Genomic DNA, 57,671 nt, shown 5'->3' with positions numbered 1-57,671 from the left:
GAACAGCCCCATAGCGGCGGCGTTCTGCCTCGAGTCGCTGGCGTGGATCGTGGCCGACGCCGATCCCGAGCGTGCCACAGTGCTGCTCAGTGCGGTCGACAACATCTGGCCGGCCGTGAGCGGCACCGCGACGATCTATCCGACGATCGCCCCCTTCCACAAAGAATGCGAGCAGGTGGCGCGCCGCGCCCTGGGTGCACGGAAATTCGAGCTGGCATTTCGACGAGGCCAGTCGACCGGCATGTCCGGCGCTGTCGCCCTCGCACTCGGAGAAGAACGCACCGGCAGCGGCTCTCGCTCGCCCGCCACATTGACCAAGCGCGAACGGCAGGTCGCCGATCTGGTCGCACAAGGCCTGAGCAACAAGCAGATAGCCACCCGGCTGGTCATCGCCCAACGCACCGCCGAAGGCCATGTCGAACACATTCTCACCAAACTCGAGTTCACCTCACGCGCGCAAATCGCTGTGTGGATCGCCGAACAGGACCGAACCACACCAACCGACGTGCGTGCACCACGAGATTAGTTGCGGTGCAGAATATTTCATACCTACAAACCCAAACGAAAACCGTTCGCCCCGGCCTCGCGCGCCGGCAGCGTCAGATTGTTCCAAGTGCCTGTTCGAGTGAACCCAGGTTCTGCCGCGGGGGGCCGAGAATCCGTCGCGGTCAGGTCGTTACACCGATATCCGCCTCCGGGTCGACGACTGTTCGCGTTGCCATTTCCGCGATATGCGCAGCCGCGTCATCATACTGTCCCCATTGGCACCAGAACGCGATCCAATTCAATCGGGCCCGAGTCCATACGGCGCGGCGCCACCCCCGCCGAGATGTCGGTGTGCACCGCTAGCCTCGGCGAGCATGGGTGCAGCGGGCTGCGGCCCCGACGTGGAGGGAGCGGTTCTCGTGCGGTACGGAACGGTGGTGGATGTGCATCTGGTCCTCATACGCAACGGGCAACTGTTGTGGTCGCGCAGGGCCAACACCGGTTATGCGGATGGCCTTGTCGCATTGGTTTCCGGTCACCTGGAGCAGGATGAAGACGTCCTGGACGCGGCAATTCGTGAGGCGCACGAGGAGGTGGGGATCCGCATCCGGCGCCACGATCTGCAGTGTGTGCATGTGGTGCACCACCGCAACGGATCCGATCAACCACGGCTCGGCTTCTTCTTCAAAGTCGAACGCTGGCACGGAGAACCGACCAACCAGGAGCCGGACAAATGCTCAGAACTCCTGTGGCGCAACATCTCCGACATCCCCGGGGACGCGGTACCCTATCCCGCCTCTACGATCCGCCGAATCCTCCAGGGTGACAGTGTCCTGAGCATTCACGGCTGGGGCGACCCCGCGGTACCGGTCATCGAGTCTCGACAACGCCCGCGGTGACGATCGCGTCGATGCGATTCCGGATCGCGGAGGCCGCGGTTCACGACGGCGCACCCGCAGGCCCGGCATCCCCGTCCGGCGGTCCGGGGCTGGTCATCGTCTCGGCGAGTGCGTTCCGGGCGAGATCGCGCAGCCAGGCGTGGGCAGGGTCGGTGTCGTAGCGCTGATGCCAGGACAGATACACTGCGGCGGGCGGGAGATCCAGCGGCAGCGCGAGCAGGACGAGACCGAAATCCGACGCCGCGGTCCGGGCGCTCGATTCGGGCACGGTGATCACCAGGTCGCAGCCGCGCACGACCTCGAACGCCGCCCGCTCGGTGGGCACGCTGGCCACCACTCGGCGGGTGAGGTCCCCACGTGCGAGCTCGTCATCGACGAGATTGCGCATCGTCCCCCTCCGGGAAACAGTGAGATGTTCGGCGTCCGCATACCGTGCGGCAGTCAGCGTCTCGCCGTCGGCGAGCGGATGTCCCTGCCGCACGACGGCGACATGCCGGGTTTCGGCCACCCGTTCGGCGCGGATCTCCGGGGCGGCTGGACGGTCTGCGTTCGCGGCGAGATCGACCTCACCGCGCCGTAATTCGGGGGTGTCGATACTCGACTCCGCGATGAACCGCAGGCGCACACCCGGCGCCTGCTCCCGCACCGAACCCAACAGCACAGGGCCGGCCGACACGACGAGCGCGTCGTGCCAGCGCAGTGTGAACGTGCGGTCGAGGGTGTCGAGGTCGAGCGCACGACTGGGCGCCAGGACTCCCCGCACCTGCGCCAGCAGGTCGTGCACCTGCTCGCGGACGGCCAGCGCGTAGGGCGTCGGAGTCATCGTGCGTCCCGTGCGCACCAGAATCTGATCCCCGGTCGTGCGCCGGATCCGGCCCAGGCCGCGGCTCATCGCCGGAGCCGTGACGTGCAACCGGTCCGCCGCGCCCGCCACACTGCCTTCCTCCAGCAGCGCGTCGAGCGCTGCGAGCAGATTCAAATCCAATTGCATGACAGTCATCTTATTCGTGCTTTACATGCACTTGCTGTTAATGATCGGCGGTTCTACCGTCGAAAGCGGGCACGGGAGAGCGGACAGCTCCTACCGATCAGCCCCATCACCACCTGCAACCACGAAGGAGCCGCACCGTGCCCGAGCCGACCCTCACCCCCGCCGTCACCACCGACGCCGAGCTGCTCACCCAGACCGAAATCGCCGTCCGCGCAGCAGGTTCGGCACTTCGCGACCGATTCGGTGACATCACCACCTACCGGTCACGCGAGGAACTGATGCGTGCCCTCGCCGCCAACGACGACACCGTGACCGACCTGCTGCGCCCGCGCCTGGAGGCGCTGCGCCCCGACGCGCGCTGGGTGGAGGAGGAACTCGACAGCGGCGCCCTGCCCGAGGGTGAATGGTGGGTCGTGGACCCGGCCGAGGGCAACGTCAACCACCTGCATGCCCTGCCGGAATGGGCGGTCACGGCGACCCTCGTCCGCGACAACCAGCCGGTACTCACCGTGGTCCACCTGCCACTGACCGGCCAGACCTATACCGCCCGCGCCGGTGCCGGCGCCCACCTCGACGGTCACCCGCTGCGCGTCTCGGCCACCGCCGACCTCGGGCTCGCCATCGTGGCCACCAGCCAGGCCCGCCCCGACGAGGACCCCGATGTCGTACGCCGCGTGGGCATTTCGATCACCGAGATGTTCCTCGACGCTCTCGTCGTGCGTGTCGCGGTGCCCGCCACCCTGCATCTGGTGAACGTGGCCGCCGGCCGCATCGACGGGTTCTGGCAGTTCGCCGGTGCCCGCGCCGACCTGCTCCCCGGTGCACTTTTGGTCTCCGAGGCCGGTGGCCGGATCACCACCGCCGACGGCCGGCCCTGGACCCCTGCCAGCGACAGCTTTCTCGCCGGCGCGCCCGGCATCCACGCCGCCGCGACCACCACCCTTTCCCGCTGACCACCGACCCCGGAGAACACATCTCATGTACAAGATCACCATTCTCGGCAGCGGCCGCGTCGGCACCGCCCTGGCCACCGCCCTGCGCGAAGCCGGCCACCATGTCACCGTGCCCGACCGCTCCCCGGACGCGGCCGCCGAGGCCGCCCGCACCGCGCAGATCGTCATCAACGCCACCCCGGGAGCAGGCTCACTCGAACGACTCACCGCCCTGCACGACGCACTGCGCGAAAAGATCCTCATCGACGTCTCCAACGCCACCCTCGACGGAACCGACGGCCTGCCCGCAGCCCTGCTCTACCCCGGATCCAGCCTCGCCGAACAACTCCAGCAGGCCCTCCCACACACCCACGTGGTCAAAACACTCAACACCATGCTGTATTCGGTGATGACCGCACCGGCCGCCCTCACCCAGCCACCAACGGTATTCCTCTCCGGTGACGACGCGAAGGCCAAGCAGGTCGTCACCGAGCTACTGACCGACCTCGGCTGGGACCAGCACTGGATCACCGACCTCGGCGGGATCGAGACCGCCCGGGCCACCGAAGCCGCGATCCTGTTCGTACCGCACATCATCCGATCCAACGGCTTCACACCCTTCGCCGTCTCGATCGCCCGCTGAGAGCACCGGCACCCATTCGAGGCGCACACGTCGCGCTCACGGGGCTCGGCCATTCGCCATGGCTGCCGCCGGTAGACAAACCCGAGATCCCCTACCTCCCGTCGGGGTGGTCTGACCTTCGAACGCCATCGCGACGAGCTGCTCAGCGACGGTTACGGCCACAGGAGAAGTGGTGGTAGTGAGCATTTTCTCCGTTATGAGCGGCACGCGCGGAGTGACTCGCCGAAAGATTGCCGGATGGGCAGGCGACGTGGATAGAGTCGCATCCGCCGTCGCGACATCGAGTGGAGATCGGCGTAGCCGCGATGGCGGAGCCCCGCCCGTCCGCGCCGCCCGTGGCAGGTCCGCTGCGAAGCCGGGCGGGGCCATCCGATTGGTGCGGGTGACAACCGAAAGGCGATTCCGATGAAGGACAGGAAGCGATGCCGGTAGCTCTGAACGCGACTGCGGCACATCTGGTCAGGGACATCGTAGCCAAGTACGGCTCGCTGGACGCATTCTGCGCCCGCCTGCGAGGCAGTGTCGAGAACCCGACCGAGGAGCTACGCCGCCTCACAGGCAACTGGGCCCCAGCCGCGGCATCCCAACCACGAGCGAGGACAGAGCCCGGGAGCGACAACGGCAGGCACCGACTACAACCCTGAACCCTGACGGCGCAGCGCGGCGTACGACGCAATCGTGGCCGATCCCCGTCCCGGTCCTGCGCGCCACGCCCATTCTATGGTCGGAGTCCGGTCCGCTCGGACAAAGCCGAACCGGACTTCGCCAACTCAGACCCCGCTGATCCGCTCCGGCTCGATCACGAACATGACCCGCACCTGATCGCGGCCGCCGTACCACGGATACGGCCCACCGAGATACCGCTGGGCGAGTTCCTCGATGTGCTCGGTCGCGCCCTCTTTCCGCACCTCCTGAACGCGCCCGCGCACCTGGAAATACCGGCGAGACTGCGCGGGATCGGTGACCGTCAACGCCACCCGCGGATCACGCTGGATGTTCTTCGTCTTCACATGCGTGAGCACACTATTGATCAGCACGTGCTCACCATCGGTGTCCACCCAGGTCTGAGTAACCTGCGGCGAACCATCCGGCATGGTCGTGGCCAGGTAGCACAGCACGGGCTGCCGGAGCAGCTCGACGAGGTCTTCGGGCATCTTCACGCGCATCACTCTATGAGCTCACCCCGCAGTGGCGCGTGCCTGTCCGTCGCCCGCTGACCACCAGGCCACTCCCACGGGACGGCCGAACCATCGAATTGATTACCAGCGCACGCGACTCGACCATGCTTGCAGGAGCGATCGGGACCATCCGAGCATCAACGCCGACTACTAGGTGAGCGCGATAGGCCGATACACGTCCAGAATCACGAAAGCAGCACGAGCGCAGGCGATCTCGCATACTGCGGTGCCACACCACTCGCGGGTAGGTGCTCCCAATCGCGCTGGCGACCTCACCGTGGGGTGGGGTTCGTGACACGGCGCAATGCGTCGGAACGATCGGTAGGTAAGGCGCGCAGCTCGGCGACTGTGGTGGCGAATTCGCTTGTCCGGGTTCGATGTTGGTCCCTGGTACGGCGAGCGTGTCCGATCGGGCGATGAAATCGCCAGCTCCCCCGTGCGTCACGTTATTTCAGACCGCACGGCTTGATTATCGTCATCACGGCGTCGAGTCGTTCGCCGAGATCGACGCCGCTACCTGCCTGGGACGCTTCGGAAACCACGGCCTGCAGGCACGCAAACGCTGCGCCCACGACAGCGCGCAGCGCGACGTCGTCGACCGTGGTGTGCGGATTTCTCGCGACGATACGGCCGCGCAATGCGATCGCCAGCTGGCGTTGCATTCGATCCAACCTTTCCAGGTAGCCCGAAAGCAGTGCGGGGCTCAGCTCGACGATCTGCTGAATCGCAGCTCCCCGCTGACGTCGATCGGAGTCGCCGTACTGCTCGGCCACGACGTCGAACGCTCTGCGCAAGGCAATCCAATCCGGCTCACTGCTGGGGCGGGTGTTGAGCCGGTGGAGCAGGTCCTGACCGAGCCGGTCGTAGTTGTCGAGGACGACGTCTTCCTTGGAACCGAAGTACCGGAAGAAGCTTCGTTGCGACATGCCGACCCGCGATGCGATGACGTCCACGGTGGTCGTTTCGAATCCTTGCTCGACGAACAGTCGTTCCGCTTCCTCGGTGATTCGGGTTCGAATCGCATCTCGGGTCACCTGGCGAAGTTCACTGCGTGCCATGCGGTCAGGGTAGCAACTGCATAGGTTGACAGTAACTGACAGTTTAAGCAGACTATGACAGATCGAACGGCGCGGTGCATCACCGACCTGCCGTATCGAGGGAATTTATTCCGATTGGAAAGGTGTTCGGTGTCTTTCGACCAGCACGCCCTGTCAGATGCCGTGGAATCCGAAGCTGCCATGGGGTCCGAATCCGATGGCGGACATACGATGTCGCGACAAACCGCGATCGTCGTCGGGGTGTTGTTGGTCGCGTCGTTCGTCGTGATCTTGAACGAGACGATCATGAGTGTGGCGCTGCCGAGCCTGATGGCCGATCTGAATATCAGTGCCGCGGTTGCTCAATGGGTCACGACGGGGTTCCTGCTCACCATGGCGGTCGTCATCCCGACGACCGGACTGATCCTGCAACGATTCGGCACACGATCGATCTTCGTCGCCGCGATGTCGTTGTTCACGGCGGGAACCGCGCTTGCGGCCGCGGCTCCTGGATTCGGCTTGTTGCTGACCGGCCGCATATTGCAGGCGAGTGGCACAGCGATCATGCTCCCGCTCCTGACGACAACCGTCATGTCGAGCGTGCCGGAACGTCGGCGCGGGCGCACGGTCGGGCTCATCTCGATTGTCATCGCTGTTGCCCCGGCTGTAGGGCCGACGATCTCCGGGGTGATGCTCTCGTCTTTGGGGTGGCGATGGCTCTTTCTGTTCGTATTGCCGATCGCCGTCCTGAGTCTCGGCATCGGGGCGCGCTTCGTGCACAGCGTCAGCGCCACACGCGCGATCCGAGTCGACGTGTCGTCGGTGCTGCTTTCGGCGATCGGTTTCGGCGGTCTGATCTTCGGCCTCAGTAGTATCGGAGAGGCGGCCGAGGGTAAGGCGCCCGTCCCGGTGGCAGTGCCGATGGCAGTCGGTGTCGTAGCGCTCGCGCTATTCGTTGCCAGGCAGCTACGACTTCAACGTACCGACGCCGCACTGATGGACTTGCGCCCGTTCAAGTCTCGGACGTTTGCCATTGGAACCGTCACTCTGCTGGTTGCGATGGCCGTGCTGCTCGGCACTCTGGTACTGCTACCGATCTTCATGCAGAGTGTGCTGGGAATGTCGACCATGCGAACCGGCCTCCTGCTGTTGCCCGGCGGACTGACGATGGGCCTACTGGCTCCGCTTGTCGGTCGGATCTTCGATCGATACGGTGCACGACCCGCGATAATCCCCGGGACGTTGATTATCGTGGCCGCCCTCGCCGCAATGGCCATGCTCGACCGACACGTCCCAGCTCTTGCAGTCGCCGGTGCCCATGTACTGCTGTCGGTGGGTCTCGCCTTGGCGCTCACCCCTCTCATGACAGCGACGCTCGGTTCTTTGAATCCATCGCAGTATTCGCACGGCAGCGCGATCGTCAATACGCTGCAGCAACTTGCCGGGGCAGCGGGGACAGCGATGTTCGTCAGCATCATGACGGCACGATCGCAGCAGCGCGTCGGCGCCGGAATCGACCATGCCAGCTTGCTGGCGACGGGAACGCGCTCGGCGTTCGCCTGGGGCGCCGCACTGGCGTTGGTCGCGGTGATCGTTTCGCTGTTCCTACCGCGACCAACGAGTACGACGAGCTGACAGTGTGGATCGTTTGATCTAATCAATCGATCCAGTATCCTCTACGCCCATCAGTCGGTGCATCGGTGTTCCTTGGTCTAATTCACGGTTCGTCGGGTGGTTACTCCGGCCATGGACGGCATGCGGATTCCCGGGGTTCGCGGCTGGCAGATCTCGCTCCGTAGCAACGACACTCATGGACAGCCCATGCTGGCCATCACCACGCTGATCGTCCCCGTGCCCGCGTGCGCGGGCCCCGGCGCCCGGCCGGTCGTCTCCCTGCGGATGGCCTACGGCTCCGCCGACCCGCAATGCGCGCCGTCGGTTTCAAAGCCCACCGCGTGGGCCGCACAGCTTCAGCCGACCTATGCTCCCGAACTGCGTTTCGCGGGCGCGGCTGTCGGCGGGCTGCCCGCCGATCCCGCGGTCGTGGCTCGCAACCTCGACGGAAATCCATTCAGCGGACTGATTTTCGCCGCTCTGGCCGGTATCGCCGGTGAACATGCAGTATCTGATCGACCGGATCGACAACAAGCCGGTACCCAACGACTGCTGAGCCGCAAGGCAGGGTTCCCGACTGGCGCCGAATCCCCGGGCGGCCGAGGCTGGGTAGCACCAACTCCAGCCCTGCGGACAGCAACCTCCTCGGCCGCCTCGACATGGGCTACGACGGCGCTGGAGTTCGTTCGCACCACAACACACCCACCACGCAGAGACGGGCGATGCGCGTAACTCGTTGAGCACCAGCGTGATCGAACGATCCGCTTGGTCCGGCCCCATATTCTCTCACGTGCCGGGCTGCGCGATTGACCACCACGAACAAATCGGCGGCGGTGGCATCGGGCCGAGTGCGGCACCCAGGATGCTATGCGCTCGTGCCGAGCCGAAGCGGTAACTGTTCCGGCCCCACGAGAACTGGCGATGGGGTGAAGTGCACCTCGCCGGCGATGTCCATCTTCGGGAATCGTTCGGCGAATACCTGTAGCGCCTCGGTCATCTCGACCCGTGCGAGGACTTGCCCCAGGCAGGCATGCGCACCGCCGCCGAAAATCTGCTGCTTCGACGCGTTCGAACGACCGATGTCGAAGATCTCCGGCGAGTCGAAGACCTCGGGGTCCATATTCGTTGCGAGAGTGTTGATTCCGACGAGGGTACCGGCACGGAACATGACATCGCCGAATTCGACATCGCGGACCGCCCGGCGCAGGACGATGCGCTGCGAGGGCGTATGACGCATGGACTCCTCTATCGCATTCTGCGCGAGTCCAGGGTCGGCGATAATCCTCTCCCACTGCCGACGATGCGTCAGAAGCTGATAGATCAACCACGAGAACTGGAAACGAGTGGTGTCTTGGCCTGCGAACAGCAGGTTCACCAGCGCACCGAACATCTCGTCCTCGGTGAGCGTTTCTTCGACGGTTTGCGCCTCGATGATGGCGCTGACGAAGTCCTCGCCCGGTTCTTCCTGGCGCTGCCGGACCAACTCGCGGAAGTAGTCATAGAGCCCGGACAACGCCGCATCGATTCGCGATACCCATGGATCGATCGGAAAGCGGCCGAGTAGTGAGAGGTCGGTTGTCCACCGATTGAACAGATCGATATCCCCCGCGGGGATACCCATGAGCCGACACACCACGGTGATCGGGTAATTGTGGCTGAAATCGGACACCAGATCGCAGCGGCCGCCGCCCGGAAAGGAATCGACGAGTTCAATTGCCAAGTCTCGCATCATCTTCCGCTGGCCGAGGATCATCCTGGGGTTGAATCCGCGCCGCAGGACGTTCCGAATGCGGTCGTGCGGCGGCTCGGGAATGAGCGGCAACATACCCTCGCGAGCATACTTACTCATCAATGGCGTGAAGCCTTGGCCATGGTAGATCTCCGCCCCCGGTCCGTCGAGCATCCGATTCCGCATCATTTCGGCGGCGATTCGATGAGACAGAACCTGAAGTTCGAAGACCGATGTTCGCGCAAGCCACGACTGCTGCCGTGCTCGCTGCAAGACGCGAACTGGATCGCTGAGATATTCCGGATCGGCGAAATCGATGAACGGTAGATCCATTTCGTCTACGTATGTACTTGTCATGAGCTTCTCCTCGACCCGGCGCAGCCGGGGCGCATCGGCACAGTCTTGTACGCATCCCGCTCTGGTTGTGCCTGTGGCCAGAGCGATCAGGAGGGCACCGAAGTCATCAGTCGCGCAATGACTTTCGGCACCCTCCATCCCTATCCGAGCAACGCCGGAATATCGGAGTTACTCATCCGGGTTCGATTCAGGCCTCGCCCTTCGCGTGCAGAGTGTTGTACATCTGCACGGCGCTGGCGATCCCGACCGGAATTCCCAGCGCGGCGCCACCGACGAGCGCACCGGCACCGCCGACGGTCGCGATGCCCACCACACAACCGACAGCGGCGCCGAGCGGGGTCAACACCACGGTCGGTGCGGTCAGCGCGCCGCCGGTTACCACGCCGAGCGGACAACCGATCAGAGCGCCCGTGACACCACCGATCGTGCTGCCGACGCCGCTGGCCAGACCGAAGTTCGTGGCGGCCATGCCGAGTGCGCCCTCGAAGTCGCTCTGCTGATCCACCGGGCCGGCAGTGGGTTTGTCGACGGGAGTCGCGGGAACGACATTCGACACCGGCTGCACGGCCGCGGCCACGCTATCGGTGCGCGCTTGGCTCGGCGCCGCCTGCCACGCGGGCCGGGTAGCCACTCGATCGGTCGAGGTCGCCGGAGCCGGGGAGGCATTCGTGTTGCCCCACAAGCTCTTTCCCTGTGCGTCCTGCACAGCGAACTGGCTACCCGCGGACGTGACGGTCCCGATCGGGGTCACAATCCGGGTCGACTGCGTGGTGGGGTCACCCGTGTACTCGACACCCGGCAGAATCTGCACAGTGACCGCATTACTCGCCGGAGATTGATTGGTCGTGGCCGGAGCCGCATTGGCTGTCGCACCACTCGCCGCGACAGCACTCGCCGCCAAGGCGGTCGCACCTATCATGACTCTCGCGATTTTACTCATGATTCTTCCTCACCTGGAACTGATACTGATTTGCAGAGACGAACGGCCGGAGCGGCCACTCCCCTACATCGGAATATTCTTCGGGCTCCACCCACATCCCGAGACCTGATATCGACCTACTCAGAATGTTTCATACGGCGCTCCTCGCATACCTCGAACCCCCGCACACAGGGATAAATATCGTGCGGATATTTCGGTGCCGCGAAGCTCTTCCGTATCGCCCGAGAACACAGTCTCATTGCGCCTCACCGGGTACGCCATGTCGACGATTTCCGGCCCACTAGCAGCGAACCTGCCGGACATGGCGACTGAGACATTACTCTGCGATATCAGTGAATATCCGATAATCCTGAAAATATTTCCGACAACCGTCAGCCGAGGGCGAAGCGACAGGCCGTTCACGAGAGCAGCGAATCGTTTGCGGATAGAAACATGATCCACGGCAATCATCTGCCGCCCAGCGCAGTTCAGCGAAAGCGCCTGCCGATTGCGATGATCGGCCGAACACAGAGGTGGTACAGATTTCCACGCGAGGGAGTACGACCGAATACAGCGCGCTAACTGCAAGATCAGATTTTCACGCAAGGATGACCTTCGGCAGGCAGAATGCCGCTCGGAATTTCGGCAAATCCCGAGCGGCACCGAATCCCGATCGTCGATATAGTTATGTGGTGTCATAACACCAATCCTTCGATCTTCGGCACAGCCTTACGCGCAGAACACAGTCCTCAGTCGTAGACCGGGCCTGCCAGCGATCCACCATCGACGACGAATTCGGCACCGGTGCAGTACGAGGACTCGGCACCGGTCAGGAAAAGTACCGCCGCGGCGATTTCGTCCGGAGTTCCGATCCGGCCCAACGGCAGCCGCGCGAACGCCGATTTCGCATCGTCGCCCATCTTCTCGACACCATCGGGCGCGATCATCGCCGTGGCAATACTGCCCGGCGCGACCGTATTGACCCGGATTCCTTGTTTACCCAGTTCCAGAGCAGCGGTCCGGGTCATGCCACGCAGCGCCCATTTCGACGCCGAGTACGCCATCGTGTTGGCCACACCGACGAACCCGTTGATCGACGCGGTATTGACGATGGTGCCACCGCCGCTGGCCGCGAGATGCGGTGCGGCGCAACGCATACCGAGGAATACACCCAGCTGGTTGACTTCGAAGACCTGCCGGAACTGCTTTTCGGTGGTGTCGGCGAGGGGGCCGAAGTGGAGGATGCCCGCGTTGTTCACCAACGCGTCCAGCTTGCCGAACCGTTCGACCGCCAGAGTCGACGCGGCCTGCCAGTCCTGTTCGCTGGTGACGTCCAGCCTGGTGTAGAGCGCGGCGTCACCGAGCTCGGCGGCAACCTCGGTGCCCTGCGTGTCCAGCACATCGGCGAGAACGACCCGGGCGCCTTCCGCGACGAAAAGCCGGGCGATAGCCTCCCCTTGCCCTCGTGCCGCACCGGTGACAATCGCGACTCGACCGGCCAAACGCCCCTCGTTGCCGCTCATTTCTTCGGTCCGTAGACGATGAACGCGTTGCCCCAGGGGTCTTGGACCACTGCTCGAACCTCGTGCGGGCCCTCGGCCGCCGGTGCGACGACAACGCCGCCCGCGGCCTCGATCTCCCGCACCGCGGCAGCCACATCGGGAACCTTGAACGACACCGCCGCCGCACGCCCTGCGACCTGTTCCTCGGCACCGGCCAGAGCGAAGGTGGTCGAACCGCCGTCCAAGGCGGCGAACCGGGCCCCGTCCTGGAACTTCAGCGGCAGTCCCACTGCCACGTTGTAGAAGGCGATGGCCTTCTCCACGTCTTCGACCGGGTAGAGAACATTTCCGATCTTGGCCTCCATTGGCCTTCTCCTGTCGTCAGTACGGTTCCACGCGCGAGAAGATCTCCCGCGGATTGACTGTGAGCATCTGGTCGATCTGCTCCCGGGTGACGCCGCGGTCGAGCAGTGCCGGCACGACGTCCTGGGGAATGTGCAGCCAATGCCATCGGGGATGCTGCTGCTTGCGCTGGACCGGATCCGACATGTCCGAGTGACACGAGGTGTCGTGGGACAGAACCATCCTGTCCGCGTGCCCGCGGCGGCACATCTCGACGACGATCTCGACCCGCTTGTCGAATGGCACCGTCTCCAAGCCGAATCGGTCCATACCGAGATAGGAACCGGCCGTGACCAGCTGTTCGAGGTAGTCGAAGTCGTCGGTGTCACCGCTGTGCCCGATGATCACCCGGGACAGGTCGACGCCTTCCTCTGCGAAGATGCGCTGCTGGTCGAGACCGCGACGCAGGCCGGCATGGGTGTGGGTGGTGATCGGAGCACCCGTATGCCGGTGGGCTCGCGCGATCGACCGCAGTGTCCGCTCCACGTCCGTGGTCAGACCGTCGAAGTCGGTGACGCACTTCAGCATTCCGGCACGCACGCCCGTGTCGCCGATACCTTCCTCGATATCGCGGACGAAGTATTCGAACAGGAGGTCGGGACCACCCAACGGCGCTCCGGGGCCGCGGTAGTGGAAATACAGCGGAAGGTCGTGCAGCACATAGGCGCCGGTGGCGACGATGATGTTCACCTCGGACTGCTCGGCCACCCTTGCGACCCGCGGGATGTAGCGGCCGAGCCCGAGCACGGTGAGGTCGACGATCGTATCGATGCCCGCCGCTTTGGCCGCTCGCAGGCGTTGGACCGCGTCGGCGACCATGGCTTCGTCTTCGTCGTGTCCCGCCTCCGGCCAGCTCGAGCGGACCTCCGGGCTCGTGACGAACAGGTGCTCGTGCATGAGGGTGGTGCCGAGTCCGGTCACCGGGATCTCACCGTGTGCGGTCGGCACGCGAGCGCCGGTCATCGCACAGTCTCCGGATGCACGATGTGGTTCTGCGCGTGCCAGGGCTGATGCGCCTGGAATCCGCCGTCGGCGATGATCGTCTGACCGGTGATGTAGCGACTGTCCGACGAGACCAGAAAGGCGATGATGGCGGCCAAGTCTCGCGGCTCGGCGAAGTCCTCCACCAGCAGATTCGCATCGTAGGCCTCGAGCTTGTCCCGCGAGAGGTTCTTCCGCGCGGTCGGACTCAGCACCAGGCCGGTGGCGACCGCGTTGCAGCGGATGCCCTGCTTGCCGTGACTGGTGACCACCGACCGGGTCAGCGAGTACTTGGCCGCCATGGACGCGGCGTACGCGACATGCACTGTGTCACCGCTGAATCCGGAGGTCGATCCGACGTTGACCACCGAGCCGCCGCCACCGCGGCGCATGACCGGAATGGCATGCCGGATCGCGTACACGGCACCGTAGAAGTTCACGCCGAAGGTGCGTTCCCACGTCTTGTCCGGGGTGGTCTCGATATCGATGTCGCTGATGTGAATCTCGTGCTCGTAAGCGACCGCGTTGTTGACCAGCGCGTCGATCCGGCCGAAAGTCTCGGTCGCGTCGGTGATCATGCGCTGCACGCTCGGCTCGTCGGCGACATCGGCCAGGGCGAGCAGCGCGGTGCCGCCGTCGGCCCGGATCTCCGCCACGGTCCCTTCGGCGCCCTCGACGTTGATGTCGTTGACGACCACTCGGTATCCCCGGTGCGAGAGCAACAGCGCGGTCTCTCGGCCGATGCCCTGCGCCGCACCGGTGACGATGGCTACCGGCTCCGAATTCGTTTCTGTCACAGCGTCGCTCCCGTCGCTCGGTCCTGCCGTGCCCGAAGACTCGCGGCCCGGTCCACCTGCAGTTGGTCGTCCACGATCACTCCGTAGACGGTCTCGGCGCTCTCGCGGGTGATCCACCCGTTGCGCACATCCGTATGCACCTGTTCGAGGGGGCGGTCCTGCGGATTGCCCAGTCCTCCCCCTCCGGTGGTCTCCACGACGAAAGCCTCACCGGCACGGAACATTTCATTGTTGATCTTGGAGGCAAGGCGGGTCTTCTCACCGTCCACGGTGATTCGGTAGAAGCCGCCGGTCGCTCCCGGCAGCCCGCCCGACCGCCCCGTGGGTCCGTTCCGGAGCCGATCGCCACGGGTGGTGATGTAGGCGTCCTCCAGCAGACGGAAGGTGGTTCGGGTGCCCAGTCCTCCGCGCCAGCGCCCCGCTCCGCCGGAGTCGGTCAGGTACTCGATCGCTTCCACGCGCAGTGGGCACCGCGCTTCGACGGGTTCGATCTGCGGGACCGAGTTGCGGCCGAGCCCGAAGTGCACACCCGATGCGTCCGGGCCGTCGAGGCCGTACCGGGCGCCGACGCCGCCGTACTCGTAGGCCAGGTGCACCCAATACGGTGAGGTCGTCGAGGCGATCGAGAACGGCTGGAGGATGCCCGAGGCGGCGATCCCGCGTTCCGGGACCGCATCCGAAAGAGCTTGGAAGACCGCTTCCATCGCGGCGTACGCGGGCAGGAACCGGCCGCCGCACGGATACGGCGAGGTCGCGTTGAGCAGGCTCCCTTCGGGGAGCTTGATGTCGAGCGCACGCAAGCATCCGTCGTTCATCGGGATCGACGGGTCGATGAAGCAGCGGAACGCGAAGACCGCGGCCGCCAGCGACTGCGACAGGCTCGCGTTCACCGCCGCCGCGGTCTGGGCGTCGGTTCCGGCGAAGTCGATCTCGACGCCATCGCCTCGCACCTGCACGGCGGCGCGGATCGTGTACGACCGATCCGGATGGATGCCATCGTCGTCGATCACGTATTCGGCGGTGTACCGGCCATCGGGAAGCTCGGAAATCGCTGCGCGAGTGAGTGTTTCGGTGTGTTCGAAATATGTCTGCACACCGGCCGCGAACTCGGCCGCACCATGTTTGGCGATCAGGTCCTCGACCCGGCGCGCCGCGGTGGTAGCGCCCGCGATCAGGGCGCGAACGTCACCGAGCACCTTGTCGGGAGTCCGGCTGTTCAGGGCAAGAATCCGGGTGATGGACTCCTCGAGCCCCGCCGCGGTTGCGATTCGGACCGGAGGCAGCTGCAAGCCCTCCAGGAAGATCTCCGTTGCCAGCGAGGCCATGCCACCAGCCGAGCCGCCGCCGATGTCGGAGACGTGAATCAGTGTGGCGGTGAAGTATTCGACCGCGCCGTCGACGAAGATCGGGCGGAAGATCAGCAGGTCGTTGGTGTGGATGCCGCCCTTGTAGGCGTCGTTGGTGACGAAGACGTCGCCCGGCCGCATGGTGTCGGCAGGAATGTCGGCGAGCACATAGGGCAACGCGACCGACAACGCCATGCTGTTCATCAAGGTCGTGGCCATCGAGTGCGCGATGAGCCGTCCGGCCTTGTCCAGGATGGCGGCCGAGGCGTCGGAGCCCTCCACGATGAACGTGGAGTAGGCCGACTTGACGACGACGATGCTTGCTTCCTCGGCGGCCACCACCAACGCGTTGCGCAGTACTTCCGCGGTCAGATCCTCGTCCCGCATCACCGGTTCTCCTTCCGTGTCAGCACGATGTTCGCCGAGTTGTCGATCGTGGCGTTCCAGGTCGGCGGCACGACCACCGTGGATTCGCGGTCATCGACGATCAGCGGTCCGGCGAGTTCCCCTCCCGGTGACAATTGGTCGCGGTCGTACACCGGGACCGACCGGTATTCCGCGTATTCGGCGAACCACACCTGGCGGTCGGGGTGCTGGTTCGAAGCCGAGGTGGCCACGGCCCTGCGGCCGAGCGGAACCTTGGGTACCCGACGGCTCACCTGCGCGCGATACGTCACCATCTCGGCCGGGTCGCGAAGTTCGATCCCGTACTGCACCCGATACTGTTCGCAGAACTGCTCGACGAGTGCGGCGAGCACCTCGTCCGTCAGGGGCCAGCCCGGCACCTCCACCCGGATCTGATGGGCCTGTCCGACGAAGCGCAGGTCGACCGCGCGGGCGATGGCCACATCGGAATCGCCTGGCGTGCCGCCCAACTCGTGCAGTGCGCGCGTCACCAACTCGTCGAAGATCGCAGTCACCTCGGACAGCGAGCTGCCCGAGGCACCGAGGATGCGGGTGGCAACGCTGTTGACGCTCAGATCCGTCGCGAGCAGTCCCACCGCCGAACCGACTCCGCACGACGGCGGCACGATCACGGTATCGATGTCGAATCGCTCGGCGACTCGCGCGGCGTGCATCGGACCGGCGCCGCCGGAGGCGACCAACGCGAAGTCGCGGGGATCGATTCCTCGCTGCACGGTGACCACGTGCACGGCCGAACCCATTGTGGCATTGGCTATTTCGTGTACGGCATGCGCGGCCTCGGCCACTGTCACGCCGAGCGGGCGGGCGAGCCGGTCCGCGATCGCCTTCTCCGCGAGCTCGGGCGACAGCGCCATCTCGCCACCGGCGAACAATGCCGGATCCAGCAGTCCCAGAACAAGATTCGCGTCGGTGACGGTTGGTTCCGCGCCGCCGAGCCCGTAGCACGCGGGACCGGGCTCAGAACCAGCGGATCGCGGCCCGACGTGCAAGGCGCCGGCGTCGTCGACCCACGCGATACTGCCGCCACCAGCTCCGACCTCGGCCAGGTCGATCGCGGGCACCTTGATCGGCACCCCCGTACCGGCCCGGCGGCCACCGTAACTGCCTTTGCCGCCGACATGGAATTCGGTAGTGATGTCGGGCTTTCCGTCGCGAATCACGCATGCCTTCGCGGTGGTTCCACCCATATCGAACGAGATCACGTCGGGCCGACCGGCGGAAAGACCGGTGAAGCTCGCCGCCACGGCACCGGCGGCGGGACCCGACTCGACGGTGGCCACCGCACGCCGCCCAGCCAGTTCGGCGGACATCACCGCGCCGCCGGATTCCATCACCTGGACCTTCGCCCGGATCCCGAGCTCGGCCAGGCGGGACTCGAGCACTCTGAGGTAACGCACCATGAGCGGGCCCACGTAGGCCGACATCAGCGTGGTGGTCGAACGCTCGTATTCCCGAATCTCCGGCCAGATTTCGGCCGAGCCGACGACGGTCGCGTCGGCGCCGAGGCGCTCCCGGATGATCTCGACGACCCGCTGCTCGTGGCCGGGATTGGCGTAGGCGTGCACCAGGGCGACCGACACCGACGCGATACCGCGCTCGGCGATTCGATCCGCGATCTCGGCGACCGCCGATTCGTCCAGGGCGGTCACCACCTCACCGGCGGCATCGATCCGCTCGGGTACCTCGAAGCAGTCTTCGAGCGGCACGGGCGAGGCTGGCGGGGTGAACATCAGATCGAATCGGTCCTCTTCGACCCGCGCGTACCGGCCCAGCGGCAGCAGGCTCCGAAAGCCCTGCGTCACGACGTGCGCCACCCGAACGCCCTTGTTCTCGAGGATGGCGTTGGTCGCCAAGGTCGTGGCGTGCACGACGCGGTCGACCTGATCCGGGCGCACGCCGGCAGCGTCGAGGGCCGCGCGTATTCCGTTGAGGATCCCGTCGGTCGGATCACCGTGTGTACTAAGGGTTTTCGCCACCGACTCCTGGCCGTCGGGTCCGGCCAGTACGACGTCGGTGAAGGTTCCACCGACATCGACACCCAGCGCGTACCCGGAGCCACCTCGCTCTTCCTCGCTGCTCATGGCGATCAGAGTAGGCATTTGAGCAAGCGCTTGTCTAGACTTTCCTCACAAAGGCTTGAAACTTGCAGATAGTGGGATCTAAAGTTTTGAGCAAGCGCTTGGTAGAAGGAGGACAGATGGGGCCACTACGTGTGGGTATGGGTTACGAACTGGAGGTGCGCGGTCGATCCCGAGAGGTCGAGCAGCGCGCTTTCAACAATGTGCTGAACCAGATCGAGCTGGCCGACGAACTCGGCTACAGCACAGCATGGTTCGTCGAGCACCATTTCACGAAGGGCTTCTCGCACTCGTCGGCGCCGGATCTGGTGCTCGCCGCGGCCTCGCAGCGGACGAATCGAATCCGGCTCGGACTCGGCGTAGTGCTGCTGCCGTTCCAGCACCCGGTGCGGACAGCCGAACGCGTTGCGACACTAGACGTCCTGTCCGGCGGTCGCGTCGAATTCGGCACCGGCCGTGGCGCGTCTCCGCTCGAGTATCAGGCTTTCCAGCGGCCGTTCGAGCAATCGCGGCAGCTGTGGGAGGACAACCTCGACACCGTCCTGCGGATCTTCGAGGCCGACGGTGCACCGGTGACCTCCGAGCACGAGTACTGGAGCGTGCCCGACGTCGGGGTCTATCCCCGACCGCACCAGCATCCGCATCCGCCGGTGTGGGTCGCATCGACTAGTCTCGACGGCTATCTGCAGGCAGCCCGCCGCGGCTACAACCTGCTCGGCATGACGATGCTCAAGGGCCTCGACGATGTCGCCGAGGATATCGCCGCGTACAAGGCGTGCCTGGCCGAAAGCGGGTTCGATCCCGACACTCGGCGCGTCGCGCTGATGATCCCGTGGCACGTCGCGCCGACGCGCGACGCCGCCTACGAGAACGCGGCCGACGCCATCATGTGGTACATGCGCCGTCAGGTGAATCTCGTTGCGCCGCCGGACTATTACGACGCTCGCCATGCCACCCACCGGGTGCTCGGCCAGGATGCGGTGGGCCGGGACGCGGAAGAGGCGCTCGAGATCCTGCGCGATCATCACATGATCGTCTGTGACGATGTCGAGGGATCGCGCAAGGCGATGGACCGCCTCGCCGAGGCCGGCGCCACCGATCTGATCTGCCAGTTCCAGGTCGGCGGACTGGCCCAGGAGCATGTGCTCGACACCATCAGGCTGTTCGCCTCGGACGTGGCGGAGATGGGATGATGAACACTCCAGCGCAGGAACATATTTCGGCCGTCGAGAAGATCATCGGCCGAGCCGAGCTGGCGGCGGCGTCGAGCCCGGCCACCGCCACCGGGTGGATTCACTGCTCCCCCACCGCCGATATCACGGTGCCGATGTCGGCGTCGGACCGCGGCACTGCCGCGAAGCTGACCCGGGACACCTTGGTGGCGGCGGGCGTGCGGTCGGGCGACCGGGTCGTCGTCGCGCTCAACAACGACGGTGAACCTGCCGGTGCACTGATCGCCGGGGCCGCCGCCGATGTCGCCGCGGCTGTCGTCAACACTGGGGCGCGGGGGCGGATGCGGCTGGTGAAGGTGATCGAGACCGTGCGGGCGAACGTGCTGGTCATCACGCCGACCGGTGCGGCGGACCTGCTTGCTCGGCTGCATATGGAATTCCTCGCCGATCCGCTCGATCTCGAACTCCGGCTGCTGGTGCTGACCGGCGAGATCGCCGACGCCAAGACGGCGCGGCATCTGGCGACCGAATTCGGCGCCGATGTGGTGAATGTGTTCACCGATCCGGTAACCAGTGTTCCGGTGGCGCACCACTCGAACGGCAGTCTGGTGCCGACTGCCCCGACGCAGCTGACTCTGGTTCAGCTGGACAGTGAAAAACCCCTCGACCCCGCCGATACCGCGACGCTCGGCGAGGTGGTCGTGCGCCACGAGTGGCACGAGAAGCTGTCCGGTCTGGCTGTTCGTACCGGGTACCTCGCCCGGTACGGCGAAGACGGCGGGATCCAGGCGCCCGAACACACCGCGGGTGACCACATCCTGGTGCGGGGCAGGTGGCTGTCGATTCCGAATCTCACTGCGGCCCTTCGCCGGATCGACGGGATCACGCAGTGGCGGCTCGAAGTGTCCCGCCGCGGCACCCTCGACGCCGCCACCCTCACCGTGAGCTTCAACCGGGACAGTCTCGTCGGCAATCCGATGTGGCGCGGCCGGGTCGAACAGGCCCTTTCCGCGCTCACTCCGGTATCGATCGCCGTCGCCGTCGATCCGACGGTTCGGGAAGAGCCCGCGGCGCCGGTCATCGCCGACCACCGCGGGCATCATCTCGGCGAACGGGCCACGGTCACAACGAATTCGGCACAATCCCACGCTGGGTGATATCCGGTCGGACCAGGATCTTGACGTGCTCGATTGCGGCCGCGTTGCGCGGCCGCAATGCGTCGAACACCTCGGCGACCGAATCCAGACCGGCGTAACCGGTGACCATCGCGGCGGGGTCGAACCGGCCCTCGACCAGGTGAGCGAACATCTGATCCAGAGCGATATATCGATCTTCGTTCTTGCCGGGCCCGCCGACGAATTCGATCGAGACATTCTTCAGCACGCCGGTCACCGTCCGGATCGATTCCCTGGTCATCCCGGCCCCGACGACCAGGATTCGGGTGAACGGCGGCACCGCTGCCATCAGTCTGTCGAGTAGTCCGTTGGCCGCCGAGGCTTCGAACACGAACAGCTCCCGCGCCGTTGTGGTCTGGTCGCGATACACCGTGAGCGGATCCTGCTGCGCAGGGTCCACGACGATATCCGCTCCGTATGCCTTGGCGATCTCACGCCGCTGGGCCGAGGGGTCCGAGGCGATGATCGGATGAATTCCGCGATACGCCAGCTCGACCACGGCACCGAGGCCGACCGGGCCGCAGCCGGTGACGACTGCGGCCGCTCCGGCCTGGATCCCCGATCTCAGCACCGCATTCAGGCCGGTTGCCATGGGTTCGGTCACCGCTGCCAGATACGGCGAGACGGAATCCGGAATCAGAAGATGCCCGTACGCCTGCACCACTACTCGCTCGGCAAGACCGCCCGGGTAGTCGTTGGCATAGCCCAGGGTGTGCATTACGCCGTCGGTCCCGATCACCATCGGCAGAATGACGAGATTCTGTCCGGGATGAAAATCGGTGACGCCTGCGCCCACCTGGACGACCCGACCGGTCAATTCGTGTCCGAACACCACGTCGCGGCCGGAGTCGAACAGTGCGCCGTCGACACCGGCCTCACGATGCGCGGCCAGGAACTCGCCGGTGTGCTGGCGGGCCGACAGATCACTGCCGCAAATGCCCACCGCCAACGGCTCGACCAGGAGTTGTCCCGGGCCGAGTGGCGGTTCGGGAATATCGGTGACAACCAGGTCGCCGTGCCGGAGTACTACTGCTTTCATCGATCCGCCGATCCTTTCGGTTGCTCACAGATACGCGTCGAGTGACCATGTTTCGAGCTTGTGCTGCAGATCCTGCAGAGCGCGCAACGCCAATGCCCCGTCGAAAGCACGATGATCGAAGGTCAGCCCGATCCGCGCGATCGGCCGGATGGCCACGTATTCCTCGCCGCCGGGTGTGGTCACCGCCACCGGAGTGCGGACGACTGCCGGGACACCGACCGAGGCTACCTGCGGGCGAGTCAGGATCGGCGTCGAGACGACGCCGCCCACGCTGCCGGAATTGCTGATGGTGATCGTCCCCGCGCTCAGGTCCGCACCCGAGGCCTTGCGGTCGACGACGCGGGCGCTGATCTCGGAGATGACGTCGGCGAGGCCGAACAGCGTGAGATGCTGAGCATTTCGGATCACCGGCACCAGCAGCCCGTGCGGCGCGTCGACGGCGATCGCCAGGTTGACCGGCTTCCAGCGCAGCAGGTGGGTGTCGGTGAACGTCGCGTTCACGTCCGGGTACTCGGCGACGGTGGCGCACAACGCCCGGCCGATGAACGGGAGCACGCTGATCTTGCGTTCGCCCCGACCGATGCGCTGCGCATTGGCAGTTGCGCGCGCCTGCAGGACCGCCGTCATGTCGACGTCCACCTGAGCGGTGAGTTGCGGGGCCACGGTCACGGATTCGACCAGGTTGCGGGCGATCACGCGCCGCTGCGGTGTCAGCGAAACCGCTTCGTGGGGAACGGTTTCGTAGCCCGCGGGCACGGCAGAGCCGTCTGCCGAAGGTGCGCTCGCCACGCCCGAGGGCACAACATGTCGAGCCGGGGTCGGCTCATCGGCCGAAACGGGGTGCACGGCAGCGGCTTCGGCACTCGGTCGCGCCACCGCCGCCGCTTCGACATCTTGTCGGGTAACGCGGCCGCCCGGGCCGGTACCGGCAATCTCGGCGAGATCGAGACTGTACTCGTCAGCCAGTTTGCGCACGAACGGCGTCGCACGCTTGTCCTTGTCGGTCTTGTTGCGCCCGTGCTGTTCACCCGCGGCTGCCGTCGGTGTCGCCGCGACCGCGGCCGGACGGAAGGTCAGTGCGGCGCGCAACACCAACGACGCGTCGTCCGGCACGTCGACGGCCGCCGGGGCGAGAACCGCAACTGTCGTTTCCGGGGCAGCGATCGGTACGGTCTCGACCGACGGCGCGTGGCCGTTGGTCGCGGCGACGGGTGTGCTCGGCGGTTCCGCTTCGGCGACTTCCGCCTCCGGTCCCGCCGCGCCCGCGATTGCCGCTGCGATATCCGCCGCGCTCGCATCGAGCGGCGCGAAACGCGCGATCGGCGCTCCCACCGGGATTTCCGCATCGGTGGCGACGAGCCGCTCGATCAGAAAACCCGTTGCCGGAGAGGCGATTTCGGTGTCCACCTTGTCGGTGGACACCTCGCACAGCCCGTCGCTCTCCTCGACCCGATCGCCGGGTTCCTTGAGCCAGGTGGTGAGCAGGACGGTCTCGATCGCACCCATGTGCGGCATATGGACGTCGATTAGGTTTGTCATCGGGTTCTCCCAGTTGCCGATCACTCGTGGACGAGCCGGCGGGCCATGTGGACGATGTCGGAGACGCTCGGAAAGCAGTGCTCCTCGAGGAAACGGCTGGCGGGGATCGGGGCGTCCACCGCGCCCAGCCGCGCCACCGGCGCTTGGAGGCGGTAGAAGCACCGCTCCGCGATCACCGCGGCGATCTCGGCTCCCGGGCCCGCGGTGCGCGGCGCCTCGTGCACGATCAATGCGCGAGCGGTCCTGTCCACCGAGGCGAGGATGGTGTCGATGTCGAGCGGAACCAGTGTCCGCAGATCGATCACTTCGAGCGAAATCCCCTCGCCGGAAAGGGCATTAGCCGCTTCCAGTGCGCGGGGAACCATGCAGCCGTAGCTGATGACGGTCACGTCCGTCCCGGCACGGGTGGTGGCGGCGGCACCGAGTGGCAACACCACCTCCGGATCCGCCGGAACCTGGCCACGGACGTAGTTCAGCTGTTTGCTCGGGTAGTACAGGACCGGATTGGGATCGCGGATGGCGGCCTTCAGCAGAGCTTTCGCATCGGCCGGATTGGACGGGACAACCGCCTTCAACCCCGGGAAGTGCATCGGCAGCATCTCCATCGACCCCGAGTGCTCCGAGCCCGCGCCACCACTGGGACCGATCGGCATGATGATCGTCGCGGGCAATTCGAACAGCCCGCCGTGCATATGCCGCCATTTGCCGAGCTTCTGAAACAGTTCGTCACCAGCGATCAGACCGAAATCGGCGAATCCGAGTTGGACGATCGGCCGCATTCCGGTCATAGCCGCCCCCGCGGCGCATCCCACCATGAACGCCTCGGTGATACCGGTGTTGCGGACACGCGCGGCGCCGAACTCGTCCGTGAGTCCCCTTGTGCCGCCGAAGAATCCGCCGGACGCGATGTCCTGGCCCATCAAGAACACCGTGGGATCGCGGCGCATCTCCTCGGCGATCGCCGCTCCCTGCGCGGCCTCGTACGTCATGGTCACCACGTCGGTGGCGGTGCCTGTCATGCGAACACATCCTTCAAGATGAGCGAGGGATCGGGATAAGGTGCGGCCTCGACCTCGGCAAGTGCTGCCGCGACCTCGTCACGGGCATCGGCGAGGATGCGATCGGCGAGTGCGCGATCGATTCGGTCGGCCATCACCTCGACCGGATCGCGGTAGTCGGCCAGGTAGTCGGCGGACCGATACTGCTGTGCATCGCCCTCCCAATGTCCGCCGACGCGAGTAACTTTCGCTTCGATCAGTGACGGCCCCTCCCCGGCGCGCGCTCGCGATACCGCCTTGGCGACCGCCTCGTGCACGGCCAGGGCGTCGTGCCCGTCGACCACCTCGCCGGGAATCCCGTAGGCGCCGGCTCGCTCGGCGATCGACTTCGTCGGGCTGACCTCATCGAATCCCGTGGTCACCGAAATGCCGTTGTTCTCACAGAAATAGATCAGCGGCAGCCGCCACACCGCCGCTTGCAGCAGAGTTTCGTGGAAAGTGCCACGCGCGGCGGTCCCGTCCCCGAAATCGGCCAGGGCGACCTGGTCCGTGCCACGCATCTGCGCCGAAAGCGCCGCACCGGCGGCGATGTGATAGACGCTGCCCAGGGTCGCGCCCTCGCCCATGATTCCCAGCGCCGGATCGGCCCAGTGCGGCACACCGGCGCCCTTGCCTCCGGTGGAGCCGTTCGTTTTCCCCAGCAGATCACCGAGGATCGGGACCAAACCCATCCCCTTCGCCAAAGGCCAGTTGACGCCGCGCCCCTGATAGAACAGATAGTCGTCCCGGCGCAGCGCGGCGCAGGCCCCGACTGCCGCCGCTTCCTGCCCCTTGCCCGGGTGCCAGAATCCAGCGAACCCGTGGTCACGGATGTAGATCGCCAGCGCGTCTTCCACAGCCCGGGCCCGCGCGATGGCGGTATAGAGCTCGCTGAGCATGCTGTCGTCGGATCGAGCCGACGGCTTGCGCCGCCCGCGTCCGGTTCCTGTCACTTCGCCTCCATGGTTGTCACTCCGTTGTCACGCCACGGCCCAGACACACGCCTGTGGTCCACGTCTCACCGTAGACGGATCACTTGATCCAATCAAGTGATCCACATCTACGGCAACCAGCAGCGGACGACCTTGGGGCGGCGAACCGCCCCCTCGCCACTTGCCGAGACAGCAGCTCACATCGTATCTTTGAGCAAGCGCTTGGTAAAAGGAGCTGCAATGGATGACGCCCTGCGACTGGCAGAGTTGATCGAACAACACGGCATCCCCGCCGAAGGCCGGTACGTACTGCCGGAACACGTAGTCAAAGACCTGATCGCCGACCTGGGTGTAGCCATACCCCGCCGATATCAGCCGTCGGATCTCGGCGCGTCGGGGGCCGCGACGCCCGGTGGCGCACTGGTGCTGAAGGCATGGGGTCCCGGGCTCCTGCACAAGAGCGATCTGGGTGCGGTGCGGCTGGGCCTCGCCGTCGGGGAGGTCGACGCGGCGATCGCCGATATGGCGGGTGCGCTCCACGGCAAAGGGGTGACTCCCTCGGGCTTTCTGATCGAGGAACAACACCCGGGCGGTGTCGAACTCATCGTCGGCGTGGTGCGCGACGAAACCTTCGGGCATCAGATACTTCTCGGGCTCGGCGGCGTCACGACGGAGTTGCTCGACCTCACCGCGTTGCGGCCGTGCCCGCTGAGCAAGACCGACGCCGAGGAATTGGTCGACGTCTTCCCCGGTGCACCGCTGCTCAGTGGGGCCCGAGGCACGGCTGCGGTGGACCGCTCCGCGCTGGTCGAACTCCTGCTGTCGATCGCCGGTGAGGACGGATTGGTCAGCCGATTCGGTTCGAGCTTGGCCGAATTCGAATGCAACCCCGTCGTCGCGACACCGGCAGGAGTCACCGCTCTCGACGCGCGGATGATCCTCGACCCGCCGCCGTCCCAGCAGGAACGCAATGCCCTGGACAGCGACTTCACCGTCCTGTTCGCTCCGAGGCAGATCGCGGTCGCCGGTGCCTCGACCTCGAAATCGAGCTTCGGCAACCGTTTTCTCGCGGCCTACCGGGCCGCGGGCTGGCAGCAGGGCCTGTTCGCGATTCATCCCACCGCCACGGAAGTGGATGGTGTTCCCGCCGTCCCGGATGTGGCACAGATTCCCGGTGGTGTGGACTATCTCCTTGTCGCGCTCCCGGCGAAACATGCGATCGACGCGGTGGCAAGCGCTGCGGGCCGGGTCCCTTTCATCCAGGTCATCAGCGGTGGTTTCGGCGAGATGAGTTCGGCGGGCAGAGGGCTCGAGGAGGAGCTTCTCACTGCCGCGACCGGATCGCGACTGCTCGGGCCCAACTGCCTGGGAATCTTCAGTCCCGCTGGGCGCCAGACATTTTCGCTCGGTGCGCCGACGACACCCGGCACGGTGTCGGTGATCTCGCAGAGCGGCGGACTGTCGGGCGACATAGTCGCCGCGGGCCACCACCGCGGCCTGCGCTTCGCGAAACTGGCGAGCATCGGCAACGCGATCGACGTGACCCACGGTGAACTGCTCGACTGGCTCCTGGACGATCCCGAGACCGAGATCATCGGCGTCTATCTGGAGGGCACGCGCGATGGCGTCGGACTACTGCGCGCCCTGCGGCGTGCCGACGGCCGCAAACCCGTCGTGGTGCTGCGTGGCGGATCCGGCGACCAGGGTGCCCGTGCCGTCGGCTCGCACACCGGATCGCTGGCCACGCCGGTGAAGGTATGGGAAGCGGTCGCCGCTTCGGCTGGAGTCACTCTCGTCGACACCCTCGAGCAATTCCTCGGGTGCCTGCGCTTTCTGCAGGAGTACCGGACCGGGAACCGCGGGGCGGTGCCCGGGGTGCTGGTGGTCGGGGCGGGAGGCGGCGCCTCGGTGCTGTCCGCCGACGCCTGTGATCGAGCGGGTCTCACCTTGGCGTCGATCGATGCGAAACAGCGTGAGCAGCTCCTGGCGATGGGCAACGGCGCCGGAACCAGCTTGGCGAACCCACTGGAGATCCCGATCGGCCCGGTGTCGGCCCCGACCCTGCTCGGCGACACCCTGGCCCCGTTCTTCGCCACCGGCACAGCGCCTTTCGACGACATGCTGGTGCATCTCAACGCGGCCGCGTACTACAACTACGGCAGCGCCGGGCTGGCTCCGCTGATCGACGCGCTGCGCGATCTGCTGACTCGCGAGTTCCCCGCGCGGATCGCGGTGGTAGTGCGCAATGCCGATGTCGCGACACCCGAGGACGCTCGCTCGCTGGCATCGTTCGCCGTTGACACCGGCCTGCCGATCTTCCATTCGTTCGACGAGGCCACCGTCGCGATATCGGCCGCCCAACTCTTCGACGCTCGCAGGGAACGACTGTGACTGCGGCACAGGGCTTCTCCGGGAAGGCCGCGATCGCGGGCATCGGAATGACCGACCTGTCGCGCGAGTCCGGCCGCAGCGAACTCGCCCTGGCCGTCGCCGCCGCGCGAGCCGCGCTGGCCGATGCCGGACTCACCGCGGCCGATATCGGTGCGGTCCTGTGCTATCACCTCAACGACTCCGCCGGTGTCAATCAAGTCGCTGCTGTTCTCGGCGTCCCGGATGGCAGCTGGACGAACGAAATCTATGGCGGCGGAACACAATCGGCGTCCATTCTCGCCGACGCGGCCATGCTCGTGGACGCCGGGATCGCGCGGGCGGTCCTGGTCTTCCGCGCCCTCAACGGGCGATCCGGACGGCGAATGTCACGGGTCGCGCTGAGCCTGCGATCCGCCGACCAATTCACCGTCCCCTACGGGATGCTCGGCCCCGTACACCTGTTCGCGCTCGCCGCCCAACGGTGGATGTACGACACCGGGGCCACCGAGGAGGACCTAGCTGCGGTAGTGCTGCAATCACGGCAGCTCGCGGCCGGTAATCCCCGAGCGGTACTGCGCGAGGCACTCGATCTGGATGCCTACCTTTCCAGCCCGCTCATCGCGCATCCGCTGCGGCGCGCCGACTGCTGCCTCGAAACCGACGGTGCCGCAGCCATAGTCGTCACGAGTGCCGACACGGCCGACGAGCGTTCACCCCGTATCCACGCGGTGGTGCGCGGTGGCGGGCCCGGCGCCAGCACGATGGATACCGCGCCGGACCTGAGCACGCTGTACTCGGCCTATCTCGCGCCCTCGCTCTACCGCACCGCGGGAATGTCGCCGGACGACATCGACATGGCTCTCATCTACGACGCGTACTCCTCGGTGGTCCTGCAGCAGCTGGAGGATTTCGGATTCGCCCGGCCCGGCGAATCCGGAGATTACGTCCGCTCGGGCGCCACCTTGCCGACCGGGCAGCTCCCGATGAATCCACACGGCGGTCTGCTCAGCGAAGGCTACGTGCACGGGCTCAACAACATCGTCGAAGCGGTACGTCAACTGCGCGGCGACGGCGTCAACCAGATCCGGCGCCCCGAGACGGTGCTGTGTACCGGCTTCGGCGGAAGTTACGGCAGCGCCGCGGTTCTGGTGGCGCCTCGATAGAAATGCCAAGGAGGCAGGATGAGACCGATTCCCGACTGGGGCACTGTGCCGCGCATGCTCCGTACGACGGCGGCGGCACGGCCGGAGGCGATCGTCTGCGTCGACGGGGACAAACGTCTGAGTCACGCCGACCTGCGCGACGGCGCCTCGCGAATCGCCCGAGCGCTGCTCGCCCACGGCGTGAGCAAGGGTGACCGGGTCGCCATCTGGGCGCCGAATTCCTGGCAATGGGTGGTGACCGCGTTCGGCGTCTGGGATGTGGGTGCGGTCCTGGTGCCGCTGTCCACCCGCGGCAAGGGGATCGAGACGCGAGACCTGTTGGAGCGCACCGGTTGTAGTGTTCTTTTCGTCGCCGACCAGTTCCTCGGAACCTCCTATCTGGACATGCTCGCAGATGTCGCCGGGCCGACCACCGAAGCCCTGGCGTTTGCGCAATTGCCGAGTCTGCGCAAGGTCGTCCTGATCGGGGACGACCCCGCGGTGCCGGGTGGGACACCGTGGACGGATTTTCTCGACGACGCGCGGTGGACCCCGGAAAAAGTTGCCGACATGCACGCCGAAACGGTCGACCCCGACGACGCGTTCGAAATTCTGTGTACCTCCGGCACCACCGGCGTACCCAAGGGCGTGGTACTGACCGGTGGGCAGATTCTGCGGGCGTATTGGGACTGGGCGGAGGTGATCGGCCTCGGCCGGGGCGACAACTACCCGATCGTGAGTCCGTTCGCGCACGGATTCGGCATCAACGCGGGCCTGCTCGTCTGTGTGATGCGCAGCGCGACCATGGTCCCGATCCCGGTCTTCGATCCCGACGCGGCCTTCGACCTGATCGAGAATCGGAAGGTGAGCATTCTCGCGGGCCCGCCGAGCCTGTTCGCCCAGATGCTGCAGCGTGCCGATATCGGCGGCCGTGACCTGTCCTCGCTACGGGTCGCGGTAGCCGGCGCCGCGGCCGTGCCCACCGAACTCATCCGCGATATGCACTCGCGCATGGGTTTTCGTCAGGTCGTGAACGCCTATGGCCTGATCGAGGGCTCCGTGGTCACCATGACCCGCGCCGACGACCCGATCGAGGTGATCGCGACATCGGCGGGCCGCCCGATGCCGGGTGTGGAAGTACGGATCGTTGATGCGGACGAGACTCCGCTCCCCTCCGGCAAGCCCGGCGAGATCGAGGTGCGCGGCTACGGCGTCATGCAGCAGTACTGGAACGCTCCCGACCTGACCGCGGATGCGGTGTCTCCAGAGGGCTGGTTACGCACCGGCGACATCGGCACCCTCGACGACGCGGGCAACCTCGCCATCGTGGACCGCAAGAAGGAAATGTTCATCAGCAACGGGTTCAACGCCTACCCGGCCGAGATCGAAAACCTTCTGCTGCACAACAAATCGCTGGCCCACGTCGCGGTCGTCGCCGTACCCGATGTCGATCGCGGCGAGGTCGCCTGGGCCTTCGCGATCGCCGCCGAGAACGCCGAACCGAACGAACAGGCGATCGTGGCCTGGGCGAGATCCTCGATGTCCAACTACAAGGTGCCCCGGCGGGTGGTCTTCGTTCCCGAAATGCCGACCACGCCCAACGGAAAAATCGACAAGGCGCGCCTGCGGCAGGTCGCGCACGCAAGTCTGGAGCAGAGATGACAACGGATAACGACGCGACGATCCGCACCGACACCGCGGTGCCCATCGACGCGGCCCGGTACCGGGAAGTCCTGGGGCACTTCGCCACCGGCGTCGTAGCCATCACCGCTGTGGATCCCGAGACGAGGCAGCCCGCCGGGCTGGCCGCCAACTCGTTCACTTCGGTGTCGATCGATCCGCCGCTGGTGGCTTTCTGTGTCGCACACACCAGTTCCTCGTGGCCCAAGGTGAAATCCGCTGGGCGGTACTGCATCAACGTTCTCGCCGAGCACCAGGAAGGTGTGTCACGCCAGTTCGCGGTGTCCGGCGCCGACAAGTTCGCCGGACTGTCCTGGAGTCCGTCCGGCCACGGATCACCCATCCTCGACGAAGCGGTGGCCTGGATGGACGCTCGCCCCGTCAACGAGCACATTGCCGGTGATCACATCATCGTGGTCTCGCACGTCGATCACCTCGAGCTGGCCGCGGCCGACGGTAGTCCATTGTTGTTCTACCGCGGCCGCTACGGCCGGTTCACGAATTGATCGCCCGCCCGGCGGGACGGCTCATCGCCGTTTCGCCGGGCCGATCACGTTCGTGCCGAAATCCTCGATGGCCGAGAGTAATTCGTCCCGGTTCCCGGCTCGCATCGGAACCGACAGCCAGGTGACGCCCGCTTTGCTGTACGCGTCGATCTGCTCGCCCACAGCCTCGTACTCCCCCGGATCGGGGGAATCGGTCATCGCCAGACCGAAGGGCACGAAGCACACATCGATCGGGTCGGCCCGACCGGCAGCACCCGCGGTCTCCCGCAACAGCTCGACCCGCCCCGCGAGATCATCGATCGATTCGATCGCCGGTGTCCGGGTCAGCTTGACCGCCTTCGCGGATTGGGGAATCGGCATCCAGCCGTTCCCGTATCGAACAGTCCGCTCGATGGCGCGTTTGCTGTTGCCGCCGAACCAGATCGGCGGATGCGGGCGCTGCACCGGCTGCGGACGCATCGTGTGCTCCTGCACCACGTACGGCGGAACCGTAACCGTGACCGAATCACCGGTCCACGCCTTCTTCATCAGTTCGAGCGCCCGGTCGGTGCGCTCGCCCCGATCCTCGTAACCCACTCCCAGCGCGGCGAATTCGGATCGCAGATAACCCACCGCGGCACCGAGGATCACCCGGCCGCCGGACAAGACGTCCAGGCTCGCCACCGCCCGCGCGGTCAGGAACGGATTGCGGTACGGGAGCACGAAGACGTTGGTGAGCAATCGAATTCGCTCACTGCGTGCTGCCGCGAACGACAGGGCGACCATCGGATCCAGCGCCTGATGACCACCGCGAGCCAGCCATTTGTCCTGCGGGAAGGGATGATCGGTGACCGCGACGGCGTCGAAACCCGCCTTCTCGGCCGCCCACGTCACTTCCGCGACTGCGGCGGCGGTCAGGAATTCATCGGGACGATCCACCCTGTCGGTGGGGAGTCCGAGCGAAAAGCGCACGTCCACTTCCTCTCTCAGCTGCCCGCGAGCATCTCGACGACCGGCGCGAACGCATCGAGGTCCTTGTCGTTGTGCAGGACGAAGAAGTTCAGCCCGTGGGTATCGCGCCAATAACGCAGCTTGTCGGCCATATCCTGCACGGTGCCCAGCAACACCTGCGGCGTCTGGCGCTGGCGGTCGTCGGTGCTCATCGCGCTCCACTGCTCGCGATCGGCGGGGATTCCCACCTGCTGGACGCTGGTCCCGAGCTCGATCGAATCGAAGCGGTCGCCCGCGGCCGCGCGAACCGTCTCGATCTTGTCGAGGAACGCCTCGTAGCCACCGTCCGTGGGGTCCACCGCAGTGCCGTCCGCCTGCACCCGCAGCGTCAGGTTGATGTAGTCGCCGTACCGGGCCGCCAGCCGCAGCATGCGCGGCCCGCCTCCGGGGAACAGCAGCTTCGGGTACGGCCGCTGAATCGGCTTGGGCTCCTGGTCGAGACCGTCGATGTCGTAGTACGTGCCGTGGTAGGTGAACGGGCCCTCGCTCCACACGCCCCGCAATACCTCGAGCGCCTCGGCGAAGCGTTCGAAGCGGACTTTCGGGCTGTCGAACGCCAGGCCTGCCTGGTCGTAGTCCTGTCGCATCCATCCGGTGCCGAGTCCGACATCCAGTCGCCCCTCGGACAGCACGTCCAGGGTCGCGAGTTCCTTAGCGAGCACGACCGGGTGGCGGTAGTCGTTGGAGAAGACCAGCGTGCCGATCCGAAGCGTGCTGGTGGCCATCGCGGCCGCGGTCAGTCCGGCGATCGGCGCGAACCGCGGGCCCACGAAGTGGTCCGGCATCAGCAACGTGGAGAACCCGATGTCCTCGATTCTGCGGGCACGCTCGGCCCAGTCCTTGCCGGTGTCGGCGCGTCGTACGACGACACCGAAACGGAATGGTTTGCGCTCTGCGGGGTTCATCGGCCCTGCCCTCACTATCGTTCGGCAACACTTCCGACTTCAGCCTAAACCAAACGCTTGCTCAAATATAGTGTGGCGATCTACGCTGGCCAGAGAGCTGACAGAACGCGGCCACAGTCGCGCAGTACATGGCGGAGGCGTTGTGAGAAACAGTGAGCATGCCCGGTCGGCGACCGGAGCACCCGCGCGTGACGACGTCGAAGCCGCGGCCGCGACCCTATCCGCGGGCCGCGACGTCATCATCGTCGACGAACAGGCTTCTTCCGAATGTATCGGCACGCTGGTCCTGGCCGCCGAATTCGCCACTGCCGCAAGACTTTCGTCCGTCATCAGACGGACGTGCGGATTCATCCAGGTCGCTCTCACGCGGGACCGCGCCAACGAACTCGGGCTCCCACCGCTGGCCGATGCCGACAACGGGCGCCCGTCATTCGCAGTGGCCGTCGATGCGAAAACCGGTATCACCACAGGCATTTCGGCACACGACAGGGCGCACACCGCGCGACTACTGGCGGAGCCGACCACGATCGCCACAGACCTCACCCGCCCCGGCCACATCGTGCCGACGCTGGCGCACGACAACGGCCTGCTCGAATCACGCGGACGCGCCGAAGCGGCGGTCGATCTTTGCAGGATCGCCGAACTGCGCCCCGTCGCGGTCATGTGCGAAATCCTTGCGAACGACGGCACTTTGCCCGACCGGGCGCAGTTACTCGACATCGCCGCCGGTCTGCGACTGCCCGTCGTCACCATCGATCAACTCGCCGAATACCGGCGGCGGACCGCCGCGATGGTCTCGGCGCCCTCCTGCCGGCTGCCCACGCGATACGGGACCTTTCAGGCGCACGGCTACCGAATCGGTGATGTCGAGCACCTGGCGCTCGTCGTCGGGGACGTCCGTGAAACGGTGCCGACCACACGGATACACATCGAGTGCCTGGCGGGCGATGCGCTGCTCGCACAACGGTGCGACTGCGGTGACCGTTTGCATCGAGCGCTTCGCGAGGTCGCCGAGTCGGGAGCGGGTGTGGTCGTCTATCTCCGCGGCGAGCGCGGCCTGCACTCCTTGATCGCCGCATCATGCCCTCGCGCAGGCGAATCCGACTCGACCTCCGACGAGGTGATCCCCCATCCGGCCAACCGGCGCCAGTACCTCGATGCGGCACTGATCCTCGGCGATCTCGGTATCGAATGCGTGCACCTCCCCGGTGGCGACCGAGCAGTCCGGAATGCCTTGACCGACAGCGGGATACGAATTCTTCCGATGCCCGCGCAAGCTCCGTTCGCTCACGCGGCGGCGTCCAGGTAACGGCTCGAAGACCGGGAATCAACCGTGCCGCAGCGATATCCGTGCGGGCCGACTCCACCGCCGTGGCGGTCACACCATCTCCGTCGCCGACGATTCCAAGTCCGTCATGTCTCGCTGCGCTTTCAAGAACACCGCAGCAAGGCAACTCACCACGGCGATGACCGCGCCGATTCCGAACCCGAGCGAGAGCCCGAAACCCGAGTACACGATGGACTTTCCGGAGGTGCTCAACGCTGTCGCTGCCAGCACGGCGAAGACGGCCTGCGTCGCGATCGCGGGCCCCAGGCCCTTAGCGGACTCCATCAGGCTCGATGTGACAGCCTGCTGTTCCGGGGGAACCGAACGAATGATCAAGTTCGGCGCGGAACCGTACGCCGTACCTTGACCCGCGCCATACACAACCACGAAAACGACGACCTGCCATGGCTGGTCGTGCCACATCGCCACACCGATCAAACCCACGGCGACGAGAAACGCACCGGCAGCCATCGGCAGGCGTGGTCCCACCGCGCGGATTACGCGCCCGGCGACGAAACCGAACACGAGCAGGCAGATCCCGATCGGCGCGGTGTATCGGGCTACCCCGGTCGCACTGCTACCGAATCCATATGTGCCGCCGACCGAGCGAGGTGCCATGACCAGGAACGGGATGAGGGTCAGCATGAGGGCGCAGGCAGCGGAGATGAGTCCCGCCGACACAATCGAGAGAGCCACAGACCGGGATCCGAGCAGCCGAATATCGACGAGTGGTTGGGAAATTCGGCGACTACGCACCACCCAACTCACGAGCAGCACCGCCGCTGCCGCCAGCAATCCTGCCGTGCGGCCCGACACCCATCCCCAGGTCGAGCCGCGGCCGATGACGAGCAGCAGAAGGCCCAAACCGAACCCGAGCAGTGCCGCGCCCGTCCAGTCGATGTGGCCGCGGCTGCGCACCGCGGACTCCGGTACCACCGCGGCGATGGCAAGGGTGAACAGTGCGGAATAAGCCAGCAGGAACCAGAACACCGCATGCCAGCCGAATTGATCGATCAGCCAGCCCGTGAGAATTGGTTGCAGGATGGTCATCACGCCCATGCCGGTGACCGAAACGCTCGCCGCAACCGGCACCAGTCTGCGCGGAAAGATATCCCGCAGTAGCGAATACGACAGAAAGACGACGGCAACGATAAGGCCCTGTAGTGACCGTCCCAGCAACAGCACCGGAAACGGCGCGGGCAGCGCGCACAGCAGTCCGCCCAGTGCGATGAGCGAACCCGCGACCACCAGCATCCGCTTCTTGCCGTACCGATCCGCCAGCTTGCCCAGCAACGGCGCCAGCACGCCGCCCACGAGGGATTGAGCGCTGATCACCCACTCCACAGGCCGGTCCGGGAAATCCCGTCTCAATATCGGTAGTGCGGTGGAAACCGCCGAGAACACGAAAATGGCCAACTCGCCGATCCCGGCAAGCAGGATCAGGGTAGCCACACGCCGGATAGTCCAGCCTGTTGCATTGGGAGAATCGACAGTCATGCGCACCATCCCGGCGGTCAGGTCACCGCACTCGATCGTGCGAAGCGACTGATCGTATTTTATTGACCAAACGCTTGGTTTTTGGTCTTTTGTCGAGCATCCGCTCGAATTACATTGCGCTCGAACGCAATCGTCGGTAAGCACCTATCAGGCCCAAGAGACGACCAGTTGCCGTCCAATCCCGCGCATGCAGATCCATAAGTTCCGACGGCGCAACCGTCACTCCCAGCTGCGCCGCCGACGTCGGAAGCCTCCGCAACGACACGTGCGAGCACCGGTCCCCCGGCACCGGCAGAAGACTCCGACCAGTACCACCTCCGGGACAGCACTACGCCCGCCGGAATGACCGAGGACTCGACCGATGGCGCGATGAACGTCCGTCCGTACCACCGTTGCGGCGCACAGCATTAGCGGCCTACCCGGTACGCGCCCACCGGTCCGGCTGTCGCTGCCGCGATGTCGAGGATGCCGCGAGAACGAATACTTCCCGAGCTCGGTATAGCGTGTGCATCTCCCGGCGGCGAGCGAGAAGTCCGGAATACCCTGTCCCGCAACGGCATAGAGTTCTGCCGATACTCGGGCAAAGAGCCCGGGAAGGCTTTCCGGTAACTGCTGAGTCACGCTGCCCGGCAGCGAGCCAGATCGTCCCACCGGCATTCTATCAGCTCCACTCGACAGGAAGAGATTCCATCGCTCGCTGGACGACGCTCGAACGGTACGTGCGCTGTGAATCATCCACCAGCCGCATCGATGGCAGATTCGAGGCGAGCGCCTCGAGCACGATCCTGAGCTCCAGTCGTGCCAGTGGCGCGCCGAGGCAGTGGTGGATTCCGACGCCGAATCCGATGTTGTCCCCGGCATTCGGTCGATCGACGACATATGCGTCAGGATCCTCGAATACCGTTTCATCGTGATTCGCCGAATCCTGCGAAAGGAAAATTCGCGATCCCGCGGGGATGGGTCGGCCCGCGACTTCGATATCTTCGTTCGCGACACGAAAGCCGCCGAGCCCTGCGGAATCCAACCTGATCGATTCCTCGACAGCGTTCGCATGCAGGCTCGGATCGGCTACAACGCGGTCCCATGCGCCAGGCACGGCGAGCAGTCGATACATCAGACCTGCGATCTGGTTTCCGGTCGTATCGTTGCCGCCCAAGCTGATCGCGGTCATTACGTCCACGATTTCCTGGTCGGACAGTTCCGCTCCCCCGTCCGCCACCGCGGCGATGGTCTCGCTCATGAAGTCTTCGCGCGGCTCGGCACGGCGCGCGGCCAGGAGACCGTGCATGTAGTGCGAATACTTCACGTATCCCGCGGCCCGAAGATGTTGCTGTTCCACCGGCATCGGAGTGAAGAACAGCGCGAACCAGTCATCCACCCATTGCTGCACCTGGACCGTGTCCTCTATGGGAATGCCGAGGAAGCTCGAGGTCACTCGAGCGGGCAGCACCGCGGCGAAATCCGCGACCAGGTCGGCGCGCCCGGCAGGCTTCAACTCTTCGATCAGTTCGATGGCCAATGCCCGGATCTCCGGCCCGATGCGGGACATGGACCGGGGCGAGAACGATCTGGACACGCTGCGCCGAAGTCGCTTGTGCAGCGGTTGGTCGACGTTCGCGAGGAATGTCGCGAGGGTGGCATTGTTGTCGACGAGGAACTGCTCGACATCCGGGTCGATATGCGTTGCCGCCGTGAGGCTTCCGATCGACGAGAACTTGTCGTGGGAGAGGAAGACCGATCGCACATCGGAGTAGCGGGACAGGACGTGCGATTCCAGCTCCTCGCTACGAAAGACCGGCTCCTGCGTGCGCAGTCGACGATAGAAGTCGAACGGATCGGCGACATGACGAGCGGATGTGACATCGAAGTCTTCGGCGGCGAAGTCGTACGGACGCACGCTCGGAAGTTCCGATTCGTTCGTTGAGGACAGGTCTGCCACCATGGCGGAACCTCCTGTATTGCGTTGAGAGAATTGTGAGGTCGGTGAAGCGCGGCTCTACAGCGCCTCACCGACGGTCACTGCTTGCGCATTCGAAATTTCCGAAGTCGCACCAACACTGCTCGAAACTGCGAATGTTCGGAATCAGGCAGACGCGTCGCGGCTGCGCTCGTAGCGTTGCTGCGCACGGGTATTGGCGGCTTTGAGCGCCTTCTGGAAATCTCCCTCGGAGGAGGAGAAGGTGTTCCAGTTCTCCACCCGGCGGGCCGCCGAACCCTGGAAGTGCGGCGCGACCTCGCGGGCGAACAATTCGTACGAGTCCTGGGTGTCGCGCGGGTTCGCCCAGTCCAGGACGCGGATGAGATGGGTTCCGTAGCCGCCGGACAACTCCTGCATGTACTCGATGTGCTCGATCACGTCCTCGGGGCTACCGACCACGCCGAGCTGAGAGGCGCGGAAGACGTCCAGCCACGGTGCACCCGGAGCCAATCCGGACGTGTCGTAGACCGCCTTCAAGAAGCTGGCGTCGCGCAGGGCATACTTCGCGGCCTTGTCGATACCGTAGGCGACCTGACGCTCCGCTTCGGCGCGTGTCGGCGCGACATGCACGCAGCTCACCAGCCGCCAGTCGGCGCGAGAAGGCTCGGGAAAACCGCACTTGGCAAGCTGCTCGCGATACATATCCCAGTGCGAGGCAAGGACTTTGCTGCCCGCGGGCGACGCGGCGGCGAGTGCGAGCATGGGCAGGCCGTACTTCCCGGCCAGATTGGCGCCCGCGGGCGAAACCACTGCGGTTACAGCGATTTCCGGGTGCGGACGGGTGTACGGCAGCATCTGCAGCTGGGCCTGGCGCAGTTCGAACCAGTCGGTCTTGCGGTCCACGACGCCGTCCTGGGTGAACAACGCGAGAATCGCTTCGAGGGACTCCTCCATCCGCTCGCGCAAGGACGTGTAGTCCAGCCCCATCATCGCCGCGTCCGAGGGCAGCGCGCCAGGACCGACGCCGACCACGAGGCGGCCTCGGGTCAGGTGATCGAGCAGCGTGATGCGTTCGGCCACCATCAACGGGTGGTGATACGGCAGCGAGATCACCCCGGTGGCGAGCTTGATGTTCTTCGTCCGCTGTGCCGCCGCGGCGATGAAAAGCTCAGGGCTGGAGATGATCTCCCAACCACTGGAGTGGTGTTCGCCGATGAACGCCTCGTCGAAACCGATTCGATCGAGATGCTCGATCAGCTGCAGATCCCGTTCCAGGTCCCAGGTCGGGTTGTTACCCGGATCGTGCTCCGGACCGAGGAAGACACCGAACTTCATCGCCGGACGAGCCATCTCATTCATACAACCATCCTTTAACCAAGCGCTCGCTCAAGTGTGACAGTCGGCACAGTACCAGTCAATAACCGGGGTCCCGCAACCTCCCCGAGCTCGCAGAATCCGCACTCGGTTCGTTCGCTGCTACAGTTACCAAGCAAGAGCTTGGTCAAATATAGGAGCAGCTTGTGATCGAGGATTTCCACACACGAACCGGAGCCGCGCTCGTGGCCGGCGGGACCGGAGGCATCGGGGCGGCGGTGGTGCGCATGCTCGCCCAGCGCGGCAGCGACATCGCGTTCACTTATCGAAGCAATCGCACCGCCGCCGACGATCTGTCGAAATTCGCTGCGCAGCAAGGCCGCTCATGCCTCGCGGCCCAACTGGACCTCACCGACCCCGAAGCCCTCCCCCGGGTTGTCACCCAGGTGGCCGAACAGTTCGGCGGGCTGCACACGGTCGTCTACGCGGCCGGTCCCCACGTCCCGATGGTGCATCTGAGCAAGGTCTCGCCGAGGGAGTACCGGGAGCAGCTGGAAGCCGACGCCGCCGCGTTCTTCGACCTCATGCACGCCACCCTGCCGCTCCTGCGTGAATCGAAGGGCTCGGTCGTCGCGGTGACCACCGCCGCGACTCGCCGATTCCCGGTGCGCGACGGCCTGTCCAGTGGCACGAAGGGCGCAGTGGAAGCGGTCGTCCGGGCATTCGCGGCCGAGGAGGGACGCTTCGGCGTGCGCCTCAACTGCGTCGGACCCGGCATGCTCACCGACGGCATGGCCGCACGGCTGATCGCCTCCGGCGACCTCGACGACACCGCGTTGGAGATCACCCGCCGCAATATCCCGTTGCGCCGCTTCGGCGATGCCGACGATATCGCCGAAGCCGTCGCATTCCTCGCCTCGGACCGAGCCGATTTCATCACCGGCCAGATGCTCGACATCGACGGCGGCTACTCCGTCTGAGTCTCGATCCACCGTAATTTCGACGAGGAATCGAAAGGGTTCGGTACGCCGAGCGCGGGATCAACGGGCAAAGAATTTCGCCCAGGGGTCCTCGGCTCGTGCGGTCCAGTAGTTGCTGAACAGAAACTGTGCTGCCGCAATGTCTCCTGGCGATGGCTCCGCAGTTCTCGGGGGAAGCTCACGCTTCGGTGCCGGCCTCGCGAGCCCCTTGATCACTTGCTCGAATCCGCCCGGGGTATAGCCGTTGAGGACATGGCAGACATCGCTCGTGACGTTGAAACTGTGCACGGTACCCCGAGGAATCCACAGCGAGGCGCCATCCTGCCCCGACGACGTTTCGCCCTCGAGTTCGAAATCGACAGTGCCGTCGAGGACGTAAAACCACTCGTCGACGTTGTGCACGTGCTTGGTATGTGCGCCAGAGTCTTTCGGCATCAACTGCTCGGTGACCGAAAAAAGACCCCCGGTTTGATGGGCCTCCAGCAGCGGAATCCACAGCAGGTCGAGCATCCAAAATGCCGGTGCGTCTCTTCGGCTGCTCAAGAGGGCGGGAAGTTGCGCCTCGAAGAACGAGGGCGTGGTGGGGGTCACGGCAGCCTGCCTTCCAGGAGATGTAGTCGAACCGAATACCGGCGTCTGACGGCCGCGACCTTGCCCCGACCGACGCCGTCCAAAGCGGAGGCATGTCGAAATAGGTAAAGTGCCTTCTGACCTGGGATGATCGATGTTGTTCAGGTAAGGATCACCAGCAGCTCCGGAAGACACATTCAGTGCGATTGTTCCACAGGTTCGGCAAGGGATCGGCGAGGACTACCTCGTGTCGGCGGCCGATGAAGGACCCCGCCACCGAGAGCCGACGACCGTCGCCACCTACGCAAAACACTCGAAGCGAAGGAGTACGGAAATCATGATCCTGGAAGAGACGTACGCGCTGTCGAACGGGGTGCACATCCCGAAGCTGGGCTTGGGCACTTGGTTCATCGACGACGACAAGGCTGCGGACGCAGTGACCCAGGCAATCTCGATCGGCTACCGCAACATCGACACCGCACAGGCTTACGGCAACGAGCGCGGCGTCGGCGAAGGGGTCCGCACCAGTGGCGTCTCGCGCGACCAACTGTTCTTGTCCACCAAACTCGCAGCCGAGATCAAGAACTACGACCGCGCCGCCGCCGCGATCGACACGTCGCTGGCCACGCTGGGGCTCGACCACATCGACCTGATGCTGATCCATAGCCCCCAGCCCTGGAACGACTTCCGCGGAGGCGACTACGCCGAGGGCAACCGCGAGGCATGGCGTGCGTTGGAAGACGCTTATCAGGCAGGCAAACTCCGTTCGATCGGTGTCTCCAACTTCCAGGAGCACGACCTCGAGAACATTCTCCAGGCCTGCACCATCACACCGCAGGTGAACCAACTACTCATCCACGCGGGCAACACCCCGACCGAACTCGTCGCCTACTGCGAGAACAAGAACATCCTCCTGGAGGCATATTCACCCATCGCACACGGGGCGATCCTGCAGAACCCGGATATCCGAGCGATGGCCGACCGGTACGAGGTGACCGTTCCGCAGCTCTGCATCCGCTACACCCTCCAACTCGGGGCAGTGTCCCTGCCGAAGACCGCCAATCCCGAGCACATGCGCAGCAACGCCGAGGTCGACTTCGAGATCGCCGACAACGACATGGACATGCTGCGAAATATGCAGGCCCAGGACTACGGCGAACACAGCGTGTTCCCCGTTTACAGCGGCAAATAACGAGTGGAAGACTCGCCCGCGCAGCGTGTGCGGGATCTTGTATGACCTGATCTCGTGGTCCGACAGGGTGGCAAGGCGAAACACCTTGCCCCCTGGAGGAAGCCAATGATGGCGCGGGACTCCAACGTTCTCTGCGGCGCCCGCGTCAGGCCAAGAGGCAGCTCGAGTAGGTCACAGAGGGCTAGCGAGTGCCTCCGTCGGACACAATCGATGGGGTGGCGGTGGTCTTCATCGACTTGGCGTTCATCCCGCCGAGCGAATCGGCGCCGACCTCGGCGTTGTGCGCGTGCGCGAAGTGATGCAGTCCGAAGACCGAATCCATCCCCGCGCGCAGGCCCATCTGGTCCTCACATTGATTGACGGCCTTTTTCGTCAGCGCCAACCCGAATTGCGGCATGGTGCAGATCTTTTCGGCGAGGGCGAAGGTCTCGGTTGCGAGCGCCTCTCGCGGCACGACCCGGTTGACCATGCCCCACTCGTGTGCCTGCGCCGCGCTGAAGCGCTCACCGGTGTACAACACTTCCTTGGCCCGCCGCGGTCCGAGCACCCAGGGGTGGGCGAAGTACTCCACACCCGGAATACCCATGCGCACAACGGGATCAGAGAAGAACGCATCCTCGGAGGCGACGATCAGATCGCAGACCCAGGCCAGCATCAGCCCACCGGCGATACACGCGCCGTGCACCATCGCGATCGTCGGCTTGGGGATCTCCCGCCAGCGGCGGCACATGCCGAGATACACCTCGAGTTCGCGGGCGTACCGCTGGTCGCCGCCGGGGCGGTCGAGGTGGTCCCACCACAACGCGGCCTTGTTCTCGTACCGCACGTGATGGTCGCGGCCCGGGGTGCCGATATCGTGCCCTGCGCTGAAGTGTTCTCCGTTGCCCGCCAACACGATCACCTGCACCTCGCCGTCCTCGACCGCACGCGTGAAGGCCGCATCCAACGCGTAGGTCATCACCGAGTTCTGCGCGTTGCGGTAGTCCGGCCGGTTCATCGTGACCACGGCGATGGGGCCGCGCCGCTCGTAGGTGACGACTTCACCCTCGTCGGGCACGACACCGGAAGTATGTGCGCTGGTCACGACTTCTCCTCACGTAATTGCCGCTCGAGAACTTTCCTGGCGGCTCGCTGAACGCCAGAATCAGACTCCCACAGTGAACACTATTTGAGCAATCGCTTGCTTTGTCGTGGTGTTCGAAGGTTGCCTGGGAGATAGGCTGTTCGAGCCACCGCCCAAATCAGCGTGCGTGGTTGGCGACGCGAACCGTCCGGCCGAGCATGGCGCCCATCGCCTCTTCCAGATTGTGCCGGGCGCGCCGACTGGCAGTGGCTCCCGGCAGCAGGCCGTTGAACCCGTGCGGTACCGACGGCACCAGGTGCAGTTCGGTCGGCACGCCCGAGTCCTGCAGGCGGAGTGCGTAGTCGATCGCCTCGTCGCGCAGGCAGTCCTCGCCTGCGGCCAAGATGTACGCCGGTGGCAGATCGGTCAGGTCGGCCGCCACCGCCGGTGAGGCGTATTCCGGCGGGTCGGCGGCGAGCGGGCCGAGGTAGTGATTCCAGCACAGGCGGGCATCGCGGGAATCGAACACCGGCGCCTCGGCGAGGGTGCGAATCGACGGCTGGGACAACGTCGCGTCGATGAACGGCATCAGCAGAACCTGGCCATCGATGCCGGGGCCCTGCGAATCCCGCGACCGCAATACGACACCGGCTGCCAAGGCGGCGCCCGCGCTCGCGCCTGCCACGATCAGCGGCCCCGAGGGATAGCGGACTCCAGACAGTGCGGCGAGATGTGTTACGGCGCAATAGCAATCGTCCAACCCTGCCGGATACGGATGTTCGGGTGCGAAGCGATAGGTCACCGCAACGACCACGGTCGAAAGCTTACGAGCCAGCAGAGCACAGAAGGACTCCTCGAGCTCCGGATCGCCGAGCACGAAGCCGCCGCCGTGTATCCACACGACGATTCCGCCATCCGGGCCGACATCCTCGTCGCGATAGACGGCGATCGGCACCTGATGCCCGTCGACGCCTGTAATCTCCTCGTCCGTTCGCGTGACCCCAGCTGGCAGTTGCGACTCGGGCCGAGGAGCCTGGGCGTCGGCCAGACGTTGTGCGGCTGGATCGGCGAAATTCAACGGTGGAAACGTCGCGAGAAAATCGACGAATTCCGGGTCCATGTCTACCTCCTGAAATGTGTGTCAGCCGGTCGCGGTGGCGCCGCCGTCGACGACCAGGTCCGCACCGGTCATGTAGGACGAATCCGGGCTTGCCAGAAAGACCGCTGCTGCGGCCACCTCGGTGGGCCGACCGGCCCTCGCCAGTGGCGTGCCGGACCAAGCTTCGGGTTGGGCGAATTCCTCGTCCCGCACCGCACTCGTCAGCATGGGCCCTTCGATCGCCCCCGGAATCAAGCAATTGACGCGAATGCCCTTGTCCGCCAACTCCGCTGCGGCGATCCTGGTCAGTCCGCGAAGCGCCCATTTGGTGAGCCCGTAGGAGGTGTGCGACGGGTAACCGAGCAGACCGGCCGTCGACGAGACATTGACGATCGCCCCACCCCCGCCCGCGGCCATCTGCGGAGCCACCGCGCGGATACCCAGGAACGGACCGCGCAGATTCACCGCCAACAATCGATCGAGCTGCGCCACCGTCTCCTCGAGCAACGGGCAGACCCGGTACAGCGCCGCGTTGTTGACCAGAATATCCAGGCGCCCATACTGTTTCGCGATTCTCGATACGACGGTGTCCCAAGCGTCTTCATTCGTGACGTCCAATTCGGCGAACTCGGCCTGCGGCCCCAGATCCGCCGCGGTGGACCGCCCCTGATCAACCGAGACATCGGCGATCACCACCCGCGCGCCCTCGTCGATGAATGCCGCCGCCTCGGCGGCACCTTGCCCCTGAGCGCCACCGGTGATCAGTGCGACACGACCTTCGAGCCGCATCAGGACTCCTCGTTCCGCGCGGCCCGCTCGGCACGGAAGTGCGGGATGACCGTGTGCCCCCACTGGCGGATCGTCTCCATGGCATCCAGCTGTGACACGGTGCCCATCTGAATCAGGCAGAGCACTTCGTCGACGCCGATCCGCTCGAGCTCGGTCACGTAGTCGATCGCGGTCTGGGCGGTGCCGTAGGCGTGATCAATATTGAAATTCGCATACGCCAGCGACCGTTCGGCGTACTGCGGCAGTTCACCGCGGTCGAACGCGTTGGCGCGTTCGTCGGCCTGCCGGCGCATGAACGCGACGTTGTCCTCGTCCCGGGTGGCCCCGCTCGGCGGGCGTTCGCCACCCAGGTGCCAGTAGCCGATGGACTCACCGAAGAAACGCTGCCCACGAGCGCCGACCTCCTTCGCCCTCTGGCCGTCGTCGAGCACGATCGTCGGACACAGCGCGACGAACTGGTCGTTCACGACGTCGGACACCAGATCATCGCCGGTGCGGGTGGCGATCCGATCCCGGTACAGCTTGTGCTGATGCTCGACGCTGTCCAGTCCGGCGAATCCGAAGATCAGAGCCCCGACTCCCAGTTCGGCAGAACGCACCACAGTGTCCGGCTTCGTGCTCGCCAGGTACAGGGGCGGGTGCGGACGCTGGATCGGGCGGGGCAAAATCCGCAGGGGCGCATTACCTTTCGGCGCCTGCAGGTCGAGCAGCTTGCCGTGCCATTCGAAATCGTCTGCGCGCCAAGCAGATCCGATGATCCGCAGCGCCTCCTCCACCTCGGCGGCCGTGCGATCGGTATCGACGTTGCATAGCGCCGCTTCCTGCTTGGTACCACCCCGGGCCGCACCGAGATTCACTCGCCCGCCGCTGAGCACATCCAGAAACGCGGCCCGTTCCGCCACCCGCGTCGGGAAGTTGTAGTTGAACGGCATGCACACCGCGCCGTGCCCGAGCCGGATTCGGTGCGTCTTGGCCGCCACTGTCGCCAGGAACAGCTCGGGGGCAGTCATGTGTGAATAGTGTTCCAGCCCATGGTGTTCCACGGCCCAGATTCCGTCGAAGCCCATCTCTTCGGCGTAGATGGCCTGTTCCACCGACTGCAGGTAGATCTCACGCTCCCGCTCCGGCGTGGGATCAGCAACCTGCGCCTCGAAGATCATCGAGAATTTCAACCGTAGCCCCTTTGCTCTAACGCTTGTTCAATTTTCGGCCGACGACGCCCCGTTCGCCCGACTTCGTTGTCGCCCGACGTCGTTGTCGGGATGGGCGATTCACGTAGTGCGCGGGGCGTCGGCCGGATCGGCGCGAGCCGGGATCCCCGACACGCGCCGAACGATCAGTTGCGGAAGTGAAGCGTGTGGCGGGCCCCCGCCAGCACGCGGAGCTTGTTCACCAGTCGGCTCAGATCGGCAGCGACGGTGACGTCGGACCAGTCACATCCGTTGGCTTCCAGGCTGATATCGGCGGGATCCACCCACAGGCCCGGGCCGACAGGGCGACATCCGAGGTCACGCGCGGCGGCGCACATCCACGCCAGTTGGCTCGACACGGCCGAGACGTCGGCGCCCACGCCGATCAGGCCTACCGGGAGCCCAGCGGGCCCTGCGGCGATCGAGCCGATCCGGCGCTCGAACTCCTCGGCCGGCGATTGTCCGGCCGAGGATCGGAAACAAACCAACAGCCCGCAGACCTCCTCGCTCATCGGGGCGGCCAGGCCCAGAGCCGTGCGGAGAACAGCGGGCACGATGTCGTCATCGCCGATCGCGGCGGCCACGATCCGCGGCCGCTTTCCCGGCGACACCGGTGGCATCCCGGCAAAGTTCGAATCCTCGGCAACAACGTTGTCGATCGAGAGCATCGCAGTCATGAGCTTTCTCACATCCATAGAACCGACACTCCCGATGTAACCGTAGTCACTGAGATTAGTCAATGGACTCTGAGTCTTCTAATTGCACTACCAGGCTCGCTAGGACCTGCTGGAACGCACTTTCAACGCCGCACACCACATGTCGGTGAGCACTTCGAGCAGTTCGGGGCGGTCGACGTCCCAGCCGTGCGTCGACCATCGCAGGAACAACTGCTGCAGTTGGCTGAACAGCACGGTCGCCCGTGCCCGCGCCTGCAGATGCGTCCACTTGGCGTTCTTCTCCAAGGCGGCGGTCAGCAGCTCGATGTCCTGATCGAAGCTGGCCTGCTGCTGCTCACGCACCGCAGCCTCGACGGCCCCGGCCTCCCCCAGCGCGGCAAACGCCGCATGCGTGCTCTCCCAGATATCGATGGTGTGGCCGAGCCAGGTCTGGATCTTGTCGCGACGCGGGGCGGGTGCGAGCTCGAACAACTCGGCGTAGATGGGGTCGAACTGCTCGCCCAGCCGCCGCAGCACCTCCAGCGCGACCTCGGCCTTCGACTTGAAATGTAGATAGAAGGTCGCCCGAGTGGTACCGGCTGTGGCGGTGATGTCATCGATCGTCGTCGCGACATATCCCTTGGCCGCGAAGCATTCCACCGCGCCTTCCGCGAGCCGTTCCCGCGTCAGTTCACGGTGTAGCTCACGAACGGATCCCCGTCGCTTGGCCGGGCCGGACATGGGCACTCCTGTCGAGTTCTGTTGTCGCATCAGCGGCACCGGGCCGGTGCGCTATCCAACGCTAACCCGTGCCCGCCTCCCACCGGAGCGCCCCTCATACCCCGTGTTCGATCCACACACTCTTGTGTTCGAGCCATTCGTGCAGAGCGTGCGGGCCGTTGGATACTCCGTTGCCGCTCTGCTTGTGGCCGCCGAACGGCAGCGCCCAGTGCAGCCGCCGGTATGTGTTGACCCATACCGTACCGGCGCGCAAGGCCCCGGCCATGCGGTGCACCCGCCCGAGATCCCGGCTCCAAACCCCTGCTGCCAGACCATAAGCGGTTCCGTTTGCCAGCTCCACGGCCTGCTCGTCCGAGGAGAACGGAACGGCGACGGCTACGGGACCGAAGATCTCCTCCTGGCAGATCCGCAATCCGTTGTCCTCGGTCGCGAACAGAGTCGGCTCCACGAAATACCCGTTGCGCAACGGATTATCGGCTTGGAACAACTCGGGCGCGGTGCGTCCGCCGAACACCCGCCGGGCACCTTCTGCCACCCCGAGATCGAGGTAGTCACACACCTTCGCGTACTGCTGGTCGAAGGCCAATGGCCCCATACCGGTCGAGGAATCCAGCGGATCGCCCAGCACGATCTGCCCCGCGATATCGCGGACCCGTTCGAGGAGATCATCGAAGATACTGTCCTGCACCAGGATTCGAGATCCCGCGATACAGGCCTGCCCGGCACTGCCGGTGAAGATACCGGCGGCCACACCAGCGGCGGCGGCATCGAGATCGGCGTCCGCGAAGACGATATTGGGCGACTTGCCGCCGAGTTCCAGGCTCAGCGCCTTCATATTGCCGGTCGAACGGGCGGTGATCCGGCGGCCCGTCGCGGTCGACCCGGTGAAACCGACTTTCGCCACATCCGGATGGTCGACCAGAGCCTCGCCCGCCGCCGCTCCCTCGCCGCAGACGATATTGACCAGCCCGGGCGGGATACCTGCGTCCTCGAGCAGCCGGGCCACGATGAGGATCGAAACCGACGCTCGCTCCGGCGGTTTGACCACCACGCCGTTGCCGGCCGCCAGCGCCGCGGAGACCTTCGCCAGGAACATCGCCAGCGGGGCATTCCACGGAATGATCACGCCCACAACGCCGTACGGCTCCAGAGCCGAATACGTCAGCGCCGAGGGCGCCAGCGACACCGTCTGCCCGGTGATGGTCTCGGCGAGTCCGGCGTGGAATTCGATCTGCATCGCCGCGCCCAGGACGGCGGGCCGCGTCTCGGCGACCGCCCGCCCGTTGTCGGTCGACTCGACGCGCCACAACTCCTCGGCGTGATCTCGTACGACCACCGCCAGCCGGCGCAGTACCCCGGCTCGGTCCGCGGCAGTGCGGTTGCGCCAGGCCCGCGCGGCTCGGTGTGCGGCGGATACGGCCGCGTCGATGTCGGCGGCAGCGCCCGCCGGGATGCGCGCCCAGGTGCGGCCGGTCGCGGGGTTGACGCTGTCGATCCACCCCCCGGCGTGGGCTTCGCGGAACTCACCATCGATGTAGTGCGGAAAATCGACGACGGTGTCGAGTGCGGTCATATCCGGCTCCTCTGCTCGGGGGCTTGTTCCACCAGGTGACCCCACCGTTGACGCACCTCACGGCGCAGCAGCTTTCCCCGTCCCCCGGATCCGTCGTCGGCGTGCGGCATGCTGTCGGCGATGACGACGAGGTCGGGCAGATCGTCTGCGGGAAGCCGATCCGCCAGCGCGCCGGATACCTTGTCCGGATCCAAGCTCGTTCCGAGCTTCGGACTGACAACCAGGAGCATCGTCTGCTCGGACGCCTCCGCCGGGAGACCGATGACGACCGCTTCGGAGACGTCCTCGATCCCGGTGGCCGCATCCTCGATCGGCAGCGGCGCGATGAACCGTCCGCCGCGCAGGACTGCGTCGGTTTTCCGGCCGAGTACCGACAGTCGACCCTGTTCGTCGAGGATGCCGAGGTCACCGCCGATGAACCAGCCGTCGCGTAGCGCGCCGCCGGTGGCCTCGGGCTGCCCGTCGTAGCCGGTCATCACGTGCGGGCCCGAAATCTGGATCTCCCCGGACTGCCCGACGACCCGGCGACCGTCCTGGTCCACCACGCGCACAGCGGTGCCCGAACGTGCCCATCCCACAACGTTTTCCGGCACGAGGTCGCGTCGCGCGATCGCACTGTAGGGCGCCTCGGTCTGCCCGAAGTAGCCGTACAGCGCAAGCTGCGGGAAGCGCTGGCGGATTCGCTGCTGCATCGCAGGCAGCAGCGGTTCGCCGCCCAGCAGCGCGACGCGCAGCGAGCTCAGGTCCGCCGACGCATGGGCATCGGTCGACAGCAGCTCGGAGAAGAAGCTCGGGGTGACGCTGATGTGCGTAATCCGCTCTCGTGGGACGGATTCCAGAAAAGCATCCGGCCCGAAGCTCTCCTCCAACGCGAGCCGGGCGCCCCCGGCGAGCGCGGGGGCCGCGACCGCGACGAATCCGATCCCCCAGATGATCGGCCCGGTGCCGACGACGGCGCCGCGTCCCAAGGGGACATCGAGCCACAGCCGCTCGGCGGTGGCCAGTGCGCTGGAATGTGTATGCGCCACCGCCTTCGGCAGGCCCGTCGATCCCGACGTGAAGTACAACGCCAGCAATTCGTCCCCGCCGCAAGCGATCTGCGGCGGCGCCTCGGTCGCCAACGCGGTCAGATCGTCCAGGTCGACGGCGTCCGTACCAGGCCCGCCGACGCGGATCCAGCGCCGGATCTCGGGAAGTCTCGGCCGCAGCTGGGCGACGAGTTCGTCGAACCGAGCGCCGTACACGAAGGCACTCGCCCCACCGCGCGTGACCACCGCGGCGAGGACATCCGGGTCCCAATACGGGTTCAGCGCCATCAGCACCATGCCCGACTTCGCCTGGGCCAGATAGACTTCCACCACCGCCAGGGGCGAGTCGAGGAGGGTGGCGACCCGCTCCCCCGGAGCGAGCCCCGCGGCGATCAGAGCGTGTGCCCGCCGGTTGACCCGCGCGTCGAGTTCGGCGTAGCTGAACCGATCACGCCCCGCGAAGGTGAGAGCGGTGCCGTCGGGGTCGCGGTCGCGTTGCGCCGTCAGCACCGCATGCCCGAAGTTGGCAAAGCGATTCATGTTGTCACCCTTGCTGATTCGTCTGACCGCCCGGATATCCGCCACCGCCGTACCGGGTATCGAGCAGGTCGTAGTCGGGTGTGAAGCCTCGCCGCGGTATCTCCTCGACGACGATCACGTCCTTGGGTTTCTTGTAGGAGGCGATGCGGTCACGCGTGTACGCGATCAGGTCGTCTCCGGACACTTCGCAGCCCGGCTCGAGCACCACTACCGCGACCACGTTCTGCCCCCACACCGGATCCGGTCGCCCGATGACCGCCGCACCGGACACATCGGGATGCCCGGTAAGCGCGCGCTCCACCTCGGCCGGGTAGATGTTCTCCCCGCCGGATTTGATCATCCGCAGCTTCGGACCCAGAAAGCTGATCGTGCCGTCGCTTTCGCGGCGGCCGAGGTCGCCGGTGTGGTGCCAGCCGCCCCTGAGCTTGGCCGTGGTCAGTTCGGGGCGATTGAAGTAGCCGCTGAAAATATGCGGGCCGCGGGCCACGATCTCGCCGATCTCACCATCGGGCACCTCGTGGTCGTCCGGGTCGACGAGCCGGACCTGCACCAGGAGACTGGGCCGCCCGCTGGCACCGACACCATTCAGCCCCAGCGCGTGGTAGGTCAGCATCCCGCCCACTTCGGTCTGCCCATACCCGGCCAGCGATCGGCCCCACGGACTCGTATCGACGGTGATCATCGAGTTCCAGTCGTCGTCGGCCGGGGCGAACCGCAGGCTCGACAGATCGAAACGCCGACCTCTGTTCGCCTCGACCAGCTGGCTGATCATCGCGGGAAACAGCACCGCGGCCTGACACCGTTCGCGCTCGATGAGCAAGCAGGCCAGTTCCGGGTCGAACGTCGGCAGCACGACGTTCGTGCCGCCGAACACCAGTGTGGTGACCGCGAACATCATGGTTCCGACGTGGAACAGCGGCCCGGAGTCCAGGCAGACGAATCCCTCCTCCACCTGTCTGACCGCACCGAGCATCATGCTGTGGGCGAGCAACGCCCGCTGGGCCAGGAGGGCTCCGTTGGGGTGGCCGTCGAACGCGGCGGTGTACAACAGCAGGAGCGGATCTTCCTCGGACACAGGCGATTCCGGATCATCAGCGGGATGCACTGCCAGCCAGGACTCGTAGTCGTCCGGGCCGTTCCCGTTGTGGCACACCCACCGGCCCGGCGCGTCCGCGCGAATCGGATCCAGCGCCGCCTCGAGCGGTCCCGCTTCCCACACCACCACCGCAGGCCGCAGATCCTCCAGGACGAAGCGCAGTTCCTCGCTGCTCTGCCGCCAGTTGGCCGGGCACAGTACCGCGCCGATCTTGGCGCAGGCGACCAGGAGCTCGACGATGCGGAACGAGTTGACGCCCAGCCAGAGCACCCGTCCGCCATGCCCCACGCCGGCCGCGACCAGGGCGTTGGCCAGACGATTCGACCGCTCGTCGAGCTGCGCGTAGTTGAACCGGTGTTCGCCGTCGACCAGCGCGGTGACGTGTGCCCGGCTGCGCCGATGCTCGCGCACGACATCGGCGACCGTCAGCTGATGCATGAGTTCTTCTCCCGTCACCGGAACGCCGGAATGACTTCCTTGGCGAAGAAGGTGATCGCCCGTTTCATATCCTCGAACGGGATGTGGCGGGTACTGCCGAAGTCGCACATCAGGTGGTTGAATCCGAACTCCTGCAACATCGCCACCTGGCCGATCACCCGCTCGGGATCGCCGATCACCTCCAGCTGCTCCCACCGGAAGTCGGCATCGACGGTGCCGCCCTTGAGGTATCGGCCCTCCCAGAACTCGAAGCCTTTGGCCACCGATCCGGTCTTGGTATCGATGGGCGCGCTCTTCTCGTTGAAGATCCGGCCGCGGTCGAACGCCTTCTCGAATGCGGCCTGGTCGGCCTTGGCCTGCTCGATCGTCGGCGCCAGCCACACCGAACGGGACACGACCAGATCCACATCGGCGGTGTCGTGACCGGCCTCCCGCGCGATGCGATGCCAGGTCTCCGCCGCCGTGCGCACCTTGCGGAACGGCGCCGCCGGATCCGCGAGAATCGGCAGGCCACGACGGGCATAGAGCTCGACCGTCTCCGGGCTCACCGCGGCGACGTGGATCGGCGGGTGCGGCGTCTGCAGCGGCCGCGGGCTCAGGTCGACCTCGCCGGTGCGGTAGAACCGGCCCTCGTGCTGGAAGGTCGGATTGGTCCAGAGTCCGGTGATCACGTCCAGCGATTCGTCGAACCGGTCGCGGGCCTCACCCAGATCCTGCCCGAAGCCGTCGAATTCGATGCTCTGGTAGCCGCGCCCGACGCCGAGCTCGAGTCGGCCCCCTGACAGCACGTCGAGCTGGGCGGCCTGCTCGGCCACGTGCACCGGGTTGTGCAGCGGCAGCACCACCACGCCGGTACCGAGCCGGATCCGCTCGGTGCGCGCGGCCAGGTAGCCGAGCATGGTGAAGATGTCGGGGACGGTGCCGTAGTCGCGGAAGTGGTGCTCGGACACCCACAGGGCGTCGAACCCCAACTCCTCCAACAACTCTGCTACCCGGACGTTGTAGTCGTACACCTCGGCGATGCTGCGCTGCCGGTCCGGGCGGTGGAACAGCAGGAATGCCGAGAATTTCATCGGACGGCCTTCGGAAGCGGGCACGGGAATTCCTTTCCGGGTCAGGGCTGGGTGGGTGCGAGCACCGAGCCGGGGAACGGGGCCAGCAGCGTTTCCCGCCATGGACCGTCCAGGTACTGGCGAGAGGTCTTGCGCCAGTCCAGGATTCGCGGGTCCGCAGTGGCTCCGGCATCGAGGCCGACGGCGGCGTCGTAGGCGCGCTGCACTTCGATGTGCGAGTCCATATCGGTTCCCCAGAACGTCACGACCTCGCTGTCGGACAGCAGGACCTCGTACAGACCGATGAGGCGATGGCCGTGGTCGGCGAGGATCGGCGCCCGCTCCTCACGCACCGCGGCGAGGTAGTCCAGCGCCGCGCCCGGACGCACGTGCGCGATCTCGTGCAGGAAGAAGGGGGCGGTGTACTTCTCACGGCGGACGTCCTGCAGGTCGGGAGTTCCCTCGACCGCACCCATGGGGCGAGAGAACGCCTTGTGCCGCAGCCCGTCGATCGAGGACAGGAACAGCTCGGGTTTGACGCCGTCGTAGATGTCCAGCATCTGCCGCCAACCACCGTCCCAGCCGCCGTGGCAGTCCCACAGCGTCACGGCTTTGAACTGCTCGTGACCGGAAATTCCGATGGCGTAGAACGCGCCGATCAGGTCGATCGCCCGTGACCGCACCGACAGGCCGGAGGTCAGTTCGGCCGCGCTGTCCTCACGCGCCTCGTCTTCTTTCTTGTAGTCCACCAGCCACTGCAGGTAATCCCGCGGAGCGCGCGAGGTCATGGGGTGGAAGTAGACCTCTTCGAGCAGGTAGATCCCGCGCATCGGCCATCCCTTCGATTTGAGCAAGTGCTTGGTCATGAAGATACGGTGACCGGCCCCGGCACGTCAATGCGGGCTCCCACTTCAGCGCGGATCATTGACTCGAGCACCAGGTTCGAGCAAAGTGTTTGAGCAAATGCTTGGTTAGGAGGTGGGGATGTCCGACTTTCTGCGCGACCGCGCGGCGATCGTCGGGATCGGCTGGACGCCGTACTCGAAGAATTCGGGTGTGAGCACCCTGGAATTGGCGCTGCGGGCCATCGCCGCGGCGGCGGACGACGCGGGCCTGCGGCCGTCCGACATCGACGGATTCATCACGCACAGCGTCGGTGACTCCGCGACGGCCGCCAGTGTCGCCGCATGCGTGGGGGTTCCGGACCCGCACGTCGTGCTCGACCTGGTGGGCGGTGGAAGTATGTCCGCGGCGACCGTGGGCGCGGCGGCCATGGCCGTGGCCACCGGGCAGGCCGACACCGTGGTGTGCTGGCGTGCGCTCAACGCACGCTCGGAATTCCGGATGGGCGGCACCGGGCGGGCCGCCCCGGCGCTGACCGAATTCCAGTACCAGACGCCGTACGGCCTGTTCGCGCCGCCGCAGCAGTACGCGCTCGTCGCGCAGGCGTACATGGACGCTTCCGGTGCGACGGCCGAGGATCTGGCCGCCGTCGCGATCACGCAGCGAGACAACGCATCCCACAATCCCCGGGCGATGATGCGGACCCCGTTGACGCTCGACGCCTACCTGGCCGCGCCGTGGATATCCGACCCGCTGCGCCTCTACGATTGCTGCCTGGAAACCGATGCCGCCGTGGCCGTGGTGGTGACCACCGCCGAGCGAGCTCGTGATCTTGACACACCGCCGATTCTCATCAGCGGGGCAGCCACCGGCGGAGGCCACAGTCTGTATTCCGGGGCACGCACGGATTATTCGATCAGCGCGGCCGCGGACCTGGCCCCGCGACTGTACGACAATGCCGGGCTCGGACCCGAGGATATCGACATCGCCCAGCTCTACGACGCCTTCACTCCCCTGGTGCTCATGCAACTCGAAGATTATCGACTCGTCCCCCGCCATTCCGCGCCGGAATTCGTCGCCGCGGGCAATACGAAGGTGGGTGGCCAACTGCCGGTCAATACCCACGGCGGACATTTGTCCGAGGGCTACGTCCACGGCCTCAACCACGTCATCGAGGCCGCGCTCCAATTGCGCGGCACCGCCGCATTACAAGTTCCCGGCGCCGAGGTCGCACTCTGTACCGGGCAGCCGGGATACGTGTCGGGCGTGAGCTCGGCCCTGATTCTGCGAGCCGACCGATGATGCGCCCGAATATCGATCGCGACTCGAGCGCGTGGTGGTCCGCACTCGCCGAGCACCGCCTGGTCGTACAACGTTGTTCTCGGTGCGCCACATACCGTTTCGCGCCACGCGCGCTGTGCCCGCAGTGCGGTTCGTTCGATTGGGATTGGGCACAGATGAGCGGATCCGGCACCGTGGCGAGCTGGACGGTGACGCATCGACGATTCCTCCCCCAGTTCGAGACGCCGTATACCGTTCTGCTGGTCAGGCTCGCCGAGGCCGATAACATCCTCGTTCCGGGCGGTTGGGCGGGCGATCCCGACGGGACCGGCCTACACATCGGCCTGACGGTGCACGTGCAGTACGTGGAAATGCCCGATGAATCCGGCGAACCCGCGATAACACTGCTGCAATGGGCAAGTCAGGATCTGAACTAGCGCTTGGGTAATGACATACTGATTCCATGACTCCAGCACGACGACCGGCCGCCAAGAAGGCATCCCCGCGAGCGCGCGTACAGCCCGAGGAACAACGGAGCGAGGCGTTCTCCCAGCGCCGTCAGGCAATGCTCGAGGTCGCCGCGGAACTGTTCGCTGAACAAGGATTCCGATCGACGACGGTCCGCCAGATCGGCACCGCCGCGGGTGTGTTGTCCGGCAGCCTGTACCACCACTTCGAGTCGAAGGAGGCCATCGCGGACGACATCCTCTCGTCGTACTTCGATGGCCTCCTGACGACCTACAAGGAAATCATCGCCGAGAACGACAACCCGGGGACCACGTTGCGCGAACTCATCCGCGCCGCGTTCGCCTCGCTCGGGCCGCACCGCGCCGCGATCACCGTCCTGCAGAACGAGGGCGAATACCTCAGGCAGTTCCCCCGGTTCGCCTACCTGACCAAAATGGAGAACGATATCCGGCGCATGTGGGTCAAGGTGCTCGAGGAGGGCGTAGAGCTCGACCTCTTTCGGGACGACCTCGACCCGCGCATCACCTATCGCTTCATTCGCGACTCCATCTGGGTTGTGGTCCGCTGGTTCGCGCCTTCCGGGCGGCTGTCTTCCGACCAACTCGCCGAGGAATACATCAAGCTGACGATGGGTGGATTGGAAAAGTCCTGACGCAGATCCGCTACTAGATAACAGCCAGCGGAGTGAGCGGGCTGGCGGTTCCGCCCGCTATCTGCAACGGAGCGGCGATGAACAGGAACTCCGCACTCCCGGCAACCGCCAGTTCTTCGAGCCAGAGCATCTCCAGCAGGTACACCCCGTGCTCCCAGAGCGTGAGCAGATGGATGTCCTCGTCGAGAGTGCCCGGGAATCCGCCGTCGGCGTCGATCGCGCCCACAGCCGCGTTGTCCGCGGCGATGGCGACGACCTCTTGGTCGACCAGCCAGCGCCCCGCCGAGTAGGCCAGCCCCGGCTGCGCTCCCTGATACCTTTCCGGATCCTCGGCGTACACCCGGGGCCAACCTGTGCGCACTAACACCACATCGCCGCTGCGCGGTTGCACGCCAGCGGTTTTCGCGCATTCCTGCAACAGCTCGGCATCGATCGTCCGCTCGGCGGGTACGTAGTCGACGCCGAGGTGTCCGGCGACGTCGAGCAGCAACCCCCGGGTCACGATGCCCCCGAGTCGTTCGATCCCGCATCGGGTCGCGCCGTAGCTGCGGATGCGGTCGGCGGCCAGCCCGTTGTAGAGCGTGTCGTATCGCCAGACGTGTGCGAGGGCGTCGATATGCGTCGTCGTTCCGTGCGGCGACACGATGAGCGCGTCATCGGACATCCCCATGTCGCCCTTTATCTTTCGGACACCAGCCGCATAGTCGCCGCCATCGACGGACATGAAGTGCTGCGGCAGCGGACGTCCGGGCAGATGCGGGACACGTTGCGCGCCACCGTTGGAAGTGGCGCCCTGGATCGGCATCGCCAGCGGCAGTACTCGCCCAGTGCGGACCGAGCCGAGTGCTCGGAGAACGACGTCGGAGGTCAGCAGATTGGCCGCGCCACGCTCGTCGTCCCGGCCCCAGCGCCCCCAGTTACCCCGTGAATCCACCATCGAGAACCTTCCTTCAGAGCATCGTGACGCCGCCGGAGACACTGACGGTCTGCCCGGTGACGTATCCGGCGTCGGGGCCGGCCAGGAATCCGACGTAGGCCGCGACTTCCTCCGCGGTGCCGACCCGTCGCGCGGGAATGCCGCGAAGGAGCGAGCCGAGCAGGTCGGGGTTGGCTTCGGCGTTGTTGCGAAGCATGGGCGTATCGATCAGCCCGGGGCACAGCACATTGCTCGTGATGCCGTGCTTGGCGACCTCACGGGCGACGGATTTCGCGAGGCCGAACAAGCCCGCCTTGCAGGCCGCGTAGACGCTCTCACCGCCCGCACCCACGCGCGCGGCGTCGGTGGCGATATAAACCATTCTGCCCCAGCCTCTTTCGATCATGACCGGAAGCAGAGCCTGGGTCAGCTGCATCGGCGCGCGCAGGTTGATCCGCCACATCCGATCCCAGCTCGCGGGGTCGCTGTTCAGCAGCCGCTGCACCACGCTGAGTCCGGCATTGTTGATCAGAATATCGACGCCACCACACAGGGTTCGGACGGAATCGATGCACTCCGTGATGCTGTCCGGATCGGCCAGGTCCACCTCGATCACCTGCGCTCCAGGAAGGGGGCGCGCGACT

At 65.7% G+C, this 57,671-nt stretch carries 53 protein-coding genes and 1 pseudogene (2 of these 54 running past the window's edge); 19 read left to right on the top strand and 35 right to left on the bottom strand.

Going from position 1 to position 57,671, the window contains the following annotated elements; genetic code table 11:
* Nucleotides 1–526 carry the end of a protein kinase domain-containing protein gene (locus tag K7711_RS10440; RefSeq protein ID WP_222967595.1) on the top strand. Its footprint begins 2,741 nt before the window's first position, so only the last 526 of its 3,267 coding nucleotides appear in the window; the start codon falls outside the window, past its left edge; it ends in the stop codon at nt 524–526.
* 334 nt (nt 527–860) lie between these two features.
* Nucleotides 861–1,385, top strand: a complete 525-nt coding sequence (locus K7711_RS10435; RefSeq protein WP_222967593.1) for an NUDIX hydrolase — start codon at nt 861–863, stop codon at nt 1,383–1,385.
* A 40-nt stretch (nt 1,386–1,425) separates the two neighbouring features.
* On the opposite strand, the gene K7711_RS10430 is transcribed toward K7711_RS10435, so the two are convergent.
* On the bottom strand, nt 1,426–2,376 hold the full coding sequence (locus K7711_RS10430; protein WP_222967586.1) for a LysR family transcriptional regulator: 951 nt from the start codon (nt 2,374–2,376) through the stop codon (nt 1,426–1,428).
* Between the two features lie 137 nt (nt 2,377–2,513).
* Between K7711_RS10430 and K7711_RS10425 the strand changes: the two genes are divergently transcribed.
* Both K7711_RS10425 and K7711_RS10420 read left to right on the top strand, forming a co-directional pair.
* Complete coding sequence (locus K7711_RS10425) at nt 2,514–3,329, top strand: inositol monophosphatase family protein (RefSeq protein ID WP_222967584.1); 816 nt, start codon at nt 2,514–2,516, stop codon at nt 3,327–3,329.
* 25 nt (nt 3,330–3,354) lie between these two features.
* Nucleotides 3,355–3,951, top strand: coding sequence for an NADPH-dependent F420 reductase (locus K7711_RS10420; protein ID WP_222967582.1), 597 nt, complete (start codon nt 3,355–3,357; stop codon nt 3,949–3,951).
* A gap of 770 nt (nt 3,952–4,721) precedes the next feature.
* On the opposite strand, the gene K7711_RS10415 is transcribed toward K7711_RS10420, so the two are convergent.
* Together K7711_RS10415 and K7711_RS10410 are read right to left on the bottom strand one after the other, a co-directional pair.
* Nucleotides 4,722–5,105 carry a PPOX class F420-dependent oxidoreductase gene (locus K7711_RS10415; protein ID WP_235747080.1) on the bottom strand — a complete coding sequence of 128 codons (384 nt, stop codon included), beginning with the start codon at nt 5,103–5,105 and terminating at the stop codon, nt 4,722–4,724.
* Between the two features lie 470 nt (nt 5,106–5,575).
* Nucleotides 5,576–6,187, bottom strand: coding sequence for a TetR/AcrR family transcriptional regulator (locus K7711_RS10410; protein ID WP_222967573.1), 612 nt, complete (start codon nt 6,185–6,187; stop codon nt 5,576–5,578).
* 129 nt (nt 6,188–6,316) lie between these two features.
* On the opposite strand from K7711_RS10410, the gene K7711_RS10405 reads away from it, so the two are divergent.
* Together K7711_RS10405 and K7711_RS10400 are read left to right on the top strand one after the other, a co-directional pair.
* A complete protein-coding gene (locus tag K7711_RS10405; RefSeq protein ID WP_308014623.1) occupies nt 6,317–7,801 on the top strand; it encodes a DHA2 family efflux MFS transporter permease subunit in 1,485 nt (494 codons plus the stop codon).
* A 96-nt stretch (nt 7,802–7,897) separates the two neighbouring features.
* Nucleotides 7,898–8,512 (top strand): lipase family protein, encoded by a 615-nt coding sequence (locus tag K7711_RS10400; protein WP_308014621.1) that lies wholly within the window; start codon nt 7,898–7,900, stop codon nt 8,510–8,512.
* 133 nt (nt 8,513–8,645) lie between these two features.
* On the opposite strand, the gene K7711_RS10395 is transcribed toward K7711_RS10400, so the two are convergent.
* From K7711_RS10395 to K7711_RS10355, 9 genes are all read right to left on the bottom strand, one after another.
* Nucleotides 8,646–10,004: a cytochrome P450 gene (locus K7711_RS10395; protein WP_222967565.1), complete on the bottom strand. Its 1,359-nt coding sequence runs from the start codon at nt 10,002–10,004 to the stop codon at nt 8,646–8,648.
* A 49-nt stretch (nt 10,005–10,053) separates the two neighbouring features.
* Nucleotides 10,054–10,806, bottom strand: a complete 753-nt coding sequence (locus K7711_RS10390; RefSeq protein ID WP_222967552.1) for a hypothetical protein — start codon at nt 10,804–10,806, stop codon at nt 10,054–10,056.
* A gap of 120 nt (nt 10,807–10,926) precedes the next feature.
* Nucleotides 10,927–11,484: a hypothetical protein gene (locus K7711_RS10385; protein ID WP_222967550.1), complete on the bottom strand. Its 558-nt coding sequence runs from the start codon at nt 11,482–11,484 to the stop codon at nt 10,927–10,929.
* Nucleotides 11,485–11,534: 50 nt separating this feature from the next.
* Nucleotides 11,535–12,308, bottom strand: coding sequence for a glucose 1-dehydrogenase (locus tag K7711_RS10380; RefSeq protein WP_222967548.1), 774 nt, complete (start codon nt 12,306–12,308; stop codon nt 11,535–11,537).
* Nucleotides 12,305–12,652: a VOC family protein gene (locus tag K7711_RS10375; RefSeq protein ID WP_222967546.1), complete on the bottom strand. Its 348-nt coding sequence runs from the start codon at nt 12,650–12,652 to the stop codon at nt 12,305–12,307. Before K7711_RS10375 ends, K7711_RS10380 begins: the two co-directional genes overlap by 4 nt.
* A gap of 16 nt (nt 12,653–12,668) precedes the next feature.
* Entirely contained in the window at nt 12,669–13,652 is a 984-nt protein-coding gene (locus K7711_RS10370; protein WP_222967544.1) for a phosphotriesterase family protein, read from the bottom strand.
* Nucleotides 13,649–14,467, bottom strand: coding sequence for an SDR family NAD(P)-dependent oxidoreductase (locus tag K7711_RS10365; RefSeq protein ID WP_222967542.1), 819 nt, complete (start codon nt 14,465–14,467; stop codon nt 13,649–13,651). The genes K7711_RS10370 and K7711_RS10365 overlap by 4 nt, the downstream gene beginning before the upstream one ends.
* Nucleotides 14,464–16,200, bottom strand: a complete 1,737-nt coding sequence (locus K7711_RS10360) for a hydantoinase B/oxoprolinase family protein (RefSeq protein WP_222969235.1) — start codon at nt 16,198–16,200, stop codon at nt 14,464–14,466. The genes K7711_RS10365 and K7711_RS10360 overlap by 4 nt, the downstream gene beginning before the upstream one ends.
* The gene (locus K7711_RS10355) at nt 16,200–18,320 is read right to left on the bottom strand and encodes a hydantoinase/oxoprolinase family protein (protein ID WP_222967534.1); all 2,121 of its coding nucleotides are present in this window, start codon (nt 18,318–18,320) and stop codon (nt 16,200–16,202) included. The genes K7711_RS10360 and K7711_RS10355 overlap by 1 nt, the downstream gene beginning before the upstream one ends.
* Nucleotides 18,321–18,436: 116 nt before the next feature.
* On the opposite strand from K7711_RS10355, the gene K7711_RS10350 reads away from it, so the two are divergent.
* Both K7711_RS10350 and K7711_RS10345 read left to right on the top strand, forming a co-directional pair.
* Nucleotides 18,437–19,510, top strand: a complete 1,074-nt coding sequence (locus tag K7711_RS10350; protein WP_222967532.1) for an LLM class flavin-dependent oxidoreductase — start codon at nt 18,437–18,439, stop codon at nt 19,508–19,510.
* On the top strand, nt 19,507–20,646 hold the full coding sequence (locus K7711_RS10345; protein ID WP_235746995.1) for a hypothetical protein: 1,140 nt from the start codon (nt 19,507–19,509) through the stop codon (nt 20,644–20,646). The genes K7711_RS10350 and K7711_RS10345 overlap by 4 nt, the downstream gene beginning before the upstream one ends.
* On the opposite strand, the gene K7711_RS10340 is transcribed toward K7711_RS10345, so the two are convergent.
* Genes K7711_RS10340 through K7711_RS10325 form a run of 4 tightly spaced genes read right to left on the bottom strand, consistent with a single transcriptional unit; the run spans nt 20,612 to nt 25,232 of the window.
* Nucleotides 20,612–21,703 carry an alcohol dehydrogenase catalytic domain-containing protein gene (locus K7711_RS10340; RefSeq protein ID WP_222967530.1) on the bottom strand — a complete coding sequence of 364 codons (1,092 nt, stop codon included), beginning with the start codon at nt 21,701–21,703 and terminating at the stop codon, nt 20,612–20,614. The genes K7711_RS10345 and K7711_RS10340 overlap by 35 nt on opposite strands.
* Nucleotides 21,704–21,727: 24 nt before the next feature.
* Nucleotides 21,728–23,242, bottom strand: a complete 1,515-nt coding sequence (locus K7711_RS10335) for a dihydrolipoamide acetyltransferase family protein (RefSeq protein ID WP_222967522.1) — start codon at nt 23,240–23,242, stop codon at nt 21,728–21,730.
* A 20-nt stretch (nt 23,243–23,262) separates the two neighbouring features.
* Nucleotides 23,263–24,261, bottom strand: coding sequence for an alpha-ketoacid dehydrogenase subunit beta (locus K7711_RS10330; protein ID WP_222967503.1), 999 nt, complete (start codon nt 24,259–24,261; stop codon nt 23,263–23,265).
* Nucleotides 24,258–25,232, bottom strand: coding sequence for a thiamine pyrophosphate-dependent dehydrogenase E1 component subunit alpha (locus K7711_RS10325; protein WP_308014620.1), 975 nt, complete (start codon nt 25,230–25,232; stop codon nt 24,258–24,260). The genes K7711_RS10330 and K7711_RS10325 overlap by 4 nt, the downstream gene beginning before the upstream one ends.
* A gap of 219 nt (nt 25,233–25,451) precedes the next feature.
* Here K7711_RS10325 and K7711_RS10320 point away from each other — a divergent pair, with 219 nt between their 5' ends.
* From K7711_RS10320 to K7711_RS10305, 4 genes are read left to right on the top strand one after another with little or no spacing between them, the layout of a single operon-like run.
* Nucleotides 25,452–27,602: an acetate--CoA ligase family protein gene (locus K7711_RS10320; RefSeq protein WP_222967501.1), complete on the top strand. Its 2,151-nt coding sequence runs from the start codon at nt 25,452–25,454 to the stop codon at nt 27,600–27,602.
* Entirely contained in the window at nt 27,599–28,744 is a 1,146-nt protein-coding gene (locus K7711_RS10315) for a thiolase C-terminal domain-containing protein (protein WP_308014619.1), read from the top strand. Before K7711_RS10320 ends, K7711_RS10315 begins: the two co-directional genes overlap by 4 nt.
* Before the next feature lie 18 nt (nt 28,745–28,762).
* Nucleotides 28,763–30,385, top strand: a complete 1,623-nt coding sequence (locus K7711_RS10310) for an AMP-binding protein (RefSeq protein WP_222967499.1) — start codon at nt 28,763–28,765, stop codon at nt 30,383–30,385.
* The gene (locus tag K7711_RS10305; protein WP_222967491.1) at nt 30,382–30,909 is read left to right on the top strand and encodes a flavin reductase family protein; all 528 of its coding nucleotides are present in this window, start codon (nt 30,382–30,384) and stop codon (nt 30,907–30,909) included. Before K7711_RS10310 ends, K7711_RS10305 begins: the two co-directional genes overlap by 4 nt.
* 21 nt (nt 30,910–30,930) lie before the next feature.
* On the opposite strand, the gene K7711_RS10300 is transcribed toward K7711_RS10305, so the two are convergent.
* Nucleotides 30,931–31,860 carry an LLM class F420-dependent oxidoreductase gene (locus K7711_RS10300; RefSeq protein ID WP_222967489.1) on the bottom strand — a complete coding sequence of 310 codons (930 nt, stop codon included), beginning with the start codon at nt 31,858–31,860 and terminating at the stop codon, nt 30,931–30,933.
* A 14-nt stretch (nt 31,861–31,874) separates the two neighbouring features.
* Nucleotides 31,875–32,804, bottom strand: a complete 930-nt coding sequence (locus K7711_RS10295) for a TIGR03621 family F420-dependent LLM class oxidoreductase (protein ID WP_222967486.1) — start codon at nt 32,802–32,804, stop codon at nt 31,875–31,877.
* Between the two features lie 142 nt (nt 32,805–32,946).
* Between K7711_RS10295 and K7711_RS10290 the strand changes: the two genes are divergently transcribed.
* A complete protein-coding gene (locus K7711_RS10290; protein WP_222967484.1) occupies nt 32,947–34,113 on the top strand; it encodes a 3,4-dihydroxy-2-butanone-4-phosphate synthase in 1,167 nt (388 codons plus the stop codon).
* Between the two features lie 69 nt (nt 34,114–34,182).
* Here the strand turns inward: K7711_RS10290 and K7711_RS10285 are convergent, their stop codons facing one another.
* From K7711_RS10285 to K7711_RS10275, 3 genes are all read right to left on the bottom strand, one after another.
* Nucleotides 34,183–35,637: an MFS transporter gene (locus tag K7711_RS10285; RefSeq protein WP_222967475.1), complete on the bottom strand. Its 1,455-nt coding sequence runs from the start codon at nt 35,635–35,637 to the stop codon at nt 34,183–34,185.
* A 652-nt stretch (nt 35,638–36,289) separates the two neighbouring features.
* Nucleotides 36,290–37,570 (bottom strand): cytochrome P450, encoded by a 1,281-nt coding sequence (locus K7711_RS10280; protein ID WP_222967474.1) that lies wholly within the window; start codon nt 37,568–37,570, stop codon nt 36,290–36,292.
* A gap of 141 nt (nt 37,571–37,711) precedes the next feature.
* Nucleotides 37,712–38,905: an LLM class flavin-dependent oxidoreductase gene (locus K7711_RS10275; protein WP_222967471.1), complete on the bottom strand. Its 1,194-nt coding sequence runs from the start codon at nt 38,903–38,905 to the stop codon at nt 37,712–37,714.
* Between the two features lie 164 nt (nt 38,906–39,069).
* On the opposite strand from K7711_RS10275, the gene K7711_RS10270 reads away from it, so the two are divergent.
* Complete coding sequence (locus K7711_RS10270; protein WP_222969227.1) at nt 39,070–39,840, top strand: SDR family NAD(P)-dependent oxidoreductase; 771 nt, start codon at nt 39,070–39,072, stop codon at nt 39,838–39,840.
* Between the two features lie 60 nt (nt 39,841–39,900).
* On the opposite strand, the gene K7711_RS10265 is transcribed toward K7711_RS10270, so the two are convergent.
* A complete protein-coding gene (locus tag K7711_RS10265; RefSeq protein WP_222967469.1) occupies nt 39,901–40,431 on the bottom strand; it encodes a cupin domain-containing protein in 531 nt (176 codons plus the stop codon).
* A 313-nt stretch (nt 40,432–40,744) separates the two neighbouring features.
* On the opposite strand from K7711_RS10265, the gene K7711_RS10260 reads away from it, so the two are divergent.
* Nucleotides 40,745–41,602 carry an aldo/keto reductase gene (locus tag K7711_RS10260; RefSeq protein ID WP_222969225.1) on the top strand — a complete coding sequence of 286 codons (858 nt, stop codon included), beginning with the start codon at nt 40,745–40,747 and terminating at the stop codon, nt 41,600–41,602.
* Between the two features lie 181 nt (nt 41,603–41,783).
* On the opposite strand, the gene K7711_RS10255 is transcribed toward K7711_RS10260, so the two are convergent.
* From K7711_RS10255 to K7711_RS10205, 11 genes are all read right to left on the bottom strand, one after another.
* On the bottom strand, nt 41,784–42,686 hold the full coding sequence (locus tag K7711_RS10255; protein ID WP_308014618.1) for an enoyl-CoA hydratase: 903 nt from the start codon (nt 42,684–42,686) through the stop codon (nt 41,784–41,786).
* Nucleotides 42,687–42,843: 157 nt separating this feature from the next.
* Nucleotides 42,844–43,785 carry an alpha/beta hydrolase gene (locus tag K7711_RS10250; protein WP_222967467.1) on the bottom strand — a complete coding sequence of 314 codons (942 nt, stop codon included), beginning with the start codon at nt 43,783–43,785 and terminating at the stop codon, nt 42,844–42,846.
* 21 nt (nt 43,786–43,806) lie between these two features.
* Nucleotides 43,807–44,553 carry an SDR family NAD(P)-dependent oxidoreductase gene (locus K7711_RS10245; protein ID WP_222967465.1) on the bottom strand — a complete coding sequence of 249 codons (747 nt, stop codon included), beginning with the start codon at nt 44,551–44,553 and terminating at the stop codon, nt 43,807–43,809.
* Nucleotides 44,553–45,725 (bottom strand): LLM class flavin-dependent oxidoreductase, encoded by a 1,173-nt coding sequence (locus tag K7711_RS10240; RefSeq protein WP_222967462.1) that lies wholly within the window; start codon nt 45,723–45,725, stop codon nt 44,553–44,555. The genes K7711_RS10245 and K7711_RS10240 overlap by 1 nt, the downstream gene beginning before the upstream one ends.
* A 164-nt stretch (nt 45,726–45,889) precedes the next feature.
* Nucleotides 45,890–46,420: a hypothetical protein gene (locus K7711_RS10235; RefSeq protein WP_222967460.1), complete on the bottom strand. Its 531-nt coding sequence runs from the start codon at nt 46,418–46,420 to the stop codon at nt 45,890–45,892.
* A 99-nt stretch (nt 46,421–46,519) separates the two neighbouring features.
* Nucleotides 46,520–47,140: a TetR/AcrR family transcriptional regulator gene (locus tag K7711_RS10230; RefSeq protein ID WP_222967458.1), complete on the bottom strand. Its 621-nt coding sequence runs from the start codon at nt 47,138–47,140 to the stop codon at nt 46,520–46,522.
* A gap of 94 nt (nt 47,141–47,234) precedes the next feature.
* Nucleotides 47,235–48,713, bottom strand: coding sequence for an aldehyde dehydrogenase family protein (locus K7711_RS10225; protein WP_222967456.1), 1,479 nt, complete (start codon nt 48,711–48,713; stop codon nt 47,235–47,237).
* The gene (locus K7711_RS10220) at nt 48,710–50,281 is read right to left on the bottom strand and encodes a class I adenylate-forming enzyme family protein (protein ID WP_222967454.1); all 1,572 of its coding nucleotides are present in this window, start codon (nt 50,279–50,281) and stop codon (nt 48,710–48,712) included. Before K7711_RS10220 ends, K7711_RS10225 begins: the two co-directional genes overlap by 4 nt.
* 4 nt (nt 50,282–50,285) lie before the next feature.
* Nucleotides 50,286–51,815, bottom strand: coding sequence for an AMP-binding protein (locus K7711_RS10215; RefSeq protein ID WP_222967453.1), 1,530 nt, complete (start codon nt 51,813–51,815; stop codon nt 50,286–50,288).
* A 14-nt stretch (nt 51,816–51,829) separates the two neighbouring features.
* Nucleotides 51,830–52,912: an LLM class flavin-dependent oxidoreductase gene (locus K7711_RS10210; RefSeq protein WP_308014617.1), complete on the bottom strand. Its 1,083-nt coding sequence runs from the start codon at nt 52,910–52,912 to the stop codon at nt 51,830–51,832.
* A 17-nt stretch (nt 52,913–52,929) separates the two neighbouring features.
* Nucleotides 52,930–53,733: a hypothetical protein gene (locus K7711_RS10205; protein WP_235746991.1), complete on the bottom strand. Its 804-nt coding sequence runs from the start codon at nt 53,731–53,733 to the stop codon at nt 52,930–52,932.
* A gap of 118 nt (nt 53,734–53,851) precedes the next feature.
* On the opposite strand from K7711_RS10205, the gene K7711_RS10200 reads away from it, so the two are divergent.
* The 4 genes and pseudogenes from K7711_RS10200 to K7711_RS10190 all read left to right on the top strand — a co-directional run bounded on the left by K7711_RS10200 (nt 53,852) and on the right by K7711_RS10190 (nt 56,111).
* Nucleotides 53,852–55,012, top strand: a complete 1,161-nt coding sequence (locus tag K7711_RS10200; protein ID WP_235746990.1) for a thiolase C-terminal domain-containing protein — start codon at nt 53,852–53,854, stop codon at nt 55,010–55,012.
* Nucleotides 55,009–55,143: pseudogene (locus tag K7711_RS49265) on the top strand (Zn-ribbon domain-containing OB-fold protein); the annotation flags it as partial. The gene K7711_RS10200 and the pseudogene K7711_RS49265, both read left to right, overlap by 4 nt.
* 24 nt (nt 55,144–55,167) lie before the next feature.
* The gene (locus K7711_RS47460) at nt 55,168–55,428 is read left to right on the top strand and encodes an OB-fold domain-containing protein (protein ID WP_235746989.1); all 261 of its coding nucleotides are present in this window, start codon (nt 55,168–55,170) and stop codon (nt 55,426–55,428) included.
* 26 nt (nt 55,429–55,454) lie between these two features.
* Nucleotides 55,455–56,111: a TetR/AcrR family transcriptional regulator gene (locus K7711_RS10190; protein ID WP_222967449.1), complete on the top strand. Its 657-nt coding sequence runs from the start codon at nt 55,455–55,457 to the stop codon at nt 56,109–56,111.
* 13 nt (nt 56,112–56,124) lie between these two features.
* On the opposite strand, the gene K7711_RS10185 is transcribed toward K7711_RS10190, so the two are convergent.
* On the bottom strand, nt 56,125–57,048 hold the full coding sequence (locus K7711_RS10185) for a cyclase family protein (protein ID WP_222967447.1): 924 nt from the start codon (nt 57,046–57,048) through the stop codon (nt 56,125–56,127).
* A gap of 13 nt (nt 57,049–57,061) precedes the next feature.
* On the bottom strand, nt 57,062–57,671 hold the 3' portion of the coding sequence (locus K7711_RS10180) for an SDR family NAD(P)-dependent oxidoreductase (protein WP_222967446.1). Its footprint extends 146 nt past the window's final position; 610 of the gene's 756 nt are visible here — the last part of the coding sequence; its start codon lies off the right edge, out of view; the stop codon is at nt 57,062–57,064.

This window comes from Nocardia coffeae (genome assembly GCF_019890715.1).
Lineage (GTDB): Bacteria > Actinomycetota > Actinomycetes > Mycobacteriales > Mycobacteriaceae > Nocardia > Nocardia jiangxiensis.
The sequence above is the reverse complement of the archived record's forward strand: the minus strand, read 5'-3'. Positions and strand labels throughout refer to the sequence as shown.

Excerpts from the sequence above, each read along its gene's own strand:
- K7711_RS10435 (WP_222967593.1), top strand. The coding sequence starts at position 861 with ATGGGTGCAGCGGGCTGCGGCCCCGACGTGGAGGGAGCGGTTCTCGTG.
- K7711_RS10430 (WP_222967586.1), bottom strand. The coding sequence starts at position 2,376 with ATGCAATTGGATTTGAATCTGCTCGCAGCGCTCGACGCGCTGCTGGAG.
- K7711_RS10420 (WP_222967582.1), top strand. The coding sequence starts at position 3,355 with ATGTACAAGATCACCATTCTCGGCAGCGGCCGCGTCGGCACCGCCCTG.
- K7711_RS10415 (WP_235747080.1), bottom strand. The coding sequence starts at position 5,105 with ATGCCCGAAGACCTCGTCGAGCTGCTCCGGCAGCCCGTGCTGTGCTAC.
- K7711_RS10410 (WP_222967573.1), bottom strand. The coding sequence starts at position 6,187 with ATGGCACGCAGTGAACTTCGCCAGGTGACCCGAGATGCGATTCGAACC.
- K7711_RS10395 (WP_222967565.1), bottom strand. The coding sequence starts at position 10,004 with ATGGAGGGTGCCGAAAGTCATTGCGCGACTGATGACTTCGGTGCCCTC.
- K7711_RS10390 (WP_222967552.1), bottom strand. The coding sequence starts at position 10,806 with ATGAGTAAAATCGCGAGAGTCATGATAGGTGCGACCGCCTTGGCGGCG.
- K7711_RS10385 (WP_222967550.1), bottom strand. The coding sequence starts at position 11,484 with ATGACACCACATAACTATATCGACGATCGGGATTCGGTGCCGCTCGGG.
- K7711_RS10380 (WP_222967548.1), bottom strand. The coding sequence starts at position 12,308 with ATGAGCGGCAACGAGGGGCGTTTGGCCGGTCGAGTCGCGATTGTCACC.
- K7711_RS10375 (WP_222967546.1), bottom strand. The coding sequence starts at position 12,652 with ATGGAGGCCAAGATCGGAAATGTTCTCTACCCGGTCGAAGACGTGGAG.
- K7711_RS10370 (WP_222967544.1), bottom strand. The coding sequence starts at position 13,652 with ATGACCGGCGCTCGCGTGCCGACCGCACACGGTGAGATCCCGGTGACC.
- K7711_RS10360 (WP_222969235.1), bottom strand. The coding sequence starts at position 16,200 with ATGCGGGACGAGGATCTGACCGCGGAAGTACTGCGCAACGCGTTGGTG.
- K7711_RS10355 (WP_222967534.1), bottom strand. The coding sequence starts at position 18,320 with ATGAGCAGCGAGGAAGAGCGAGGTGGCTCCGGGTACGCGCTGGGTGTC.
- K7711_RS10350 (WP_222967532.1), top strand. The coding sequence starts at position 18,437 with ATGGGGCCACTACGTGTGGGTATGGGTTACGAACTGGAGGTGCGCGGT.
- K7711_RS10345 (WP_235746995.1), top strand. The coding sequence starts at position 19,507 with ATGATGAACACTCCAGCGCAGGAACATATTTCGGCCGTCGAGAAGATC.
- K7711_RS10340 (WP_222967530.1), bottom strand. The coding sequence starts at position 21,703 with ATGAAAGCAGTAGTACTCCGGCACGGCGACCTGGTTGTCACCGATATT.
- K7711_RS10335 (WP_222967522.1), bottom strand. The coding sequence starts at position 23,242 with ATGACAAACCTAATCGACGTCCATATGCCGCACATGGGTGCGATCGAG.
- K7711_RS10330 (WP_222967503.1), bottom strand. The coding sequence starts at position 24,261 with ATGACAGGCACCGCCACCGACGTGGTGACCATGACGTACGAGGCCGCG.
- K7711_RS10320 (WP_222967501.1), top strand. The coding sequence starts at position 25,452 with ATGGATGACGCCCTGCGACTGGCAGAGTTGATCGAACAACACGGCATC.
- K7711_RS10310 (WP_222967499.1), top strand. The coding sequence starts at position 28,763 with ATGAGACCGATTCCCGACTGGGGCACTGTGCCGCGCATGCTCCGTACG.
- K7711_RS10305 (WP_222967491.1), top strand. The coding sequence starts at position 30,382 with ATGACAACGGATAACGACGCGACGATCCGCACCGACACCGCGGTGCCC.
- K7711_RS10295 (WP_222967486.1), bottom strand. The coding sequence starts at position 32,804 with ATGAACCCCGCAGAGCGCAAACCATTCCGTTTCGGTGTCGTCGTACGA.
- K7711_RS10285 (WP_222967475.1), bottom strand. The coding sequence starts at position 35,637 with ATGGTGCGCATGACTGTCGATTCTCCCAATGCAACAGGCTGGACTATC.
- K7711_RS10280 (WP_222967474.1), bottom strand. The coding sequence starts at position 37,570 with ATGGTGGCAGACCTGTCCTCAACGAACGAATCGGAACTTCCGAGCGTG.
- K7711_RS10275 (WP_222967471.1), bottom strand. The coding sequence starts at position 38,905 with ATGAATGAGATGGCTCGTCCGGCGATGAAGTTCGGTGTCTTCCTCGGT.
- K7711_RS10250 (WP_222967467.1), bottom strand. The coding sequence starts at position 43,785 with ATGGACCCGGAATTCGTCGATTTTCTCGCGACGTTTCCACCGTTGAAT.
- K7711_RS10245 (WP_222967465.1), bottom strand. The coding sequence starts at position 44,553 with ATGCGGCTCGAAGGTCGTGTCGCACTGATCACCGGTGGCGCTCAGGGG.
- K7711_RS10235 (WP_222967460.1), bottom strand. The coding sequence starts at position 46,420 with ATGACTGCGATGCTCTCGATCGACAACGTTGTTGCCGAGGATTCGAAC.
- K7711_RS10230 (WP_222967458.1), bottom strand. The coding sequence starts at position 47,140 with ATGTCCGGCCCGGCCAAGCGACGGGGATCCGTTCGTGAGCTACACCGT.
- K7711_RS10225 (WP_222967456.1), bottom strand. The coding sequence starts at position 48,713 with ATGACCGCACTCGACACCGTCGTCGATTTTCCGCACTACATCGATGGT.
- K7711_RS10220 (WP_222967454.1), bottom strand. The coding sequence starts at position 50,281 with ATGAATCGCTTTGCCAACTTCGGGCATGCGGTGCTGACGGCGCAACGC.
- K7711_RS10215 (WP_222967453.1), bottom strand. The coding sequence starts at position 51,815 with ATGCATCAGCTGACGGTCGCCGATGTCGTGCGCGAGCATCGGCGCAGC.
- K7711_RS10205 (WP_235746991.1), bottom strand. The coding sequence starts at position 53,733 with ATGACCAAGCACTTGCTCAAATCGAAGGGATGGCCGATGCGCGGGATC.
- K7711_RS10200 (WP_235746990.1), top strand. The coding sequence starts at position 53,852 with ATGTCCGACTTTCTGCGCGACCGCGCGGCGATCGTCGGGATCGGCTGG.
- K7711_RS47460 (WP_235746989.1), top strand. The coding sequence starts at position 55,168 with ATGAGCGGATCCGGCACCGTGGCGAGCTGGACGGTGACGCATCGACGA.
- K7711_RS10190 (WP_222967449.1), top strand. The coding sequence starts at position 55,455 with ATGACTCCAGCACGACGACCGGCCGCCAAGAAGGCATCCCCGCGAGCG.
- K7711_RS10185 (WP_222967447.1), bottom strand. The coding sequence starts at position 57,048 with ATGGTGGATTCACGGGGTAACTGGGGGCGCTGGGGCCGGGACGACGAG.